The organism is Aquidulcibacter sp., assembly GCF_049239865.1.
Lineage (GTDB): Bacteria > Pseudomonadota > Alphaproteobacteria > Caulobacterales > Aquidulcibacteraceae > Aquidulcibacter.
The window spans coordinates 1-47,198 of record NZ_JBMLTR010000107.1; the positions used below are offsets into that span (position 1 = coordinate 1).

Sequence of the window (47,198 nt, forward strand, 5' to 3'; positions counted from 1 at the left end):
GATTCCGCGGCCAGTGGATTGACCTTAATGCCATCCTCATTGGCACGAGCTTGGGTTAACTCATATGTTACCAAGGTGGATGTCGTGAGTTCGAATCTCATCGCCCGCTCCATTTTTCTTTTATATTCTGGATGCATCAAGCGGCGCTGATCGCGCCTCGGTGCCTCACCGCGTCAAGCGTTTGCGGAAATAGAGCGCTGAAGCGCAGATGCCAACAAAGCCGATGAGGCCGACACCATAGGCGGCTTGGATGAAAAACGGCACCCATGCGAGTTGGATGTTGGCGAAATTCTTGGCGAGCAAGAGACCGATACTGCCGACATATCCGGCTGCATCGGCAACATAGATCAAGAAGCCCGCCGTTGCGACTTGCCCGCTGGCGGCCACAAGTCGATCAAATAAGACCGTATTAAAGGGCGTGTAGGCCGCATAAAGCCCTGCGCCCACCAAGATCATCCACGCGATCGGGCCGATGAGCTGAGCTTGGAAGGCCAAGGTCGATAGGCCAATACAGGCAAAGCCTGCTGCCAAAATGCCGTGCACAACCAGAAACGCGTTCCGATTATCCTTTATGACCATCAGCGAAGCGAGAATAGTCAAGGCGACGACGGCAACGGGTAGCTCTGATAAGGTGAAGAGTGCCGCGCCATTGGCTTGGCCAAGGTCACGCCAAATCTCAGCGGCGAAATTGTCGCGGAAATCGCGAAACGCCGTCAAGAAGACATAAGCGCCCACCAAAAGAACGAGGCCGGGGGCATAGGCGAGCATAAAGCCATTTCGCTCTTTGGGTTGCATCGGAGCGCGGCGCACGCGCTGGGCTTGGTCCTCTTCCGATGGCGGCGGCAAAAGCGACAGACCCCACACGGCCAGAAATAATAGCGGGAAGAACAAGGCCCCAGTGGCAGCAGGCATCCAGAATGGGCTGACGGCCAACTGGCTCATCAGCAGACTGCCAACAGACTTTACGATGCCGGACGAAACAATGAAACTCGCGCACAGGATCGCACCCAATGCTTCGGTTGTTCGCCGTCCCTCAAGAAAGCTGAACACCAAGCCCCAAATCAAACCCAGTGGCAGGCCATTGAGAAACAAGGCTGCGACATTCCACGGTGCCGGGAGGATCGCAAACACAACAAGCGCCAACCAAGATAGGCCGATCAATGCCAATATAGCCCACCCGCGCTTGGACCCATCCAACTCTGCAATCACTTTGATTCCAATGAATTTTGACAACGCATAACCAAGCACTTGGGCGATCACCAAGGCGATCTTGTAATCCAGCACAAAGGTCCAGCCTGCAACATCTTCATAGGTCGCCGCCGAGAAAGGCTTGCGGAAGGCATACATTGAAAAATAAGCGCAGAAAGCAACGACGCCGCCATAGGCAATAAAAAGGGCTGGGTGAGCACGAGATAAATACGCTTGAACTCGACCCATCAATGTCCCCAACCCGTCTAATTAGCCCGTGATGGAAGCATCCAAAACGATGTTGCTGCCCGGGACAAGCCCTTGAGCCATTGCATCTGCAATGATCGAGAGCGCGGAAGGCAAGTCAGCAACCGTGGCAATCACCACATCCGCCCTTGCCACGACAAAGGCTTCGGCGGCTTTGGCAAGTTTCGTGCGGCGCTCTGCTTCAGAAAGCGCCGAATAAGCTTCGGCATCTAGGCCCAATTCATTACCTGAGCCGGCCAACCCAACGGTCCACATGCCGGCCTCACGGCCCGCGTGAATGCCCACTGGAGCGTCATCAACGGCAACACACGCACGTGCCGGCCAGACCCCGAGATTGATCATAGCTTGCCACAGCATAAAGGGTGCAGGCCGCCCCTCGGATGTATCACCGGCACATAGGATTGTGGCAGGCTCATACCCCTGTGCATGCGCCCGCCTAGCAACTTCTGTCATCATGGTTGGCGTATAACCGGTCGACGAGCCGACTTTAATGCTCGATGCGGTTAGGGCCTGAAAAACGTCCAACGCTCCCGGGATTAGCGTGCTGGCTTTTGCAGCAGCTTCGGTCATGGCAGGCTCTAACCCGATCATTAAGTGATCTGCGTCGAGGGGGCCCGGCTGTTTCCCCTTTGCGGTCAGCCAGCGGTGCTGCACGTCTGGATCTTCGAACATGGCCAAGACATGCTCACGCTTGGCTTTGCCCATATGGGCGCGCACTTCGGCCTCAGTCACGGGAACACCGGCGGCGTCAAAAACTGCCTGCATGGCGATTACAGGGGCGCGGGAACCAAAGTCGACCATCGTCCCGGCCCAGTCAAAAAAGACAGCTTTGATCATCTGGTTCACCCCAACGCGTCCTGAACAACTTTTTCACCAATCCCAAAGGCTGTCGACATGCCCGCGCCAGTCGTCACAACGGTCAGCCGAACTTTCGGCTCTGGCGCGGCCACAAACCATTGTTGCCCGGGAGCTGTGGCGTAGGTTCCGATCCAACGCTCGGACACCTTTGGTGTGGGCACGTTGAAGACTTTGGTGAACTCATCCAAGATCAAATGCTCAAACGATTGGGACGCGAATGGCCTTTCAGCTTGGCCATAGAGGTGGCTGTCGCCGACAACCAAGGAACCATCGGCACTTTGAACTACGATCAAATGCACGCCAGCCGCCAAATGCGCCGATTGTTCGCGCTCGAGACAGACTTTGAGCGCCTCTAGGCCCGCTAGGTCGGCATAGCCGCGATAACGAACCAAACCTAAGTCCGACATGATGGCATGGGGTAGAGCAAAGCCCAAAGGCTCTAGCCGCAGCATTTGTAGGGTACACCTCGACACCCCCTGCTCGGTCATCAAGTCTGGATATAGGCTAGAGAGATCGTCGCCGGGGCAAACAAAGACGTGTTCGGCTTTGAAATCGCCTCGGGATGTTGTCACAAGGCCGTCACTCACGTTCAGGACTGAAGTCAAGGTTTCAAAGCGCACGCCCCAGCGTTGCTGAAGCCAATCCGCTATTTGGGCCAAAGCGTCGCGTGCCTCAACCCGTACCTCGTGGGGACTTACCAGAACGGCACTCGGCTTATGAAGAGGAATTTCGCGATGGGTCTCAATGAAAGATTGGCCGGACACCAAAGTGCAGCCTTGTCCCATTTCTGTATCTAGGAAGGATTCCAAAACGGCGGCGGCTTCTGGTCTACGTCCGACCATGGCCAAACCTCTATGCAGAATTGGGATGTGCGCCTGTTCGCAGACTTCCAGCCAAAGCTCCTTTGCACGGCGTGCAAGACCCCAGAACTCGCCGCGCTCTTGGCCCGTAATCGTCACAAAGCCAAAGTTGCGGACGCTGGCACCGACTGCATAGGGCTGTCGATCAAGGACAATCACCGATTTCCCCAGCTTGGCAGCGGCCCAAGCATGCGCAAGTCCGACAATGCCCATCCCAACGACGATGACGTCACTATTTGCCTTCATGTAAAATCCGCCCATCGTCGCATCTGATCGAAGACAAACCTAAGCCGGTTCGCCTTAGAAAGGCTATGGTGCCTTCGTGTGCCCTTCCCCATCCTCAGGCCGCTCATAATTGCCAGTTGTGACAATTGTGACCTTCGACTGTCACCAATCAAGTCATGTCGAAGAAACTGCGATGGAAGCCAAAGCCCAGGATGTTTATGAGCGCGCGTGCATCATGGCCTACGTTTGGCACGATGGTGAACGCATGTGGGATATTCAGACTTAAAAGAAATCGCGAAAATTCCTCGTTGGCCGGGCGCGTGAAGTCGTCGCTGCCAATCGCCATCCGTAATTTGGTCGCCGCCCGCACTGCATCACCATAAATCATGGCCATCCCGCGGGGACTTTCGCGCAAAAACCGGGCTTGATCTTCGCCAAACAGGCGCTGCAACAACAGGGGGCGCAGGGCTGCATTCATGGCGGGACCCTCTTCAATCGTGAGAGTCGTTTGGAGGGGCCCTGACGCCAGCATAGAGACCGCCCCAAAATGGTCGTGATATTTCATACCGAGCCTGCCGGCACCAAACCCGCCCATGCTAAATCCCTCCAAGAGGCGGTGACGGCGCTCAGCCTTTGTCCGGAACTTTGTATCGACCAGCGGCAAAATCTCCTTCATCAGAAGTGACTCAACGGGTGCTGATCCGTCCATAGAGTCGCACCACAGGCTGTCGCGTTGCCCATTAGGCATGACCACCAAGCAGTGTGGCAAATCCCTCCGCTCCATTGCGGCACTGAAAAAAGCGGCCATCGGACGCAAGGAGACCCGGTTGCCTCCTGATCCATGCAACCAATAGAGAGTAGGAAATCTGCGCTCCAAATCGGTGTGATAATGAGGGGGCTTGATGACATGAAAGGAAACATCGGTTCCAACGAGTGCGCTGGAGTAAATTACTCGCTCGACACCCACCACGCCCGTTTCCGGTGTGATCCAGTCCAGCCCAACGCTTTGACCTTGGGCGTTCGCCTGCCCCGCGAAAAGGCTGATGACGCCGCCTGTCAGAATAGCTCTGCGGACAGGTGAAACGGATGCCACCGAAGCTTTCATGGGAATGCTTCCTCCAATCGACGCTTACCTGATCCCGCTACTTCGCTTGAAATTTGTTGAACCGCGTCAATCGCGGCGTCAAGCATTCAGGTAGTGATGAGTTTGAACGGCCTGAAGGTTTGTTTCCGTCGAACGTTAAATCAAGCTCGAAAATTTGTTGGTCGCGAAGGCCCAAGATAGCCATAAAATATTCATCTAACATTCGCGCAATCGTTCATAATCCGTTAAAAAGTCGATAAGTTCAGCGCCTAGAGCCACCCCTTATTTTTCGAAGGGGACCATGATGAAACTTTCCAATTTCCTTGCCAGCACGAGCACGATTGCGATCTCGCTCATGGCTTCGCAGGCAGCTTACGCCCAAACCGCCCAAACCGCGGCAGCGGATACGACGAGTGCTCCAGAATTGGAAATCGTCGTTGTGACTGCGCAAAAGCGAACCGAGAACCTGCAGGACACGCCAATCTCGATCTCTGTTTTGAGCGCTCAAGCGTTGGAAAATCGTGGTGTCAAATCCTTGGTGGATTTGGGCGATGGGGCCATCCCCTCCTTGAAAGTCGCACCTTTCTTCTCGCGCCCCGGCGCGTTGATCATGAACGTACGCGGGATTGGGGTCCTTTCTGACTCCAACCAGCCCGCACGCGACCAAGGTGTGGGCGTGTATGTCGACGGGGTCTATCTGGGCCGCCCACAAGGTCTGGGTACCGCCTTGTATGACATCGAGAGCATCGAAGTCCTGAAAGGTCCACAAGGTACTTTGTTTGGCCGCAACACGGAAGGCGGTGCTGTAAACATCGTGTCCCGTAAGCCCAGCGGCAAGTTCAAAATGACCGCACTGGCCGGCGCGGGCAACTTTGGCTCCTACAAGAGTGAATTGCGTGTCGATTTACCGAAATTTGCAAATATCTCCATCAAGCTGGATGGCGTGATCACAGCTCGCGACGGCTGGGTGGAAAACCCGTTGGTGAGCGCCGAGGACTTTGGTGGATACAAAAAGCGCGGCTATCGTGTCGCTGCTTTGTGGGAGCCGATGGCCAATCTCAGCGTCGATTATGCTTATGATAATGGCTACGACGCGACCACCACCCTCTATCTGCAGCTGACAGAGCCCGGCACCGCCCGTCTGGCCGCTGTGCCGACCGTGCAGGCCAAACGCGCGAAAGTTGCTGGCGTCGGTGTCCCCCAACAGGAAAGCATCGGCAAGACGTGGGGCCATCGACTTGGGATGGATTGGAACATCACGGACAATCTGCGGCTGAAGTCGATCACTTCCTACCGAGATCTCAGCCAAGGCCAATATGATAATGGCAACGCGCAGTCTGGTCTCTTCCTGATCCAAGCTTCTGGCGTGTTCACAGGTCAAGGATTTGCGCGTTATAGCTTGGCAAAGTTCACCCAAGATCAATTCAGCCAAGAAGTGCAAGTAATTGGCGAAACGGAGCGATTGAAATATGTCGGCGGCGTCCTCTTCTATGAAGAAAATGTCGAAGATAACGCGCAGGCGTTTAATACCGCCCAATTCACCGACGCGACCGGATCTGCCTTTACTTACCTTTCCCTGAATTATGCGGCGCAGCGGATTGACCGGGCCAGCCGGGTGAAGACCACCAGTAAAGGCGTGTTCGGCCAAGCGACCTATAACCCAGCTTTCTTGGGCGATAAGCTGCACATCACGCTTGGTGGCCGCTACACGCAGGACAAAAAAGAAGGCTCGCTGTTCACCGTCAACGGTGCACTTCCAGTTGTTAATGGGGTCTCAGGCGCGCGAGCTTTGAATAAGACTTGGGATCGCTTTGATCCCTTAGTGAATGTTTCCTACGACCTGTCGGATGACATTATGGTCTATGTGAAACACAGCAGCGGCTATAAGTCGGGCGGCGCAAACTCTCGCTCGCTTTTCTATTCGCCCTTCAATCCCGAAGCTGTTTCTATGGAGGAGATTGGCGCGAAGATCGAGTTTTTTAACCGCCGCGCGCGCCTCAATCTGGCGGCTTACACTGGGACCTATGAAGATATCCAGCTCGACTTCTCGGCTCAATATGCCCAAGTTGACCCAGTCACGGGCAATCTTCTAACAACGCTTCGCACCACGACCGAAACCACCAATGCCCCTGGCGATGGGAAGCTGAGGGGCTTCGAAGCGGACTTGTCTTTTGCGGCTACAGAGCAGCTCACGTTCAACGCCAGCTATGCCTATAACAAGGTTGAAATCCCTGCCACGGTCAATCCGTTCCGCCAATCAAACGGGCAATTGATCACGGTGCCAATCCCGATCTACCAAGTCTACACGCCTGAATCTTCGGGCAGCGTTTCAGCCGATTACGAACAACCTTTCATGGGGGCGACGATTCAAGCCCATTTGGATGCAAACTTCAGTGACGGCTTCTACGCCAATTATACCGACGTAGCCTATGATCCGGTCACACGGGCGGTCACCGTGCGACAGCCAAAGGGCGAAAGCTCCATGATCGTCAATGGTCGGATCGCCCTGACCGACATCGCTGTGGGCGACGGCGTCGCGACATTCTCGTTGTGGTCACGTAACCTGCTGGATGAAGAGCACATCTTCTACAAGTCGAGAAGCGTTTTAGGTGGCGTCAACGCCTTCTTCAACGAGCCGCGCACCATTGGCTTTGAAGTAAAGCTGAAAATGTAATCGGCTTCAGGCCGCAGACCCGCCCCGACGCAATTAGCCTACATTGATCCCGTTGCCGACCCACAAAGGTCTGCAGCGGGATTTTTCTGCGGGGACAAACACCTTCGGACTGGCCACAATGTCCGCCTGTTTAGCTGGGCACCGGTTTGGCATTTGACCTGCCTCACGCTCTCGTGATTGAGTGTGTCCATGACCCAAACACATCGCCCCGCTCGTCCGTCGATCCAGCTAATGCTAGGTCTCCTCGCCTTGCTCTTGGCGTTTTGTTTCAAGGGCGGATTGACTGCACCCCCAAGTATCTCAGAAACCTTGGCCACGACTGGATTTGATACAAAGGCAGCCATTGGTCGCCTGACGCGCATCTTAGGGGACGAGCGACCTCATCCAGTCGATTCTCCAGCCAATGATCTGGTGCGTGAGCGTATCCTGAGTGAGATCAAAACCTTGGGCTACACACCAGAAGTGCGCGATGATTTTGCGTGTCGAGGTTCGAAGCGTTTTGGCGGCATGAGCTGCGCGCGGGTTCGCAACATCTTATTCCGGGCAGGCCCGTCCGGAGGCGGTGCAGCCTTGATCGCGTCGCATTACGATTCTGTCCCTGCAGGCCCAGGCGCCGGCGACGACGGTGCAGGCGTTGCGGCGACCCTGGAGATTGCCGCACGCCTGGCCGGCCGCAAGCTGTCCAAACCGGTTATCTTCCTCATCACCGATGGCGAAGAAGTAGGCCTGTTGGGGGCTACCTCTTTTGTGCGCAAAGACCCCTGGGCCAAGGACGTGTCCTTTGCAATCAATATGGAAGCGCGTGGCACAGGCGGTCCTGCCATCATGTTCCAAACCAGCATGCCCAATGGCCGCGATATTGCCGCTCTGACTGCCATGCCCGTGCGTACAATCGCAAATTCGATGGCGGCCGACATTTATCGCACGCTACCAAACGATACCGATGCCACCGAGTTTTTGGGCAAAAGCTATGATGTGGTCAATTTTGCCTTTATCAACCCTGTTGCCCGTTATCATACACCCCGAGACTCGCTCGCCTATCTTGAGCACGCTAGCGTTGGGCATATGGGGGGTGCGGCGCTGGCAGCCTTGGAAGGCCATCTGGCGGCAAAGCCAGAAGCCAATGCCCCTGAGGCGCAAGTCATTTACTCAGACGTTTTAGGTCGCTTTATGTTGGTCTTGCCGGTGGCGGTTGGCTATGCCCTGTTGGGATTTGGGCTACTTGCCGCTTTGTTTGCCTATGTTCGCAGCGGACCAACGGGTGCCGCGCGGGCGATGCTTGCGCCGCTGGTCGCCCTTCTTGTTGCCGGCGGTGTCGGCTTTGGCGCGCTTTGGCTAATCGACCAGATGCGCGTCGAAAGCCAATGGTGGTTTGCCACCCCGATGGCCGGGCGGGCATTAGTCTATAGCAGTGGCTTATTAGGTGCCCTCCTCGCCCTTTGGCTCTGTCGCGGGATAGTCGCCACGCGCGTCCTCGCTGGGGCGTGGATTTGGGTGACAGGCTTGTTTTTGGCCCTCTCCATCGTCTCACCAGGCAGTATGATCCTGGCAGCTCCTTCGGCTGGGATCGCTGGGATAGGCTTCTTGCTGACGGCGACAAAAGTGGATCGCGGATTGCTCCTAAAGACGTTTGGCCTTGCCGCCGCTTTCGTTCTGATGGTTTTCATCTTGCCTGCCCTAGACTTTGCTGAAGTCGGTTTAGGCTTAGGCTTGGGCTGGGCGTTCGGAGCTGTCGGCGCGCTCTTAATGCTCTGTGCACTGGTCCCAGTTTGGCAGCCGAGCACGAAGATGGCTGGCGTTAGTTTTCTGACATTGGTGGTGGTTAGCAGTACGCTGGTGTGGGCCGTCTTTGCTAAGGCCTATTCGCCGGACATTCCCAGACCACTGAATGTGCAGCATTGGCATGGTGGCGAAGCAGAAAATGCTTGGGTGCTTGGCCCAGGCGATGAGGCTGCGCCCAGTCCCATGCAAGCAATTGCCCCCTTTAAGCTGGCCCCGCTGAAAAACGGTGATGGCAAGCGCGTTCATGCAACCGCGCCAGTGCCGACCGGTGCCACTGTGCCTGCCCGCATCGAAATCCTCTCTGAAACCAAATCGGCAGAAGGGCGCATTTTGAAGCTGCGCGTGCTGGCCCCGGGCGCAGACGAGGTCGTGCTTTCAATCCCGAAAGAGGCGCAAGTTCGTCGTCTCAGCGGTGGGGCTAATGGCGAATCTGGTGGCGTCGACTTTGATAAGCCCCAGGGTCTTGGTCTGCGCTGTGTCGGGCGGTCGTGCGTGCAATGGGACCTAGAGGTGACACTTGGTACAACCCCGGCGTCATGGATTACATTTGCTAGCGTGCGTGGCTTAGGGCCTGAGGCAACGCCGCTCATCAAAGCGCGGCCGCCCTGGGCCTCGCCAGTTCAAGGCGGAGACAAAAGGGTCACCAATCAAAGCCAGAAAATCTAAGAAAAACCCCTCCCCCGGATGGGGAAGGGCTTTTTAACCAATCAAACCAGCCTTTCGGCTAACGCTTAATACTCGCTCTCATCCACATAGAAGCTGGGCTTCGCTGCTGGCTGCAGGCTTGGGCCTTCTTCGGGATCGATGATGCCAGCTTCAGCTGCGGCCTTAGCGCGGCGCGAGGAGGAAGCTTTGACCAAGGCGTCGAGTTCGATCTGTGTGCACAGACCGATGGTGACGGGATCTACCGGCTTGATTTGCGCGCTGTTCCAATGGGAGCGGCTACGCACGCTTTCAATGGTCGACTTGGTAGTGCCGATCAGCTTGCCCATTTGGGCATCGGTGATTTCTGGGTGATAGCGCAAGAACCAAGCAATCGCGTCTGGGCGATCTTGGCGACGCGATACAGGCGTATAGCGCCCACCGCGCTTCTTAACGGGCGGCAAGTCGAGCTTGCGGCCTTCCAAAGGCTTAATCTTGTGGGTTGGGTCCGCCTCACCGCGGGCGATTTCCTCGCGCGACAATTGTGAATTGGCGATTGGATCCAAGCCACGGACGCCGGTCGCGACATCGCCGTCGGCAATCCCTTTGACTTCCAGCGGATGCAGGCCGCAGAAAGCTGCGATCTGGTCGAATGTCAGGCCGGTATTGTCGATCAACCACACGGCAGTGGCTTTGGGCATCAAGATCTCGTACATGATTTCTGGCCTCCAGATACAAAATCGCCCGGCGCGACGGCCGGGCAAGGGGTCGCGGGCCCCTGCACTTAGGGACCCTATAGGCACAGACATAACGGTCTCTTGCGAATTTTGGAAGCCCGATGACTGTTAGTTGGTGTGCAATCGGGCCAACAAATCCACGGTTCTAGAACCGCGTTGAGGCTCGCACCCGCATCAAGGTCTCCCCATTTGCACTGGCGATATGATTGGGCTGATAGATGTGGGTCAACTCAACCCCTAACCAAGCCGCGGTCTCAGACTCGCCACCCAACAGCCAATCACGGCTAGCGGTCAAGCGCAGCTCGCGCCCCGATGGCACAACATTAATGCTGCGCTCCGACCAAGTCTGGGCGCTGCCCCAGGCCAGGTAAGGGTCGGCCAAACGATAGCGCAGGCTACCCTGTTCAACGCGCAGCGGCTGCTCAAGACCCAAGCGCCACCAGCCGTTGCGCAACTCTTGCGCATAGGTCAAGGACGCTGCGCTGGCATAAATCGGCGCACCCGGCGCAAAGGCTTTGTTACCGGATATATCAGCCATGCGGGCACCTTGGACCCGGGCCGTAAGGCTCGCGCGGTCAGTCAGTGCAAAATCAAACTGCATCCCGACGAACCGGCTTTGGGCGCGGGTGTCATCGTGACGTTGCCCATCGCCCAGCCATGACCCATCGCTCCAGCGCGAACCCAGGAAGCTTCCGTGTTCGGCTAGGCTGCCCATCTCGAGGACACTTGTCAGGCGTTGGCTTTGATGAGCCAGTTGAACAAGAGAGGCGGATTGGCGCGTCGCGGCCATACCGCGCAAGCGGTCAAACCCGCCCGAAGCGTTAAAGGCATGGAGGCTGAAGGCATCCTTGCTCAAGACCAGACCTTGGAAAGATTGGAATTGACCCAATCCCATCAGGCCGAATTGGGTACCGCCGCCTGCGGCATCTCCGGCCAATCCATAGGGACGGGTCGCGGAACCTGCATCTGTTTGTGCCAGAGAAATGGCCAATTTTCCGCCCCAAGGTGCGCCCGAAACGGGCATCAGGGCCCGCACCACTGGGGTTTGCGCAACAACTCGGTCATCCCACACGCCCCAAGCCTCACTCGCCGGTGCGCGCTTGGTGAAGCTCAATAGACTATCGCCAATTTGGGCGGTCTGCTGTGGCTCCGAGGCATAAGTTTCAGCCGTAAAGCCCAAATTTGCTTGTGGACGTAGGCGGTAGCCCAGCGAAACATTGAAGGGGCGTTGATATTCGTCCAACACGGCTGTTGACAGGCCATCTTGCATAAAGGCATCGCCAAAGGCTGGACCCGCTTCGCCATCAAATAAATCAACCCGCACAGCTTGGCCTGATGAACTGCTGGTCGTTGTCGCGCCGAGTGGCGAGAAAGCCCGTTCAAGGTCGATAATGCCGCGCCCGAATGTATCGTCCGTTCCGGTCGTACCGAGATCGCGCGCGGTACGGTAAAGAATATCGACCGCTTGCGTGCCCGTCAGATTGGGGAAGGCTTGGAACAAGAGCGCCAAGGAACCACTGATATGGGGGGCTGAAAACGAGGTGCCGGACAAGCGCCAGCACGATGTTGTATCGCAATCCGCGATGATATCGGTGCCGGGTGCGACGAGATAATTGGTGCGCGCAACCCCTGCTTTCGCGCTGAAGGTGGATAGCGCCTCTGCGGTATCGGTTGAGCCCGCAGCAATGATTAGACCGCGAAAGCGCGGGTCGATCGACAATTGTGCTGGAAACTCTGGGTCAGCGGTCGCGTCATTGCCAGCTGAAGCGACGATGACGATCCCGGCATTGGTCGCGCGCAACAAAGCAGCCGTTAGGGTAGAGCCCGTCGAGGTTGATCCCCCCAAGGACAGATTAATCACACGGACACCGTCGGCAATCGCGGCATCAACACCACGCGCGATATTGGTCTCAGGCAGCTTACAGCCCTTATCGGTCCCTACCTCTTCGCACGTGCCCTCGCGGTCGGCACGATAGCTGATGATGGTGGACTTAAAGGCTACGCCAACTGTGCCAGAACCATTGAACTCATGCGCGATGACGCCGGAAACGCGGGTTCCATGGCGTTCTTCGGCCGCGATGATCTGATTGGGGCGACCGATTTCCATGTCCCGCGACAAGGGGGAGATGTTATTTTTCAGGTCGACCTGGTCAAGGTCGATACCTGTGTCGACAACCCCGACGCGGACGCCGGCACCCGTTGCCCCATACTCCCAAGCCTTAACCGTTTTGATGCCGGCCAAACCCCAACTGCGCGTGTATTCGCGAGACGTAGCTGATGGATAGTCCACGCCAGCAACCAATGCCGGAGGCGGAGGAGGTGGAGGAGGTGGAGGAGGCGGCGGGGGTGGAGGTGGTGGAGGAGGCGGTGGGGGCGGAGGTGGAGAAGGTTGGACGACGCTCCCGCCACCACCACCGCCACCGCCGGCACACGCCGTCAAAAGCACACAGTTTGCAGCAGCCAAGACCAGAAACAACACACGTAACGTCATCACTTTGGGCCTCCTGCCCAGATTACCTAGAGTGACGCTAACAGAATTCTATTTCGGGACCGTAAATTAGGTTGCAGACAAGAGTTTTAGGATCGACTGGCCATACCGACGGGCCTTGGCCTCACCAATTCCAGAGATCATCATCAAAGCCGATGACGTTGTGGGGCGTGCCAAGGCCACTTGGCGTAGGACAGAATCGTGGAACACGACATATGGGGGAATTCCGGCTGCACGCGCGGTTTCCAGCCGCCACGTCCGTAGCGACCGGTAGAGGGTCAAGGTCTCTGGGTCGAGATCATCATCGAGGGCGAGCTTGGCAACCGTACGCTTACTGCCGCCAGCTTGCACCGGATCCTCGCGGGTGAAGACCGGCGTCTCACCCTTCAAAACCGATCGCGCGAGGTCTGGACAGGCGATGGTCAACATTGGAAAACCGTCGCGATTTTGCTCTGCCAGAATCCCGTCAAACAGGAGTTGATCCAGCACCCGACGCCAAGCGGTCTTGTTGAGGCCCTTGCCAATACCAAAGGTCGAACGCTCGGCAAAGCGCGTTTCCAAAGCCCCGTCTGGCTCGGCACCGATCAGATGGGAAATGATGCGCCCCCGCCCAAAACTCTCCTCACAGCGGATGACAGCAGACAAGGCCATCTTCGCCCATTGGCTTGAATCATGGCCCATGTTTGGATTGGTACAGACATCGCATTGCCCACAATCTTGGACATCCGTCTCCCCGAAATAGCGCCGGACGCCACCCCGCCGACACGCGAGGCCATCGAGAAAGCCATAGAGCTGATTGAGCTTGGAGCGCTGAACTTGCTTGACCTCATCGGGTGCAGGCGAGCCATCGATCCGCTCGGCCATGAAACGACGGTCGGAGAAGCCATAAAAGGCAATGCCTTCTGCGGGCAGGCCATCGCGACCCGCGCGCCCGACTTCCTGCCAATAGGCCTCAATACTTTTGGGAGGATCAGCATGGATCACATAGCGCACATCGGGCTTGTCGATACCCATGCCGAACGCGATGGTGGCCACCATCACCACGCCATCTTCTTCTTGAAACCGACGCAAATGCTCGGCCTTCAGATCAGATGGCATCTGGGCATGATAAGCCAGCGCGTGGACACCCTTATCCCGCAAACTGGCCGCCAGTTCTTCGGTTTCCTTGCGTGCCGTTACATAAATGATGCCGCAGAGGTCTTGGCGCGCCAGCACCAGTTCTAGGATTTTGGCGGATGTGCGGCTGTCCTTGCGTCGCGTCGAGAGGATGAGGTTAGGGCGATCAAAACTGGCGACAAATTCGGGGGCATGGGTCAGATGCAACTGGCGGCGAATGTCTTCGCGCGTACGTACATCGGCTGTCGCTGTCACTGCCAAGCGCGGAACACCGGGAAAAGCTTCCTGCAGCGCACCCAAGCGGCGATAGTCAGGCCGGAAGTCATGGCCCCATTGGCTGACGCAATGGGCTTCGTCCACCGCGATCAAGGAAATCGGATGGCGGCTCAAACGCTCGATCAAGGCACCAGACGAGAGGCCCTCTGGCGACACATACAAAATGTCGAGGCGGCCTGCTTCAAGAGCAGTGAATACGGCCTGTTTGTCTTCCCAAGCCATACTGGAATCAAGCCGTGCGGCTCGCACGCCTGCTGCGCGCAAAGCTTCGACCTGGTCGGTCATCAAGGCAATTAGGGGCGAAACAACGATGCCAACGCCGGACCGCAGCAGCGCCGGGATTTGATAGCACATGCTTTTGCCGCCACCCGTTGGCAGCACGGCCAAAGCGTCACCACCCGCCAAGACGTGCGCCACAACATCGGCTTGCAAGCCACGAAATGCGCTATGGCCAAAGACACGGTGAAGCGTAGCCTGCGCATCTTCCATAGTCGGTTCGAGAGGGGGGAGCACTTCAGCCAGCATACCCTCTCATGGGGCGCTTCGAGATCGGACGCTAGCGCTTGGCACTGCGGGCGGCATCTTCTACCAACCGATTTTGAATGGTCTGTTTGGCCTGCTCAATATCTGCGCGCGACGCAGTGACTTCGAGTGGATATTGCCCCTCGGTCGCATTGCAAGTGATGAACGTTCCGTCCTGAAGGTCAAAGCGGCCGACGCGAAACTCCAGCCATCTCAGTTTCACGCCTTTATCGTCGATACCGCCCTTGTCTTCATAAGTTGCCATGTCGCCACTTGTCTTAAACTCTTGGCGCTCAATGACACGATCGCCATTGCGATCCAGAGTAGCAAAGATTTCGCGATCGCAAGGCACCTGCAGTTCAGTTCTGCTCAAACTGCCATCTTTGTCCGCATCTAGCTTTGCAAAAACGTCTGGTTCCGACGCGAGCGCACCAAAGCCGACGAGAGCAATGACGAGGCCGATGGTAATTGGCTTAAATTGATAGAAGGACATCAGAACGCTCCTCAAATAGTTGAGCGAAACTCCTCTGATTTGACTGCCTTCACAAGGCTATCAACCTTGAGCCCTCCTAACGACTCAATTCCCGCATAGCCCGATCAAGGCCTTGGATCGTCATGGGGAACATGCGGTCGCGCCCGATCACTTCGCGGATCAAATTCACCGAAGGCGTGTGGTCCCAATGCCGCTCAGGAACTGGATTGATCCAGATGAGATGCGGATAGACGTCCGACACCCGCTTTAGCCACGCCGCGCCAGGCTCTTCATTCCAATGCTCAACACTGCCACCGGGATAGGTGATCTCATAAGGGCTCATAGTCGCATCGCCGACAAAGACGACTTTATAGTCGGCTGGAAACTTATGCAGCACATCCCAAGTGGGCAGCTTCTCCGCTGTGCGGCGACGATTGTCCTTCCAGACTTCCTCATAGACGCAATTATGGAAGTAAAAATATTCCATATGCTTGAACTCGGTGCGGGCAGCCGAGAACAATTCTTCGCATACTTTGATATGGGCATCCATGGAGCCGCCAATATCAAAGAAGATCAGCACCTTAACGGTATTGCGGCGCTCTGGCCGCATCACAACATCGAGATAGCCATTCTTCGCGGTTGTATCGATGGTGCCCTTAAGATCGAGTTCCGAAGGCGCGCCATCGCGGGCCCAGCGACGCAGGCGGCGCAAAGCAACCTTAATGTTACGGGTGCCAAGCTCAACCTGATCATCGAGGTTTTTATACTCGCGCTTATCCCAAACCTTGACGGCCCGGCCATGGCGGCCTTCCTTTTGGCCGATCCGCACGCCCTCAGGATTATAGCCATTGGCCCCAAAGGGTGAGGTGCCGCCGGTGCCAATCCATTTATTGCCGCCTTCGTGCCGCTCTTTTTGCTCTTCGAGGCGCTTTTGCAGCGTCTCCATCAGCTTTTCCCAGCCGCCCAAGCTCTCAATCTCAGCTTTTTCTTCCTCTGTGAGATATTTCTCGGTCAGAGCGCGCAACCAATCTTCAGGGATCGCAGCAGCGAGGGCATCGCTAGTCTTTTCCAGGCCTTTGAAGACATGGCCAAAAACGCGGTCGAACTTGTCGAGATTACGCTCATCCTTCACCAGCGCCGAACGCGACAAATAGTAGAATTCGGTGATGTCGCTCTCAATCACTTCCTTATCCATCGCTTCCATCAGAAGCAGATATTCCTTCAGGCTGATTGGAACCTTAGCGTCGCGAAGTTCAGAGAAGAAGCGTTGGAACATGGGTGTGTGACCTGAGACATTTGTGATTTACCGCAGACTTTAGAGAAGCCGACGCACTTGTCGAGTGCCCTGCGCTTAGAATTAACGCCCAACTCTAGTCTGCGGAGACGAAATCGAGCCTCAGACGGGAATTGTCCCCGAGACCGGGATTTTCAGATAGCGCTTTCCGTCCGCTTCAGCAGGCGGGAAATGGCCTGCGCGCATGTTAACTTGCACCGAGGGCAACAACAGCACTGGCGGTGCCAAGCCTTTGTCCCGGGTTTGGCGCATGGCCACAAAGTCAGCCTCCGTCACGCCATCATGGATGTGAACATTGTTCGCCCGCTGTGAGGCGACATCGCTTTCCCAAGCATAGTGATCCCGGCCAGCTGCTTTGTAATCATGGCACATCCAGAGCTTGGTTTCAGGCGGCAATGCAAAAATTTTGTGGATGGAGCGATACAGAGCCGCAGCATCTCCACCGGGGAAATCACAGCGCGCCGTGCCATAGTCTGGCATGAACAAAGTATCACCGACGAAGACATTGGCACCGATATGATAGGCAACACAGGCCGGCGTGTGGCCGGGCATATGGATCACTTCAATTTGCTGATTGCCAAACTGCAGAACTTGGCCGTCGGTCGCCAGAATATCGAACTCAGCGCCATTCAAGCTGAGATCATCGGCATGAAATACGGGGGCAAAGGTGCGTTGCACTTTGTCGATGCCACTGCCGATGACAATTTGCGCGCCAGTCTGCGCCTTTAAGAATGGGGCTGAACTGAGGTGATCGGCATGGACATGGGTTTCCAGAATATAGTCGATCTTGGCGCCCTGCCCCGCAGCGGCATCCAAAACGGCTTGCGCCGACCGGGTCGATAGCGAGCCACCGCGATGATCATAGTCCAAAACTGGATCAATGATCACCGCCCGCGACGTCTCCGGATCAACCACCAGATAGGTAATGGTGAAGGTCGCTTCATCGAAAAATGCGGTGATAAGTGGACCGGACATGGCGTGTTCTCCGTTTGACTGAAAATCCTACTTGTTTATATATTAGGATATGCTAAATTAGCAAGTGCTTATTTATAGGGCGAGACACATGCCGACTGAAACCACATCGCAACAAGAACTAGAACGCACAGTGGACGAAATGGCTGCTCGGGCTGGGGATGTTGCGAAATTGCTTAAGGCGATTGGCAATGAACGGCGCCTGCTGGTGCTGTGCCAATTGGTTGGCATGGGCGAGGCCAGTGCCGGAGCTTTGGGCACAACAATCGGCCTCAGCCAATCTGCGATGAGCCAGCATCTCGCTGTGATGCGTGAAGAAGGGCTTCTGTCGACCCGGCGTGAGGGGACGACGATCTTTTATGCCATTGCCGAGCCCAAACTGACGGAACTGATGGACACCCTTCATCGTCTTTATTGCAGCCCCAGCGCTGCGTAGTCCACCGCAAACCTTAGGAGATAAAAATGACCCTCAAAACCGTTTCAATTGAAGAAGCAAAGCGCATGATCGCCGCTGGCGCGCGTTTGGTAGATGTCCGCGAGGCTGATGAAGCCGCACGCGAACGCATTGGCTTGGCCAAAAACATCCCCTTGTCCGGCCTAGGCGATACCCTGCCACTGGGCGGCGACAATGCGATTATCTTTCACTGCAAAGCTGGCAATCGCACGTCGGCCAATGCAAGCCGCTTGGCCTCTGCCTCGACTTGCGAAGCTTATGCTTTGGAAGGTGGTATTGAGGCTTGGAAGGCAGCAGGTCTGCCCGTCGTCACAGATCGGAGCCAACCCATTGAGATCATGCGCCAAGTGCAGATTCTGGCGGGCAGCTTGGTTTTGCTTGGCGTCATCCTGGGCACCTGGGTCCATCCGGGCTTTTACGGTCTCTCGGCCTTCATCGGTGCCGGCCTGACCTTTGCCGGCACAACCGGTTGGTGCGGGATGGCAAAGATGCTGGCGTTTCTACCTTGGAATCGACCCCAAACACCCATGACCGCAAAGGCATAGTTCAGCCATGGAACCCGCCACAATCCTTGCAGCTCTAGGCTCTGGGCTGCTGATCGGTGCCATTTTAGGCTTGATTGGCGGTGGCGGATCCATCCTTGCGGTGCCTTTGCTGATCTATGTCGTTGGCGTTGTAGACCCGCATACGGCCATCGGAACCGGTGCCGTCTCGGTCGCTGCTAATGCACTTCTAGGCCTTTGGGCCCACGGCAGAGCTAAGAATGTGAAATGGCGCTGTGCCTTTATGTTTTCGGCGGCGGGCATTTTGGGCGCGACCTTGGGCAGCCTGTTAGGTAAGGCGATGGACGGTCAAAAGCTCCTCACGCTGTTTGGTTTTGTGATGATTGCTGTCGGAGTACTGGCTGCCCGCAAACCTACCCGGATTGAGGCCCCAGATGTCCGACTGTCCATGGCCAGCGCCCCCATCCTGCTCCCGCGCCTCATCGCCAGCGGCACGGGTGTGGGCCTAGCCTCAGGCTTCTTCGGCATTGGCGGCGGGTTTCTGATTGTTCCTGGCCTCATGTGGGCCACCAGTATGCCTATGAGCATTGCGGTTGGCACTTCCCTCGTCGGCGTCGCCGCCTTTGGCGCGGCAACTACCGCGAGCTATGCGCTGTCCGGGCTCGTGAATTGGCCCGTTGCGGGCCTGATGATCGCTGGCGGCCTGCTGGGCAGCACAATAGGGACTTGGGCAAGCCAATCCTTAAGTACCCAGAAGCGTGCGCTCGCGCTGGTTTTTGCCGCGGTCGTGGTTCTCGTGGGTGCTTGGATTGTGTGGACGGGGCTGGGCAAGCTCTAGCCTGCCCGCCCGTCTTTCCGCTTTAGCCGCGGCTTTCCCGGCGAGCCAAGAATGCCAGACGCTCAAACAAAGCCACATCCTGCTCGTTCTTCAAAAGCGCACCATGCAAAGGCGGGATCAGTTTTGATGGATCCTTTTGCTTGATTGCATCGAGGTCAATATCATCGGTAACCAAGAGCTTGAGCCAGTCCAGCAATTCCGAAGTCGATGGCTTTTTCTTCAGGCCAGGCACTTTGCGCATGTCATAGAAGCTAGCCAAAGCATTGGCGATCAAACGCTTCTTGATACCGGGGAAGTGGACATCCACGATTGCTTGCATTGTGTCTTCGTCTGGGAACTTGATGTAATGGAAGAAGCAGCGACGCAGGAAAGCGTCGGGCAATTCTTTCTCATTGTTAGACGTAATGATCACAATCGGTCGCTCGATCGCTTTGATCGTTTCACCGGTTTCATAAACGTGGAACTCCATCCGATCCAATTCTTGCAAAAGGTCGTTTGGAAACTCGATGTCAGCCTTATCGATCTCGTCGATCAAGAGAACGCAGCGGCCCTTATGCTCAAAAGCTTCCCACATCTTGCCCTTTTTGATGTAGTTTTTGACGTCCTTAACGCGCTCATCGCCCAATTGGCTGTCGCGCAGGCGGGTCACAGCATCATACTCATAGAGGCCCTGCACAGCTTTGGTGGTGGACTTGATGTGCCATTCCAACAAAGGCATTCCCAAAGCCTTCGCCACCTCAATCGCCAAGACCGTCTTACCGGTTCCGGGTTCACCCTTAATTAGCAAGGGGCGCTCCAATTTGATGGCCGCATTGACTGCGACTTTCAAATCATCTGTCGCCACATAATTTTTTGAGCCCTCAAACCGCATCCCTAGCACTCCTGATCATCTTGTTCTTGTCAGCTTGGCGACACGCTAACAGGCATGGGGTGGTTGGAGCAAGTGCTGTTTGCCGAGGGTTCAGCAAGTTGGATGTGCCTGTTTTTTGAGCAGGCCTGCGCAAGACACACTCAGTCCGCTTGACAGAAGGCGCGCTCGCCCGTGGAGTGCGGTCGCACAAGGGGAAACACCATGGCGCGCGCGCCTGACAAAGTAAGTGACATGGCTGCGCCACCGCGCCCCGGCCAAGAAGGGCCTTTTGAAGGCTATCAGTTGGGGGCTGCGTATGATGAAATGTTTGATGCCAAAGGCGACCCCCGCCCTGGCTGGTCTGGTCTCTACAACCGCTTAAGCCAAGCAACGCCGCAAAGCCTGCGCGATCTTCAAGCCAATATCGACCGCACATTTATGGCCCAAGGGGTGACTTTCACCGTCTATGGCCACGAAGACTCGACCGAAAAGATCATCCCCACTGATATCTTGCCGCGCATCATTCCAGCAGCGGAATGGGACAAATTAGAGCGCGGCTTCAAGCAACGCCTCGAAGCGCTAAACCTGTTTTTGGCCGATATTTATGGTGATCAAGCCATCATCAATAATGGCTATGTGCCGCGCGATCTGATTCTCGGCTCATCCAATTATCGCCGTGAAATGCTGGGTGTCGAAGTGCCCCATGGGGCCTATGTCAACATTTGCGGCACCGATGTGATCCGACGCGAAGATGGTGCCTATGTGGTGCTGGAAGACAATTTACGAGTACCTTCGGGTGTCTCTTACATGCTGTCCAACCGCGATGCCGTTAAGCGCGCTTTCCCAGACCTTTACCGCGCGGCGCGGGTGCGTCCCGTTGAATCTTATCCCGACGATCTGTTGGCCATGCTGAAAAGCTTGGCAAGCGAATATCAGCCCGACCCCACCGTCGTGGTGCTTACACCCGGCGTATTCAATTCCGCCTATTTCGAGCATGCCTTCTTGGCCCGCCTTATGGGAACGCCCTTGGTCGAGGGGCGCGACTTAGCTATCCATGACAATGTCGTTTACATGCGCACGACGTCGGGCCTGAAGCGGGTGGATGTCATTTATCGTCGGGTCGATGACGCCTTTGTCGACCCCTTGGCGTTTCGCCCGGATTCAACCCTTGGTGTCGCGGGGCTTATGAACGCGTATCGCGCCGGCAATGTGGTGATCGCCAATGCGCCCGGAGCCGGTGTCGCCGATGACAAGGCGGTCTACGCCTACACGCCGCAAATCATCAAACATTATCTCGATCAAGATCCGATCATTGATATTGTTGAGACTTTTTTATGCCGCGAGAAAAGCCAGATGTCGCATGTCTTGGCTAATCTCGACAAATTGGTGGTCAAAGCAGTCGGCGAGAGCGGCGGTTACGGCATGCTGATCGGGCCCCATTCGACCAAAGCACAAATTGAAGAGTTCGCGGCCAAGATCAAAGCGGACCCGGACAATTATATCGCCCAGCCAACCATCTCCCTTTCAACCGCACCGACCTACATTGATGGCGCGGTTGAGACCCGTCACGTCGATTTGCGTCCCTTTATCCTGTGTGGCGCAAAAATGACTCTCACGCCCGGGGCCTTGACCCGCGTCGCCCTACGCAAAGGCTCGCTGGTGGTGAATTCAAGCCAAGGCGGTGGCTCCAAAGATACATGGGTTCTCTCAGGTCCTAGCGACGGGCGGGCACGGTCATGATGTTATCGCGTGTTGCAGACAGCTTTTACTGGATTGGCCGCTATACCGAGCGAGCAGAGCACGCCTGCCGAGTCTTGCAAATTACCTTAACTGCAGGGCTTGAAGCCGGGGCGGAAGAGGCCGAAATGACCACTGAGCGTGCGATGCGGGCCTTGGGTGCTGCACCCATGGCCGCGCGCATGGACGCCTTAGAAGAGGCCCGGCTTCTGACCTTTGGCGGCAAAGGCGACCTCTCTTCGATCCACACCGCCGTCTTCGCAGCCCGCGAAAATGCTCGCCAAGTTCGCGATCAGATCACGACCGAAATGTGGGAGCGTTTGAACCGCCTGTATTTCCGTGTGCGAGAGACCGCAGCTAAACGGAATTTCAGCCAAATCGCTGCTGGTTTCTTCGAAGAGACGATCAATGACTTGCACGCATTTAAGGGCATTGTTTCGGGAACCATGAGCCACGGCGAAGGCTTCCACTTCTTGTCGATGGGCCGCACGATTGAACGCGCCCAATTGATCGTCCGCCTGCTCGATCTACATTTTGGTGAGAAGCAAGCGGCCATAGGCGATTTCGGTTGGGTCCAATTGTTGCGGATGTGTTGCGGCCTTGAGCCCTATTTGCGGGTGAAGACAGCGACCTTCCGACGCGATCAGATCGCTGATTTCTTGGTGCTAGACCCTTATTTCCCAAGGTCATTGCGCTTTTGCGCTAATACGATTGCCCAACATATCGATGCGGTGGGTGCGCTCGCGGATGAGCGTGCGCGCGAGACCTGCACGCGCTTGTCTGGCCGTTTGGCTGCGCGGCTGAACTTTGCCGTGTTGGATGAGGTTACGGGCAAAAATGGCCAAGCCTTTATCGCCCAAGTCGCAGATGATTGTATCGCTATCTCCGACGCCGTTCATGCGGCCTTCATCAGCTATTCCCTGGCCGACCGCCTACCCGGAACCAGCACTTTAGGAGTGCGTTGATGCGCCTCGAGATCACGCATGAGACCCGCTACACTTACTCGGCCCCGGTCCGAGAAAGCGTCATGGAGTTGTGGCTGCAGCCCCTAACCTTGCCGATGCAGCGCTTGGTCGGGTTTGATATTGTGACCGAACCCCGCGCGAAAATGATGACCTATCGGGATTGGCTGGGGAATATCGTCTATCATTTCGATGTGCCCGCCAAACATACCGAGCTGATCATCCGGTCACGCGCCATGGTTGAGACCTATGAACGAACAGACCCTCTACCTAAAAAAGTCGATCCGGGGGCGTGGGCCCATTTGCGTAGCGATGAAGTGCGCAGCCGCTATTATGACATGATGCGGCCCTCAACCTTTGTCGACGGTTCGGGCCATCTTGAAACCTTTATGCGCGAACGGGACCTCTTGGTGCTGCCCCCTGATCCGCTGACGGGCTTGCGGGTCCTCAATAAAGAGATTTATGGGGCTTTTGACTATGTTCCAGGATTTACCGCCGCCGATAGCCCAATTGATGCCGCGCTGGAGCACCGCAAAGGCGTGTGCCAAGACTTCGCGCACATCATGCTAGCCGTTGCGCGCCACTGGGGTGTGCCGTCGCGTTATGTGTCGGGCTATCTCGCCCGGACGGATGGGGACACCCAAATCCGCTCGGTTCCCGATGCCTCCCATGCGTGGGTTGAATGCTATTTGCCCGAACAAGGCTGGGTCGGATTTGACCCAACCAATGACATGCTGGCCAATGAACGCCATGTTGTTGTCGCCTATGGTCGCGACTATGCCGATGTACCTCCGACCCGAGGTGTCTTAAAGGGCGATGCGGACAGCCTTTTGGAAGTTGACGTGCACGTCCGACAAGCAGAGCGACTCTCGTTAGACAGTGACTTCCTGAAAGTGGTGCGCTCCCCAAGGACACGGCCAGACCAATTTATGGCCGCTACCAAGCCACAAAGGTCAGTTGCGCTCGAAATGCAGCACCAAATGGAGCAGCAGCAGCAATAATTTGCAGTAATCGACTACCACGCTGAAGCCGCCGGATTATATTGGCACTGCTCACGCCGGAATGTCCAAGTGATTCAAATCGTCATTGTAGATAATACTCTCTTAGAGTGAAAACGAAGGCACGTGACTGTAGCGGCACCGAGAGGTGCTTTCCCCAATTCATGCTGTCGCCCAAAATTTTATACCACTATAATCAATGTGATAAAATTTCCGTGACGAGCCAACTTGTCAAAGCGTTTTGACGATTTCCCCAATTAGGTTACCAAAAGTTATATCATTTCTGAACGGAAAATGAACAGGGCTAGTATGCCCGATTCCCCAGATAATTGAATCAGAATGATACCTACTGATTACTTAACTCAAATAATGATCATCAATGAAATTCAGGAAAATACCCAATCGGTAATGTTCTCCTGTGGTAACTAATGCATATTGGGTCTTTTCATGTGGGCGACGCAATGTAAAAGCTAAAAAGCGAATTTTAAGAGTGGAGGATTTTGTATGCCACAAGGTAAATTGAGTACCCGACCGGCGGTCGCGGCTCAGGACCGCGCTGAGCGAATTCTTATCGAGGCTACAAGATTATTCACCGAAAATGGCTACGCAGGCACTCGAATGTCTGACATTGCCTCAGCCATCGGTGTAACAAAGCCTATTGTCTATCGCTACTTTGACTCAAAGCAGGTATTGTTTGAAGCATTGGTACGGCGAGTACTTGCCGACCAAATCGAAGGCGCGTGCCGTTTGATCGACGAACATCGCGGCCCAACAAAGCCTCTACTGAACCAATTGGTCCGGGATGCTCGGATAGCGCTAAGTGCGCCCGGCGCGCTAGCTCCTTGGCGCATCGCCGTAGGCGAAGCAGATCGCTTTCCAGATTTGGCCGCCTTTTTGCGCCATGGTTTCATCGACCCCGTTGAAGCATCCATCAAAAACTTATTTGAGCGCTCCTTGGCAGCGAATGAAACCCAAGGCACGAATGCGGCAACCCTATCGCGCCTTTTCTGCGCCCCTGTGGCTGCAGTAGCGATGATGATGGCAACTTTTGGCGAAGCCGAAGAAGCACAGTTTGACGTCGACGCCTTCTTGGCCGCACATGTCGAAGGCTTTTGGCGGGGTTGGGCAGTTAAGCCATAAAGCTTAGCGGCCCAAGCGGCGCTCCCAATATTTGGCGAGCCGCAGGTAGCGATAAAACGCGTAATTCATGGCTGTCATGAAGCCATAGAGCCCACGAACAAAATGTCTTCTCGCGATATAGGCTTTTAAAAAGGCCAGTGGGAATTCCAAAACTAAGCGCACCGCTCCGATCTTGCGACCCTTCTTGTCGAGATCATCGGCTTGCATGTCGGCATAGGCATTCAGCTTGATCAATTCATGGCCCAGCGAACGGATCGAGCGGTGCTCGATCACGCCCTGCAGACGACGAACAGGGGTTCCCTTCACCAGATCGACCCGGTCATGCACAGGCGAGGGCGAATAACGTCCAACTTGTTTATGATAAAGGCGAACAGGACTTAGCCGAAAAGCCCAAGCATGCGGCTTAGCTTCGCCTGGAAACATCTCAATAATGTCGGTTTCGTACCCACAAGGCTGAACATCCGACACGCCGATCGCGGCTCTGATCGAGGCCACCAGCTCCGCGGTCACAACTTCATCGGCATCAATATTGAGCATCCAGTCATGGCGGCACTGATCTTCGCCAAATTGCTTTTGGAGGCCATAGCCTGGCCAAGGATTGAAGATGACGCGGGCACCCAAGCGCTCCGCCAGTTCTTGGGTGCCGTCTGTTGAGCCAGAATCGATCACAACAATATCGTCCGATAACCCCGTCACAGATTCTAGCGTCGGGCCGATCCGATCCACTTCATTCTTGGCGATGACAAAGATCGAGAGGGGCAATGACATTGCACGATTCCTTTAGGGACATCCCCTCCCTAGCAGAGGCCCCACGCGCACGTCGAGATGGGTGGCTAGACAACGCATATTGGCTTCTGCACACTTAGAAGCCTTTTTTTGGGATTCTGCTTATTGGGTGCCAGCCCATTTGCACTTCAGAGGGAAGTCAATCTCGGTGCCTTGCCGCGTTAGAAAACCATCTTTCCCAGTACGGTATCTGATCGACTTAGTCGGGCCAGAGGCAGCTCAAGGCTTGTTCAGCTTATCGGCACTCGAATGGCCGGGACCCGAGGCATCAATCTCGTTTGAACAGACTTGGACACTCCTAAACAACAACATTCGGTTCAAGCAGGACGAGACGCATAGCCTCGCCTCTCGGCCTCATCGGTCTGGAACCTTTGAGGTTTTGGCCTCAAGCATGAGCCAGGCAGATGACTTCGGCGATGGCCTGCGGCGATTTCAATTGGCGTCTGAACTCCTCAATTCAGAGATTCTGTTGCAGATTGAGGTGACCCGCAGTGGCTTGCGCCTTTCCGTCACCTGCCCCTTCATGAGCCAGCCTTCTGGAGCGCTTTATAGCGAGCTCTGGATTATGGTTTTGCATTGTCTATGTCTGTGGCTGACCGGTGAAGTTATCCGCGTGCGCTGGATAGAGCTGCCACGCTCAGGAGCAGCAGACCTTGGCACGATGTTAGCGCTACTTGATCAACCCATCCGTCTGAGTAGCTCGGAGGCTGTCGTAATTGTCTATACGGCGGAGGCGGCAGCCGCAAAGCTGTTGCCGCGGAAGATTCAGCATTATGAAAGCGAAGCAGAGGCAATTTATCGAAGACTATCGAAGGCAGCTCAGACACAAGATCGGCTCGCATCCGATCAAGATTTTGTCGACTTAGTAAGAAGGGCGTTCGACACAGGACAAACGCACCAGAGCAGTATTGCCCGGCACCTGGGTGTGAGCGCTGCATCCCTCCGCCGACACCTGAGCTTTCGGGGAACGACCTTCCGAAGCCTATTGGAAGCCCATCGGTTATGCCAAGACCAAGCCCTTAGTGCAGCACACGTCCTAAGCGACGAGGCCGCTCGCCTGCTGGGTTATTCCGACAGCCGCAGCCTGCGTCGGGCACGGCAAAGGTGGCGGAGCCAAGCGCCCTTAAACCCGCCTTCTATGAGCGAAATTGTCCGCCCGGATTAGACGAAAGCGTCCTTCCCGAGACCAATGATCGCCCGCATGCTCCTTGGAAAAACAAGAGGGGAAATGCGATGAAGAACAATTTGCCAATCAGGCGCACCAGTTTAATCCAAAGCACTGCCTTGACGCTGATCGCGTTCGCTCTGGCCGCAGGTCCAGCCTTTGCGCAAGAAGCCCAAGAAGCTGAAACCATTGTGGTGACCGCCCAAAAGCGCAGTACGGTCCTCCTAGACACTGCCGAAACTTTGACGGCCGTTACAGGCAACGACCTGCGTGCAACCGGCGGTTCAGGCTTCGCTGACCTCGGTGCCCAAGTGCCAAGTCTGGCCTACACGGCAAACTTTGGCATCAGCCAGATCTATATTCGTGGCGTAGGTAATTCCTTCTTCAACCCCGGTGGAGACCCTGGTGTCGCACTCCACAGCGATGGTGTCTATCTGTCAGACCAAGAAGCGACCGGGGTTGCATTTCTGGATGTTGCGCGGGTCGAAGTCCTGCGCGGACCACAAGGTGCCCTCTATGGCCGCAATGCAACGGGCGGGGCGATAAACTTGGTCTCGAAGCGACCCACGGACAGTTTTGAAGGGGAAGCCGCCTTGACCCTTGGTGACTTTGGTCGCCTCGAGGGCGCGTTGACTTTATCCGGCCCAATCAGCGCGCAGATGCGGGGTCGTTTGGCGATTGAGCATAAGACGCTCGATGGCTTTGCGACCAACACGCTGGCGTCATGCCCGGATCATTTCGACGATGAAGGCCTAACTTCCGTGCGGGCCCAAATTGAAGCCGACTTAGCGGGCGGGACTTTACGCCTCATCGCTTCTGGCCTTAAGCAAGACAATAATGGCCCCGCCCTCAAAGTCTTGCCCGATCCTTTCCCGCAGCCGGCCGAGTTCCTCTATGGAGTCAAACCTCCTGCCGCACCGCGAACTTTGACGTCCGAGATCGGCACCAACGAGCGGGAGGTCAAAAGCCTAACCGGCATTTTCGAGCGAAGCTTCAATGCGTTCGAACTGACCGTGATTGCCGATATCCGATCAAGCGACCGCGCCATTACATTTGACCAGGACGGTACAGCGCGACCCGTGGCAGTCACCACACTCGACACTCAAAGCGAACAGAAAAGCTTAGAAGTCTATGCAGCCTCTCAAAAAGGCAGCCGCTTCGAATGGTTGGTAGGGGCGACTGCGATGCAGTTCGACCAGTCACGCGTGACAACCGTGCCGGGCCAACTGCCCGGTGCATTCCTAAACCCGGCGCTTCCGCTGAATTTCCCGGTTCCATTTCGTTTCGAAGGCGGTGGGGACCTCGTCTCCAACTCCTGGGCCACTTATGGTGAGCTTGGATATAAGCTCAATGATCAAGTGACCGTTCGAGGCGGTGTCCGTTATAATTCGGACGAAAAGAAGATTGACGAGTTCTTAGACTTCTTCAGCCTGACGCGTGGTTCACAATCGAAATCTTGGTCGAAGGTAAGCGGCAAAGGAACGCTGGAATGGCGGCCGCAAGAGAAAATCCTAGTCTACGGCTCGATCTCATCCGGATTCAAAGCTGGAGCGCTTAATCTGGGAGCATTCACCCCATCAGTCCGCCCTGAAACCATTGAGAACGCGGAGTTAGGTTTAAAGCTGACAGGCAGTGGTAATCGCCCGTCTCTTTCCATAGCCGCCTTCAACAGCAGCTATAGCGATCTTCAAATAGTTCAAATCGGACCTTTAAGCCAAATTCTAGCCAATGCCGCTGAAGCTACTATTCAGGGGATAGAGGGTGAAGCGAGTATCCGGCCCATAAAGGAGCTGACGCTATCGGCCAATTTCTCGTACCTAGATGCAAGCTTCGACCGATTTTCCACAACCGACCCTCGCCGCGGCTTTGCCTCTTTTGACCTGAAAGGCAAGACCTTGCCCATGGTCAGCGACTTTACCGGCGGCGTCAGGGTCCAATGGCGCAAGGCACTGGCAAACGGTGCAGTGGTGATGGCTAGCGGCGCTGCATCTTGGCGATCAGATTTCTATTTCACTGAGTTCAATACACCCGATGCACTTCAGAAAGGCTATGGCAAATTAGATGTCGGCGTGAGTTGGACATCGCCAAACGGTACCATCACGTTGTCTGCCTATGGCCGCAATCTGTCTGATGAAACGACCTTGTCCAGCATGTCTGTTGTATCACCACTCTTGGGTTCTTTGCGCGTTGCCTCCTATGATCCTCCCCGCCATTTTGGCGTGTCGATCGCGCGCAGCTTCTAAGGGATATCACCTATGACAAACCCCGCCCGCATAGCCTTGCTGAATAGCATGTTTGAGCATCTGGCCACACCGCCGGATGCAACCGACCCGATTGAAGCAGCCCGCAAGCATGCAGATTACTATGGCCGTGGCGAAGTGGGGGCAGGCTTGGCCATGTGTAGCCTTCAGCCGGTACAAATTGGACAGAGGTCGGGTGAATGGCTTGTCCCGCCCAATGCCATGGCAGGTCATCGATTGGTGCATCTACATGGCGGGGGATGGATCGCGGGATCGCTTGTCAGTCATCGGGCAATGCTGGCTGAATTGGCGGTAGCGGCCAAAGTTGCAGTCCTTGCCATCGACTATGGGCTGGCACCGGAGGCCCCCTTCCCTTCTGGCCTATTGGATTGCGTGTCAGCCATCGACTTTGCGGCAAAGACAGGTCCAGAGGGGGAGGAACCAGCAAAACGATTATATGTGTCGGGGGATTCTGCTGGTGGAAATTTAGCTGCGGCGAGCATTATCCAGATTGGCCGAATAGCGGGCCGACTCCCAGATCGCCTCGTGCTGATGAGTCCATTTCTGGCGACATCTGCCCTTCCTATCCGTTTGCAATCCCCCACACGAGACCCCATCGTTAGCATCGAAGGCATGCAACATGTGCGTAGCGTCTATGCAAGCTCGGCCTCACCTGACGATGCCTTGGTTGAACCATTGTTGGCCAAGCCGTCAGAGCTGGCTTCATTCCCACCAACCTTGATTCAAGTCAGTAGTGCGGAGACCCTGCGAGACCAAGCAATTACCTTTGCTGATGCGCTGTGGGCGGCAGATGTAGAAACGCGTTTAAGCATTTGGCCGGGACTGCCGCACGTCTGGCAGGTTTTCGTCGCCTCAAGTTCGGATGCGCGTGGGGCTTTGATCGAAGCCGCCCAGTTCCTGACCACAAACTGACACCCAGCCCTCGCTTCGGGCAGGCTATCGCCCTACATAGAGGGCATGAGCGAAGATCTTGAGCGCAATCGTTTAAGTGGCCGACTGAGCCGGGTTGCCCGTGTTGGGGTGAATATGGGTGCGGCTGCGGCCACCTTTGGCGCTCAAAGGCTGGTTGGTGGCAGTGATGCCGATAAGACGATTGCCATCGCGCTGCGCCAAGCGCTGGGCAAAACGCGCGGCCCTTTGATGAAAGTGGCCCAGATTCTGGCCACCATTCCCGACTTCCTGCCCCCTGAGTATGCTGAAGAACTAGCCGCCCTCCAATCCAATGCGCCATCTATGGGCTGGCCATTTGTGAAACGGCGGATGCGTGCCGAATTGGGCCCCGATTGGGAGAGCCGCTTTGCAAGTTTTGAGCGCGAAGCAGCACACGCCGCCTCTCTCGGCCAAGTCCACCGCGCCACCCTACATGATGGTCGTTTGGTCGCGTGCAAACTGCAGTATCCAGACATGGCCAGTGCGGTCGAGTCTGACGTGGCGCAGCTCAAATCCTTGCTCAGCTTGTTTCGAACATTTGAGAAATCCCTCGACCCAAGTGAAGCGGTCGAAGAGGTAACGGACCGGTTGCGCGAAGAGCTTGATTACACGCGTGAACGCCAACACATGCGGCTTTATGGCGATCTATTGGGCAATCAACCTGATATCGCTTGCCCAGAACCCATTGACGACCTGTCAACCGGACGGCTGTTGACCATGACCTGGCTCGACGGTGCGCCGCTTTTAACCTTTAAGGACGCACCACAAGAAGAGCGCGACCGCATCGCGACATTGTTGTTCAAGGCGTGGTGGGTGCCCATGATGGCCACAGGTGTCATTCATGGCGACCCGCATTTGGGCAATTACTCGCTGACTCCCGGTGCCAACCGGCTCAACCTCCTCGACTTTGGCTGTGTACGCATTTTCCCACCGCGCTTTGTCGCAGGCGTGGTGCAGCTTTATCTGTCGCTAGAGCGCGATGACTTTGACGGCACGATGGCCGCCTATGAGATTTGGGGATTTAAGGGGCTGACGCGCAAATTGGCCGAAGTCCTGAACCTTTGGGCCCGCTTCATTTATGCCCCCCTGCTCGACAATCGCGTGCGCACCGTCGCGGACGGCGTCGCCCCGGGCGATTATGGGCGAAAAGAGGCCTTTGAAGTGCGCAATCTGTTGAAAGAACATGGCCCCGTGACCATCCCACGGGAATTTGTGTTTATGGACCGCGCAGCCATTGGCCTTGGTGCCGCCTATCTCCATTTGGGTGCCAAGCTGAATTTCTATGAGTTGTTCCAGAATTCCATCGCAGGCTTTAACGAGGCAGCCCTCGGCGCGCGACAAGATCAAGCCCTCCAACGCGTCGGTCTACGCTGAAATCTGTCCGCGCTTGACGCTAGGTTACGACTTGCCCAAGCGCCCGCCTTAGGCCAAGTCGAAAGTATGACAGAGGCTAGCCCCCACAATCTTGTTCGTTCCGAATTGTCGTCCGTCCCCGAAGTCGCCGACGGCAGCCGCGAAAAAGGTCCTTTGGAAGCTTATTGCGGCGAGCGCCCAGTCTATCCGACTTGGGCATTGGACGCCATCGCGCACACGCCAGAGGTCACATACTTCCATGTTGAAGGAGCCAAGCTGGAACTGCTGATGTGGGGAACAATCGGCAATCCAGGCGTGCTGTTGCTCCATGGCAATGGCGCGCATGCGGGTTGGTGGAGCTTTATTGCTCCGTTTCTTGCCAAATCCGGCTATCGCGTCGCTGCTCTTTCGTTTTCGGGGATGGGCGGATCAGACTGGCGTGAAACCTATACGATGGATCTGTTCGCCGATGAAGTTTTAGGTGCCTGTGCAGAAGCGGGCCTTGCCGCAAGCGGCCAACCCCCCGTCATAATTGCCCATTCTTTTGGGGGGGTTCCTGCCATTTATACGGCGTTAAAGGCAGCCGACCGAGTGGGCGGACTTATCCTGCTAGACAGCCCGATCGAGCCGCCCGGCGAGGAGTGGAAGGGACCACCCAAGCGCACAGCCCCTAATCGTGTCTATGCCACACTCAACGACGGCTTAGCGCGCTTCCGCCTGGCTCCGCCTCAGTCATGTGAGAATCATTGGGCATTAGACCATATTGCGCGGGGCTCTCTAAAGCAGGTTGAGGGTGGCTGGACTTGGCAGTTTGACCCATTTTTGTGGAATAGCTTCGCCCCGATGATCATGTCGGAGCGCGCCAGCCGCCTGCAGGTGCCAACCATCGTCATGCGTGGTGGTAACTCATTTTTGATGGAAGATCGTATATTCACCTATATGAAGACGATTTTCCCAACAGGTACAGGCTTTGTCACCATTCCAGAGGCACAGCATCACCTGCTTTTAGACCAGCCATTGGCCACCATTGCCGCATTGGAATCCAGTTTGGCTGGCATCTCTATCTTGCCTAAGACCCCAATGCGCGGCTAAGAGGGGCATAACGGAGAGTTCTTATGGCCAGCCACGACGATCACTATTCCCACGGCGAAATGGAAATCGCAGAGCAATCTGCCATGTACCAATCGTTTTTGGTCGCAACCCAATGGGGTTGCGTGCTGATTTCGGCGATGGTCGCCTGTATGGCCTTGATCTGGGGCGCTGACGTGCCTTGGTTGCAAGCTGTTCTAGGCTGCGGCGCTTTGGCGGTTGTCGCAGGCCTCGGTATGAAGATGGGCGGCTCTTTCACCATCACATCTGTGGTGATCACCATCATTGGCTTGATCGCCGGCGGCATCTCCACTGTCGTGGGCATGTTCATCTAACACGGCTTTTTGTCCGCACGGTTAGCTGCGACGCTGGCCCTAGGTGTGCACCCATTTGCCCCAATCCAATGCAGGTTAAGGACTGGCCTTTTGGCCAGAACCGGTTTTAAGTCCGACCGAAGCCATGGAGCCGTGTATTGGCCAAAGTACAGATTGAAATTAATGGACGCAGATATGCGATTGGCTGTGATGAAGGCCAAGAAGAGCATGTCATGCGCTTGGCCCGCTATTTCGACGAGCATGTAAAGCGCTTGGCCAATTCTGTTGGACAAATTGGTGATCAACGTCTGTTCTTGATGGGTGCATTGATTGTGGCTGACGAAATGCATGATTTGAAAGTGCGTCTCGACAAGGCTGAAGCCGAAATTGCCCGCCTGAGTGATGTGCGGGCTCAAGCGGCACAGGCGGCTCAAGACCCTTCACCCGTGACGGCCCTTGATGGAGCTGCTGGTCGCCTCGAAGCGTTGGCTGCACGGTTAGAGCAGGCCTGAACCTTCTGGGCCCATAGCTTCACGCAACAGGCTGTCACCTGCCGCTTCTTCCAAGATATTCTCCAGCGCCTGTCCATTGATGGGCACTTTCCCGATTTCCAACATGAGTGGCACGGCAAAGGGCGAAATTCGGGCGAGCTTTTGGTGGCGGACCTGCCCGACAATACGCGCCAGACATTCCGACAGCCGCTTGATGTCTAAAAGCCCCTCGCCGGCTTCATAGCGTGCGGCCTCTAGCAAGATATGGTCAGGCTGGTGGCGGCGCAGGACGTCAAAGATTAAGTCTGATGAAAAGGTCACCTGCCGCCCTGTCTTGGTCTTGCCGACTTGGTTCTGCTCGATAAGGCCGGCAATGACGGCGCAGGTCCGAAAGGTCCGCTTCATCAAGACGCTTTCTTCCAGCCATTCCTCCAAGTCATCGCCCAGCATATCCTGATCAAACAACTGATCCATATCCACGCGGGCCATATCCTTCAGCCCCCAAACCGATATGGCGTAATCATTGGCGACAAAACCCAGCGGATCGAGGCCTAGCCTTTCAAGGCGCCGGGTCAGCAACATGCCGAGGGTTTGGTGGGCAAGGCGGCCTTCAAAAGGATAGCACGCCAGATGGAAGCGATTGCTCCGCGGAAATGTTTCCACGAGAATCTCATCCATATGTGGTATTACTGAAACGTAGCTTTGCATGTGGAGCCATTCCTGCAGCTGGGGGTGCAGGTTCGGCCAATAGCCTTTGTTTGCGATCATGGCGCGTACACGGGTCGCCAGATAAGTAGAAAGCGGGAATTTACCACCAGCCCAAGACGGCACTTTCGGCGATTGGTCATGCGCTTTGCTGACAAGACAATCGGTGCCTGACACGCCTTCAAACCGCCAGACCTCGCCTGCGAACAGGAAAGTATCGCGCGGCGACAGACCATCGACAAAATATTCCTCAATCTCACCTACGACGCGCCCGCCAACAAAGGTACTGCCGCCAGAAGGCGTGCCCGGCCGACGGGAACGATTGGCGGAGACTTGGCGCACCTTCAAAACGGGCTCTGCCACGATCGAGCCGACATTCATGCGCCAAGCCCGTGCCGCATCCCGATTGCGACACAAAAGACGTCCCTCGCCATCCCGGATCAAGCGCGCAAAGCGGTCATAGGACTTAAGCGCATAACCGCCATCGGTTACAAAACCCAGCACCCGGTCAAATTGCTCACGCGGCAAACGATGATAGGGGCCTGCGGAGCTCACTTCCCGAAAGAGGTCATCTGGGTGAAATGGCGCACCCACGGCACAGCCCATGATATGCTGTGCCAGAATATCGATCGCGCCGCGTCGGGGTACCGGACCGTCGAGATGCTGCGCTAAAACCGCATCGCGGGCGGCTTGGCACTCCAGCATTTCAAACCGGTTGGTTGGGACCAGAACCGCTTTGGAAACTTCATCCAGCCGGTGGTTCGAACGTCCAATCCGTTGGATGAGGCGAGAAGAGCCTTTTGGTGCCCCCATCTGGATGACGAGATCGACATTGCCCCAATCAATCCCGAGATCCAGCGTTGAGGTACAGACGATGGCGCGTAAGCGGCCTTGCGCCATGGCTTCTTCGACCCTGCGGCGTTGCGAGACATCGAGTGAGCCATGGTGCAACGCAATGGGTAGATTGGCTTCGTTGATTTTCCAAAGCTCTTGAAAGGCAAGCTCAGCTTGAAAGCGCGTATTCACAAAGACCAAGGCCATTTGGGTCCGTTCAATGGCCTGATAAACCTCTTGCATCGCGTGGCGGCCCGTGTGCCCAGCCCAGGGGACGCGCTCCTCAGACAACAGCATCGAGATATCGGGGGCCATGCCCTTTGGTCCCCGCACAATACGCGCATGGCAGGCCTCAGAGCCAGTCTGCGGCGCGATCCACTGCGCTAGAGCCAATTCGTCCGCGACCGTGGCAGACAGGCCTGTACGCCGCGCAGATGGCGCAAAGCGCTGAAGTGCTGCCATACCGAGCGCCAGAAGATCGCCTCGCTTGGTTGGGGCCAAGGCATGGGCCTCGTCTATGATGATGCGTTTGAGCCCCTGAAAGATGTTGGGAGCATCTGGCATGCCTACAAATAGGGCAACCTGCTCGGGCGTCGTCAGCAACATGTCTGGCGGGTCATAACGCTGGCGCTGGCGCTTCGCGGCGGGTGTATCGCCGGTGCGCGTCTCGACCCGCACCGGCAAGGCCATCTCGCTGATCGGGGTCATTAGATTGCGCTCGACATCCACGGCCAAGGCTTTGAGTGGAGAGATGTAAAGCGTGTGCAAACCGCGTGGCTGGTCGCGACCGTCGGCTAAATCAATCAGGCTGGGCAGAAAGCCCGCCAAGGTCTTTCCCGCCCCGGTGGGCGCAATCAGGAGGCTATGGTCGCCGGCTTGATCGGCAGCCAAAAGATCGAGCTGATGGGCGCGCGGGACCCAGTTGCGTCCGGTGAACCAAGCCTGAAAGGCCGCTGGCAGCGCGGGGGCACTCATGGCTTGGCGTGGGGTTCCTCGTCATCGGACGACTTACGCCCCATCGCCAAGATCTGTCCAAGGACCGAATTGGTCTGGACTGGACCAAAGCCGACTTTGTCTTCTCTCGGAACGGCTGGACGCCTTGCGGTTCGCCAGAGCACCCAAGGCACCATAATCGCAGACACCACGCCCGCCTGCCAGAAGATGGACAGCGCACTGCCCGTCACCTCCACCAACAAGCCGCCAATAGCGGGGCCAACGATGGTGCCGCCTGCCCAAACAAACAAGAGGCCGGAGCTAGCCGCAGCCAATTCTGCACGGGGCGTACGATCCCCTAAATGAGCCACGGCGATGCCGTAGTATGACAAGGCACCTGCCCCCCAGATGCCAAACAGGATGGTATTAAGGGTGAGCGAAAGCTCAGCGCCGATTGTTGCCAGAACAAAAGCCGCAATCGCGGGCACGCCAATCAAGGTAGCCAAGACGATGCGACGGTCCATCCGGTCGGACAACCGACCCGCGTGCCATTGCACCAACAGAGAGCCGATCCACGCTGCGGCTTGAAAAGTCGCGGCAGCCTGCGGTCCGCCCCGCTCACTCGCGTAAAGTGGGGCGAGTGACAAAACCGCCCCATTGACGAGGCCTGAGCCAATTGCGGCAACAAAAGCTGCTGGCGCGAGTTTAAACAGTCGTGACGGCAACATGCGAAGGACAGTCGCGGGCGGGGGCGGCGTTGTGTCGGCAATAGAAATCGGAACCAAGGACAGGGCTAGAAAGGCTGCTGCGGCCATAATCGGCCCCGCCGCATTCGGCTCTGGATGGGTGAAGCCGATGATGAAGGGCCCAGAAACCAGCCCCAACTTCGTACACAGCATGTAAAAGCCCGTCACATCACCACGTCGCGCATTGGGGATTGCGGACGCCATCCAGCCTTCTGCTGCCGCAAACATCACAGCAATCGCGGCCCCTGCCAACAAACGGCTAATCGCCCAGGCCCAAGCGGAATCGCTGGCATACAGCAAAAGTGTGGTCACGCAGGCGATGGATGCCGCCGCCGCATAGCTGCGAATGGCCCCAATCGCCCGTAACATAATGGGCGCGAACCAAGCTCCTGCCAAAAAGCCAAGGCCATAGGCAGAGGCAACCAAGCCAATTTGGCTGCCCGTGAACTGAAGGGCTTGCATCTGAAGCGGCAACCAGACGCTTAACAAGCCGCCCGCGATCTGCAGCAATGTCTGCCCCCCGATCAGAGAGGCGACATCACGCATTGGATTACCCCGCGGGGCTCCAGACGGCAGGGAGACCAGATCGCTCATTTGGTCACGATAGGCCGTGATGGCGCTTAGGGCCAGAATAAATCCACACAGAGACAGGGCTTTGTTCACACCCTAGCAAGGTAGGATCAGGCAGAATGGAGACTGGAGTTACCTGATGCGATCGTCTCGACCTATGTCCAAACCTGTCGGCCTTAACGCCATGCTCTTGTCTGCTGGTCTGGTGGTCACGCTGGTCGCCGTGCCGCTAGCGGCAAAGCCTAAAAAGCCCACAGGCTTGCGGGGCGGAACATCCACAGTTGCAACCCCTGCAAACTCAGCACAAGCTTGGCTGGGCCAAACGGTTTGGCGCGCGACCACTTGCGACAAGAAAGAAAACTTCCAGACCTTTAGCTTCAGCCCAACGCCCCAAGTCGAAGTCGGCTCTGGTAAAAAGGGCGATGGTGAGAAGCTGGAATTGCTCCGGGTTGGTACGAGCACCGACGGCCTAATCGAAATTGAGACACGCGTTTGCGCCCCTGTCGGCTGCAACCAGACTGTCGAACGCTACAAAAAGACTGGGCCGAACCAGATGCAGGAATGGCACTTTGAAGGCCGCCTGCCCGAGCATCAACCCTATGTGCTGGTTCGCGATGGCCAAGCCGTCGATGGCTCTGGCCCTGGTCGCCTGTTCAACCGCTGCCCAAATTAGGGCCGGGTCTGACCTGAACCGCGCACGACATATTTGTAGGTCGTAAGTCCTTCCGCCCCAACCGGACCGCGCGCGTGCAGGCGACCTGTGCCAATGCCGATTTCGCCGCCAAAGCCAAACTCACCACCATCGGCATATTGGGTGGACGCATTGACCAGAACGATGGCGCTATCGACTTCATGCAAGAAGCGCTCTGCCGCAACTTCATCTTCGGTCACGATACAATCTGTGTGGCCAGAGCCATAGCGGGCGATATGATCGACCGCCGCTTCAATCCCCGGCACCACAGCTACGGAAAGAATGGGGGCCAGATATTCGGTGCGCCAATCTTCCTCGGTTGCCTGTGCCATTGGCACAATCGCTTGGGCAGCCGCATCGCCGCGCAACTCGCAGCCCTTCGCCATCAAGGCCTCGGCGATTTGCGGCAAAAGCGTGTGCGCGACAGCCTGATCGATCAAGAGTGTCTCCGTTGAGCCGCAAACCCCTGTGCGCCGCAATTTGGCATTCACGGTCAAAGCGATGGCCTTTTCGGCGTCCGCACCAGCATGGACATAGGTATGGCAAATGCCTTCCAAATGGCTCAACACCGGCACGCGGGCTTCTGTTTGCACCCGGGCGACGAGGCTTTTGCCTCCCCGGGGAATAATCATGTCGATGGAGCCATTGAGGCCGGTCAACATGGCCCCGACCGCTGCCCGATCGGTGGTGCCCACCAATTGGATCGCATCTTCAGGCAAGCCCGCCTCGGCCAATCCTGCGCGCAGGGCTTTAGTGATTTCAGTTGAGCTGCCAATCGCGTCAGAACCGCCCCGCAGGATGACGCAATTGCCAGAGCGCAGACATAAGGCACCCGCATCGGCTGTGACGTTAGGACGGCTCTCGTAAATGATGCCAATCACGCCAATCGGAATGCGCACACGCTGCATATGCAGGCCGTTTGGCCGCGTCCAATCCTTCATCACCTCGCCCAATTGATCGGGCTGGCCCGCGACATCCTCAACCGCCGCTGCCATGGCTTCCAATCGAGCGGGATCCAGCTTGAGACGATCGAGCATGGAAGGTGACAGGCCTTCGGCTGCACTGCGGGCCATATCCACCTCATTGGCGGCTAAAATGGCCGGTGCAGCGACGCGAATGTGGCGCGCCATCGCAAGAAGAGCCGCTGAACGGGTGTTAGCGCCTGCTTCACGCACGGCTTTGGCTGCTGCGCGCGCGCGGCCACCCATGGCCAGCATGAGGGTTTCAGGTGTCTCTGGGGTGGGGACATGCATATTCATCCCGCCAAAATGCCTGCAACCAATGCCAAAGACAAGGAGGCGGAGAACGCTTTGTACGCGATTCCCGCGACGAGCTGCCCTAGGCCTAACATCCATAACTGGTTAGAGCAGGGACTGGAGGAACAACCCATGGCACCTGATACTCTTGGCAACATCGTTTTTATCGAGGCCAATGGCCAGCGCCTTGAGACGCTAATCGCAGGAAAGGGCGGAAGTAAGCTTGCGGTGCTGCTGCATGGCTTTCCAGAGTCCCATCATTCTTGGCGCTTCCAAATCCCACTTCTAGTGAAATTGGGCTATGAAGTTTGGGCCCCGAATCTGCGGGGCTATGGCCAGAGTTCCAAGCCACCCCACATGCGCGACTATGCCATCGAGCAACTGATGGAGGACGTCGCACAGCTCATGGATCAAGCAAGCAACGGGCGACCTGTGACGTTGATCGCCCATGATTGGGGGGCTATCATTGCCTGGGCATTCGCGGCCTCAAACCTGCGGCCGCTAGCGCGCTTGGTGATCCTCAATGTGCCCCATCCGGCCCGATTGGCCGAAGGCCTGCGAACTTGGCGACAATTGAAGAAGAGCTGGTATGTCTTCTTCTTCCAGCTTCCTTGGCTACCTGAAAAGCTGCTCGCCGCCGGTGGGGCGCGGGCAATTGGCCGAGCCTTTAGCGCACTCGCCCTAGACCAAACGAATTTTGGCCCAGAGGTCCTTCAAGTCTATCGTGACAATGCTCTGATCCCGGGCGCACTTAGCTCTATGATCAGCTATTATCGGGCAGCAGCCCAAACGGCTGGGATGGCGAACTTCACGCGCGACCATGTTGCCCCTATCACCGTGCCCACGTTGATGATCTGGGGCGAAGAAGACCTCGCTCTAGGCGTGGAATTGACCGATGGCTATGACGGTTTGGTGCAGGATTTCACGCTACATCGCCTCAAGGGCGTCGGGCATTGGGTGCAGCAAGAGGCTCCAGAGGCGGTCAATGCGCACCTAGAAGCTTGGCTGGCAGCTTAAGTGCGACTGCAACAGTCACACATGCATGATTTCATTCTGATGCAATTTCGGCTAATGCCGCCCATCACTGGCCCATAGGGAGTTCCGGCGCGGTCGCTGGCCTTATGGCTCAGGTTAAAAGAGTGCCCAAACTATGGCTGATTCCATCAACGTAAATCGTAAAGCTGAACTTCTCTCCAATGTCGTCGAGCATGTGGATATCGCGTCTTATGATGCGCGCCCCATTATCGACAGCATGAAGAAAATGTCCTTCACCAGCCGTGACACCGGTCGTGCGGCTGAGATTTTCAACACCATGATCGCCGACAAGGAAGCGTCTGTCTGGTTGACCTTGGCTGGCTCGACCAGCGCAGGCGGTTGCATGCATGTCTACCGCGACATGGTGAAGTACGGCATGGTTGACGCCATCGTCGCCACCGGCGCGTCCATCATCGACATGGACTTCTTTGAAGCGCTCGGCTTCAAGCACTACCAAGCCTTAGAAGTGCCAGACGATGAAACCCTGCGCAGCCTCTACATCGATCGCATCTATGACACCTATATCGATGAAGAAGAGCTGCAGGCCTGCGACCACACCATTTTGGAAATCGCAGACAGCCTTGAGCCTAAGGCGTATTCCTCGCGCGCTTTTATTGCCGCCATGGGTAAATGGTTGAGCGAAGGCAATGCCAAGAAGGAAGGCAGCCTGATCCAAACCGCCTATGAGTGCGGCGTGCCCATCTTCTGCCCCGCCTTTGTCGACAGCTCGGCCGGCTTTGGCTTGGTGAAGCACCAAGTTCAACGCATGAAAGACAAGAAGCCATATTTGGTGATTGATGCGATCGCGGACTTCCGCGAACTCACCGACATCAAGATCGCAGCGGGTCGCACCGGCTTGTTCATGGTTGGCGGCGGCGTGCCAAAGAACTTTGCACAAGACACGGTGGTGTGCGCAGAAATTCTGGGCGTCGAAGCTGAGATGCATGCTTATGCCGTGCAGATCACCGTGGCCGACGTGCGCGACGGCGCTTGCTCCTCGTCGACCCTCAAGGAAGCCTGCTCATGGGGTAAGGTTTCGGTGGCACTCGAGCAAATGGTCTTTGCGGAAGCCTCCACCGTGGTGCCGCTGATTGCCTCTGATGCGTATCATCGCGGTCACTGGAAAGACCGGGTCAAGCCACGTTGGGCGAAACTTTTCGAATAGGCCTAGAAACCAGAGCTCAAATTTAGCAAAGGGGCGGCTGCGGTCGCCCCTTTTTCGTGCCCAATCGCTGGCCTCCGCATACAAAAAAGGGCCGCTGTACCAAGTACAGCGGCCCCTAATTTTAGCCGAAGCTTTTCCGATTACTCGCCCAAAACGAACTTCACTTCGAGTGGGTAATCATCAGCCACATTCTCACAGTTGCGGCGCGCTGGCTCAAAGCGCATACGACGCGCTTCACGCTCAACAGCCGATTCGAACACGCCAGGTGGGTTAGCCGAGGTCACGATGACCCCAACAACTGAACCGGTTGCGTCGATCTGCAAGGTCGCCCGAACACTGCCTTCGGTTCCACGGTCCACAGCGCGCTGTGGATAGGCCCGCTCCACGTTGAACTCACGAAGTTTGCGTGGGTTCTTCGCTGCCTCGGTGCACGATGGCGGAGGCGGCGGTGGCGGTGGTGCCGGTGGTGGTGGCGGTGGTGCTGGCGGTTGATAGTCCGTCAACGCAGGTGCCGGCGGTGGGGGGGCGCGCACAACGGTCTCGCGGATTTCTTCCTGTGGCGGAGGCGGAAGGTCCACGACAACTTTGGTTTGACGCTCCACCAGTGGTGGCGGCGGTGGCAGTTTATCAGGCGGTGGTGGAGGTGGAGGCGGTGGTGGAAGTTTCTTTTCCTTCTCCGCCTTCACCACGTTCAGATTGTCCAAGAAGTCCGTCACGATGTGCGGGCGTACTTTGGAGACGCCGTACAAGATACCCGACCAAATAATGATCGAGATCAAGAGGAACAACATACGATATTTAGCCATATCTCATTGCCCTCCTATCGCAACTGATCTGGGCTGATTGCATCTTCAGCAACCAGCGAGACTTTTTGGAAGTTGGCTTCCTGAAGGATCGCCATGGTTCCCATCACCGACGCATATGGCAAGGTTTGGTCCGCACGCACCCGAACTGTTTCCAGCAGGCGGTTTGGAGAATCTGGCACATGGAAGGTGATCCGTTCCAACACCTTGGCAGCCAAGGCATCAGCTTCGGTGATCTGGGTATCCACAAAGATTTGCGGCACGCCCGTCCCATCGTCGCGAATATCGACAACAGTCGGGGTTTTTGGCTTCTCTGTTGGCTCTTTAGGCTGCGGAACGGGGGGTGGAAGATCCACCTTCACGTCCGTCGTCGGAATAGGAGCTGCCACCATGAAGATGATCAGCAACACCAAGAGAATGTCGATGAACGGAACGATATTAGGTTCCGAGCTCGGCTGCATGCCTTTGCCTCTGCCCCCGCCGGAGAGTTTAGCGCCCATGGTGCATTGCTCCCTTCAGGTTCAAAATCTCGCAGAAACAGACCTGGGCGGTATAAAAATTCAACATGATTGTACCTCCCTTACCTAGCGGCGTTTGTCTGCGCCAACGAGCGCAACTTTGTAGAAGCCTTCATCTTGAAGGCGGTTCATAGCGAAAACCACGTTACGGTATGGCGTGTCACCATCGGCACGGATGTAAATCCGTTGGTCGATAATTTTAGCCAAGTCGCCTTTGAAATTTGGGTTGTCTTTAACAACGCCATCAAAGGCCTTTTTCCCGAGGACCGTGGTATCCACGACTTCATCATTGCCCACGAAGAAGCCAACGACGCCACCCTTGTCCTGAATCGTGACATAGGTAGGCTTTGGTGGCCGCTTCGACGGCAGGACCTTGGAGTCTGGCAAGTCGACCTTGATGTCGACTGACGCAACAGGCGAGGCCACCATGAAGATGATCAACAGCACCAACATAACGTCCACGAATGGAACGATGTTTGGTTCTGCGTTGACATCCAGCTGGCCTCTTTTGCCGCCGCCGCCTCCGGCTAGTTTTGCACCCATGATCGGTCTCCTTTTCTAGAGCCCCGATCAGCCCTGCTTGTCCATGTCGCGGGTAACCAGCGAGATGAAGTCGGCTTCAAAGTCTTCCAAATAGCCACCGATCGTGCCGGTTTGCTTTGCGGAGAAGTTGTAGATCAACACGGCTGGGATAGCAGCCACGAGGCCTGCAGCGGTTGCGAACAGAGCTTCAGCGATACCTGGTGCCACAACGGCGAGCGAGGTGGTCTGGGTGTTTGCGATAGCGATGAACGAGTTCATGATGCCCCAAACCGTACCGAACAAACCGATGAACGGTGCGTTCGAACCGATCGAAGCCAAGAAGGTCATGTTGGAACCCAGTTCTTCAAGACCCTTGTTTTGCTCTGCGGTCATTGCCGAACGGATACGCTCAAGCAAATCACCACGGGCATCGCGGTTATTGTAGAGGCCAGCATCCTTCGCCTTTTGCAGCTCGCCATAGCCAGCAGCAAACATTTTCTTGGCAAAGCCGTCTGGTTGCTTCGAGAGCAATTGAGCGGCTTCTTCTGGGGACTTTGCCTTCTTGTAAGCGGCAACGAATTCAACGGTGCGCTTCTTGTTGCCACGCATCACGATGATTTTTTCGAACATCAAGGCAATGGCGTATACGGCGCAAAGCAACAAGATCACCAAAACGATCTTCGACACCAATGGCGAATGCGCAATCATGTCCATCAAGGTGATGTTTTGTTGACCGGCGTTCTTAGCAGCTTCTGCAGCAGCAGCAGCGGCTTCAGCGGCACTTGGTGCAGCAGGTGCGGCAGCAGCGACAGCATTCACTGACTCAACAACAGCGTTCGTGGTTTCAGCAGCAGCAGCAACAGTTGCGTCAGCGGCGGGGGTGGCAGCGGTGTCAGCAGCACCGGCGGCTTGCAGAAGAGCAAACATGGTTTTCTGTATCCTCCAAAATCAGTCCCGCCGTTAACCTTTTTGTAACGATCGGGCTCCACCGGAGTCCTAGCCGCCCTTTAGCGTTTGTGGAAGGGGGCTATGCGCTAAATTGCCGCTGTGAGGCAGGAAATGTCTGTAGAAGATGCTGTTGTTAATAATTGAGTCTGGTTTTGTTACGGTTTTATAACCGTGAAAGGCAAATTTGACTCAGTTTTGTGCATAGAGATCTGGTCGCCGATCCCTGAAAAACCCCCATGCCGCGCGGTGTCTGTCCAAAAATGTCAGGTCGACGGTGCCCGAGGCAATGCCTTCATCGGTGCGGGATAGGTCCGCGATCAAATCTCCGCGATGATCCGCAATAAAGGACGAACCATAGAAGTGCTGATCATCGCCCAAGCCCTTTTCGACACCAATTCGGTTGGCGGCGACCACAGGAATCACATTGCTGACCGCGTGCCCCTGCATTGCGCGACGCCACGGGTCGCGTGTGTCCAATGTCCCATCATGGGGCTCAGAGCCGATCGCGGTGGGGTAGAATAAAACTTCTGCTCCCAACAGGGCCATGGCGCGGGCGGCCTCGGGATACCATTGATCCCAACAGATGCCGACGCCAATTTTGGCGTAACGTGTGTTCCAGACTTTGAACCCAGTGTCGCCGGGCCGGAAGTAATATTTCTCCTGATAACCTGGACCGTCTGGGATATGGCTTTTCCGGTAAGTGCCCAACGCCGTTCCGTCAGCATCAAGAATAACCACACTATTGTAATAGCGCGGCCCTTCGCGCTCAAATATCGAAACCGGAATCACGACGCCCAATTCCGCCGCGATGGGCTGCAGCTGCGTCACACAGGGATGCTCTAGGGCCGGATAGGCGGTGGCGAACCAGCGCTCGTCCTGGGTCGTGCAGAAATACGGCCCCTGGAACAATTCTGAAGGCAGAATGATCTGAGCACCGCCAGCAGCGGCCTGACGGATGAGGGCAATGGTGCGATCAATATTATCTTGAAGATCAGAGCCATAGTGGGTCTGAAGAGCAGCTAGGTTCACAAGGCGCGACATATCAGGCTGGCTCCTGCTGGGTGATACAATGGAAACTGCCGCCACCAGTTAAAATGGCCGTGCTTTGAATGCCGACAACGCGGTGATTTGGAAAGGCCGCCGCTAATCCGCGTAGGGCGGCATCGGTTGAAGGCGCACCATAATGCGGCATCACCACGCTGGCGTTGCCAATAATGAAGTTCATATGCGAAGCAGGAATCGCCTCGCCGTCTTCATCCTCCACCAAGCCGGGGGATGGAATTTGGATGACTTCCAGTGCCCGCCCCGCAGCATCGGTCATGGCGCGCAAGTCTGCAGCAATCTGATCGAGGACATCCCGGTTCGGGTCATCCGCGCCAAAAGGGGCCATGCACATGACGCGGCCAGGGCCAACAAAGCGCGCAATATTGTCTACATGGCCATCGGTGTGATCATTGGCCAAACCATCACCCAGCCACAGGACCTTCTTTGCCCCCAAGGCTGCTTGTAAATGCGCTTCAGCGACCGCTTCGGTCCAACCCGCATTACGATTTGGGTTGAGCAAGCATTGCCGAGTGGTCAGGACGGTACCCTCGCCGTCATGGTCAACAGCACCCCCTTCAAGAATGAACTCCGCCCGTTGCACGGTTGCACAGGCAGCTTCCGCAACCTTGTCGCCGACACTGTCATCAAACGGCAAGTCGTATTTGCCGCCCCAGCCATTAAAGCCAAACCGCAAAGCTATTGCCTTCCCGTCATGCTTAGCAAAGATAGGGCCGGTATCGCGCAGCCAAATATCGCCAAACCCACAGGGATGAATTTGAACCTGTGCTGGCAGGCTTGCGCGAGCGCTGGCGACCGCCTCGTCACCATGGGCGAGAACATGAACAAGGTCGCCAACCTTGCCGGCAGGCGTTGGCGCGACGAGGGCGCGGATCATAGCGGCCACTTCGGCGCGCGCGGGGGCCAAGTCTTCCTGCCACAAGTCCGCTGCCGTCGGCCAGCACGTCCAAATCGCCTTATGAGGGGCCCATTCGGCGGGAATGATCAGTTGCGTCAAAATAGGGCTCCTCGCGGTTACTTGATCCGGGGCTGGTCACATGGCCCTGTCTGGCGCTGGCTGCAAGATGGGCATCTGCGGATCTTAGGCTTCGTTCAGCGCAGCTTTACCGCGCTCAACCACATAGCGCTTCAGAGGCTTAAAGACTTGATCGCGGCGCCAGGTTGTTGGTGTGCTCATCAAGCGCACGTCCATCGTCTGCGGGGTTACGTCGACAAGGCCATAGCCGCGGACCCGGTCATCCTGCCACTTGAGATGCGGATTGTCTGGGAACAATCGGTTCCAGCGGTCATAATTGAACGACATGGTTGAGATTGAGCCGCCGACGAACTCCACCGCCACGGTATCACTCTCAGGTTTGGCATAGTCTTGTTTGACATCGCTGGCCCAGAAGCCGTGCATATCCCCGCCAATGACAACAGACGAAACATCGCGGCGGCGACGGGCCATCTGATCAATGATCTTTTGGCGCGCAGGTTCAAAGCCACTCCAGCCATCGGTAAAGGCGGTTGGGTCGCCTTGGCTATTCTTCTGAAACAAAGTTGAGAAGATCGTCGGCTGGACCAGAACCGACCACTTAAACGGCGCGCGCATGAAATTCTCGGACACGAAGCGCTCTTGCCTAGCGCCCAAAATGGTGCGCGAAGGGTCTTGCAAGTCTGCGCAGGTTGTGCGGATGACGGTCTCCGCCTCTTGCCGCCCCGGCGACAAGCAGGCCCCCTTGGAGCGATATTGCCGGGTATCCAGTAAAGTAAAGTCGAGTAGATCGCCCCAGCCGCTCTGGCCATAAATCCGCATACGGTTGACGGCATCAAAGCGCGAGCGAGCACGCAAGGGCTGGCTCTCAAAGAAGGCTTTGTAAGCATTATATTTGCGGATCGGAAAGTCCTTGGCGGGATCTTGACCAGGAAGGACTTTGCCGAAGTCTGCCTGATAATCATTGGCCACTTCATGATCATCCCAAATGAAGAGCCAAGGAGCCGCAGCATGAGCGGCCTGCAGGTCCGGATCCATCTTGTGGACAGCGTGGATGAGGCGATAGTCGCTCAAGCTAAAGGCATCTTCCACCGGCATGCGGCGGACCG

General features: G+C 56.3%; 41 protein-coding genes. 19 read left to right on the plus strand and 22 right to left on the minus strand.

Annotation, left to right across the window (positions count from 1 at the left end; translation table 11 throughout):
* Positions 1–165: 165 nt before the first annotated feature.
* The 4 genes from ACOVRA_RS07880 to ACOVRA_RS07895 all read right to left on the minus strand — a co-directional run bounded on the left by ACOVRA_RS07880 (position 166) and on the right by ACOVRA_RS07895 (position 4,503).
* Positions 166–1,437 carry a DUF5690 family protein gene (locus ACOVRA_RS07880; RefSeq protein WP_421719804.1) on the minus strand — a complete coding sequence of 424 codons (1,272 nt, stop codon included), beginning with the start codon at positions 1,435–1,437 and terminating at the stop codon, positions 166–168.
* 21 nt (positions 1,438–1,458) lie between these two features.
* Positions 1,459–2,292, minus strand: a complete 834-nt coding sequence (gene phnX / locus ACOVRA_RS07885; protein ID WP_421719805.1) for a phosphonoacetaldehyde hydrolase — start codon at positions 2,290–2,292, stop codon at positions 1,459–1,461.
* Between the two features lie 5 nt (positions 2,293–2,297).
* Positions 2,298–3,419, minus strand: a complete 1,122-nt coding sequence (locus ACOVRA_RS07890; protein WP_421719806.1) for a TIGR03364 family FAD-dependent oxidoreductase — start codon at positions 3,417–3,419, stop codon at positions 2,298–2,300.
* A gap of 148 nt (positions 3,420–3,567) precedes the next feature.
* Entirely contained in the window at positions 3,568–4,503 is a 936-nt protein-coding gene (locus ACOVRA_RS07895; RefSeq protein ID WP_421719807.1) for an alpha/beta hydrolase, read from the minus strand.
* Between the two features lie 283 nt (positions 4,504–4,786).
* On the opposite strand from ACOVRA_RS07895, the gene ACOVRA_RS07900 reads away from it, so the two are divergent.
* Both ACOVRA_RS07900 and ACOVRA_RS07905 read left to right on the plus strand, forming a co-directional pair.
* Positions 4,787–7,156 carry a TonB-dependent receptor gene (locus tag ACOVRA_RS07900; RefSeq protein ID WP_421719808.1) on the plus strand — a complete coding sequence of 790 codons (2,370 nt, stop codon included), beginning with the start codon at positions 4,787–4,789 and terminating at the stop codon, positions 7,154–7,156.
* A 189-nt stretch (positions 7,157–7,345) separates the two neighbouring features.
* Positions 7,346–9,604, plus strand: a complete 2,259-nt coding sequence (locus tag ACOVRA_RS07905; RefSeq protein WP_421719809.1) for a M28 family peptidase — start codon at positions 7,346–7,348, stop codon at positions 9,602–9,604.
* Positions 9,605–9,669: 65 nt separating this feature from the next.
* Here ACOVRA_RS07905 and ACOVRA_RS07910 read toward each other — a convergent pair whose 3' ends face one another.
* From ACOVRA_RS07910 to ACOVRA_RS07935, 6 genes are all read right to left on the minus strand, one after another.
* Positions 9,670–10,296: a DUF1013 domain-containing protein gene (locus ACOVRA_RS07910; protein WP_290807420.1), complete on the minus strand. Its 627-nt coding sequence runs from the start codon at positions 10,294–10,296 to the stop codon at positions 9,670–9,672.
* Between the two features lie 166 nt (positions 10,297–10,462).
* Complete coding sequence (locus tag ACOVRA_RS07915; RefSeq protein ID WP_421719837.1) at positions 10,463–12,808, minus strand: S8 family peptidase; 2,346 nt, start codon at positions 12,806–12,808, stop codon at positions 10,463–10,465.
* 66 nt (positions 12,809–12,874) lie between these two features.
* Positions 12,875–14,722, minus strand: a complete 1,848-nt coding sequence (gene recQ, locus ACOVRA_RS07920) for a DNA helicase RecQ (protein WP_421719810.1) — start codon at positions 14,720–14,722, stop codon at positions 12,875–12,877.
* 31 nt (positions 14,723–14,753) lie between these two features.
* Positions 14,754–15,212: a hypothetical protein gene (locus tag ACOVRA_RS07925; RefSeq protein WP_421719811.1), complete on the minus strand. Its 459-nt coding sequence runs from the start codon at positions 15,210–15,212 to the stop codon at positions 14,754–14,756.
* Positions 15,213–15,288: 76 nt separating this feature from the next.
* On the minus strand, positions 15,289–16,467 hold the full coding sequence (locus ACOVRA_RS07930) for a vWA domain-containing protein (protein WP_421719812.1): 1,179 nt from the start codon (positions 16,465–16,467) through the stop codon (positions 15,289–15,291).
* A gap of 120 nt (positions 16,468–16,587) precedes the next feature.
* Entirely contained in the window at positions 16,588–17,460 is an 873-nt protein-coding gene (locus tag ACOVRA_RS07935) for an MBL fold metallo-hydrolase (RefSeq protein WP_421719813.1), read from the minus strand.
* A gap of 88 nt (positions 17,461–17,548) precedes the next feature.
* On the opposite strand from ACOVRA_RS07935, the gene ACOVRA_RS07940 reads away from it, so the two are divergent.
* Genes ACOVRA_RS07940 through ACOVRA_RS07950 form a run of 3 tightly spaced genes read left to right on the plus strand, consistent with a single transcriptional unit; the run spans position 17,549 to position 19,252 of the window.
* On the plus strand, positions 17,549–17,893 hold the full coding sequence (locus tag ACOVRA_RS07940; protein WP_421719814.1) for an ArsR/SmtB family transcription factor: 345 nt from the start codon (positions 17,549–17,551) through the stop codon (positions 17,891–17,893).
* A 26-nt stretch (positions 17,894–17,919) separates the two neighbouring features.
* Positions 17,920–18,456, plus strand: coding sequence for a rhodanese family protein (locus ACOVRA_RS07945; protein WP_421719815.1), 537 nt, complete (start codon positions 17,920–17,922; stop codon positions 18,454–18,456).
* A gap of 7 nt (positions 18,457–18,463) precedes the next feature.
* The gene (locus ACOVRA_RS07950) at positions 18,464–19,252 is read left to right on the plus strand and encodes a sulfite exporter TauE/SafE family protein (RefSeq protein WP_421719816.1); all 789 of its coding nucleotides are present in this window, start codon (positions 18,464–18,466) and stop codon (positions 19,250–19,252) included.
* Positions 19,253–19,274: 22 nt separating this feature from the next.
* Here the strand turns inward: ACOVRA_RS07950 and ACOVRA_RS07955 are convergent, their stop codons facing one another.
* Complete coding sequence (locus ACOVRA_RS07955; RefSeq protein WP_290807416.1) at positions 19,275–20,123, minus strand: AAA family ATPase; 849 nt, start codon at positions 20,121–20,123, stop codon at positions 19,275–19,277.
* Between the two features lie 303 nt (positions 20,124–20,426).
* Here ACOVRA_RS07955 and ACOVRA_RS07960 point away from each other — a divergent pair, with 303 nt between their 5' ends.
* The 4 genes from ACOVRA_RS07960 (at position 20,427) to ACOVRA_RS07975 (ending at position 24,939) form a co-directional block, all read left to right on the plus strand.
* A complete protein-coding gene (locus tag ACOVRA_RS07960; protein ID WP_421719838.1) occupies positions 20,427–21,842 on the plus strand; it encodes a circularly permuted type 2 ATP-grasp protein in 1,416 nt (471 codons plus the stop codon).
* A complete protein-coding gene (locus tag ACOVRA_RS07965; protein WP_421719817.1) occupies positions 21,839–22,804 on the plus strand; it encodes an alpha-E domain-containing protein in 966 nt (321 codons plus the stop codon). Before ACOVRA_RS07960 ends, ACOVRA_RS07965 begins: the two co-directional genes overlap by 4 nt.
* On the plus strand, positions 22,804–23,802 hold the full coding sequence (locus ACOVRA_RS07970) for a transglutaminase family protein (RefSeq protein ID WP_421719818.1): 999 nt from the start codon (positions 22,804–22,806) through the stop codon (positions 23,800–23,802). The genes ACOVRA_RS07965 and ACOVRA_RS07970 overlap by 1 nt, the downstream gene beginning before the upstream one ends.
* Positions 23,803–24,303: 501 nt before the next feature.
* A complete protein-coding gene (locus ACOVRA_RS07975; RefSeq protein WP_421719819.1) occupies positions 24,304–24,939 on the plus strand; it encodes a TetR/AcrR family transcriptional regulator in 636 nt (211 codons plus the stop codon).
* 3 nt (positions 24,940–24,942) lie between these two features.
* On the opposite strand, the gene ACOVRA_RS07980 is transcribed toward ACOVRA_RS07975, so the two are convergent.
* The gene (locus ACOVRA_RS07980; RefSeq protein ID WP_421719820.1) at positions 24,943–25,707 is read right to left on the minus strand and encodes a glycosyltransferase family 2 protein; all 765 of its coding nucleotides are present in this window, start codon (positions 25,705–25,707) and stop codon (positions 24,943–24,945) included.
* Between the two features lie 166 nt (positions 25,708–25,873).
* On the opposite strand from ACOVRA_RS07980, the gene ACOVRA_RS07985 reads away from it, so the two are divergent.
* The 7 genes from ACOVRA_RS07985 to ACOVRA_RS08015 all read left to right on the plus strand — a co-directional run bounded on the left by ACOVRA_RS07985 (position 25,874) and on the right by ACOVRA_RS08015 (position 33,349).
* Positions 25,874–26,890, plus strand: a complete 1,017-nt coding sequence (locus ACOVRA_RS07985; RefSeq protein ID WP_421719821.1) for an AraC family transcriptional regulator ligand-binding domain-containing protein — start codon at positions 25,874–25,876, stop codon at positions 26,888–26,890.
* 68 nt (positions 26,891–26,958) lie between these two features.
* Positions 26,959–29,133: a TonB-dependent receptor gene (locus tag ACOVRA_RS07990; protein WP_421719822.1), complete on the plus strand. Its 2,175-nt coding sequence runs from the start codon at positions 26,959–26,961 to the stop codon at positions 29,131–29,133.
* Positions 29,134–29,145: 12 nt separating this feature from the next.
* Positions 29,146–30,063 carry an alpha/beta hydrolase fold domain-containing protein gene (locus tag ACOVRA_RS07995; RefSeq protein WP_421719823.1) on the plus strand — a complete coding sequence of 306 codons (918 nt, stop codon included), beginning with the start codon at positions 29,146–29,148 and terminating at the stop codon, positions 30,061–30,063.
* Positions 30,064–30,108: 45 nt separating this feature from the next.
* On the plus strand, positions 30,109–31,455 hold the full coding sequence (locus ACOVRA_RS08000) for an ABC1 kinase family protein (RefSeq protein ID WP_421719824.1): 1,347 nt from the start codon (positions 30,109–30,111) through the stop codon (positions 31,453–31,455).
* Positions 31,456–31,521: 66 nt separating this feature from the next.
* A complete protein-coding gene (locus ACOVRA_RS08005) occupies positions 31,522–32,526 on the plus strand; it encodes an alpha/beta fold hydrolase (RefSeq protein WP_421719825.1) in 1,005 nt (334 codons plus the stop codon).
* 23 nt (positions 32,527–32,549) lie between these two features.
* Entirely contained in the window at positions 32,550–32,858 is a 309-nt protein-coding gene (locus ACOVRA_RS08010) for an aa3-type cytochrome c oxidase subunit IV (protein WP_290805826.1), read from the plus strand.
* Between the two features lie 137 nt (positions 32,859–32,995).
* On the plus strand, positions 32,996–33,349 hold the full coding sequence (locus tag ACOVRA_RS08015; protein WP_290805828.1) for a cell division protein ZapA: 354 nt from the start codon (positions 32,996–32,998) through the stop codon (positions 33,347–33,349).
* On the opposite strand, the gene ACOVRA_RS08020 is transcribed toward ACOVRA_RS08015, so the two are convergent.
* Together ACOVRA_RS08020 and ACOVRA_RS08025 are read right to left on the minus strand one after the other, a co-directional pair.
* A complete protein-coding gene (locus ACOVRA_RS08020; protein WP_421719826.1) occupies positions 33,335–35,842 on the minus strand; it encodes a ligase-associated DNA damage response DEXH box helicase in 2,508 nt (835 codons plus the stop codon). The two genes, ACOVRA_RS08015 and ACOVRA_RS08020, sit on opposite strands and share 15 nt — an antisense overlap.
* A complete protein-coding gene (locus tag ACOVRA_RS08025) occupies positions 35,839–37,092 on the minus strand; it encodes an MFS transporter (protein ID WP_421719827.1) in 1,254 nt (417 codons plus the stop codon). The genes ACOVRA_RS08020 and ACOVRA_RS08025 overlap by 4 nt, the downstream gene beginning before the upstream one ends.
* 163 nt (positions 37,093–37,255) lie before the next feature.
* On the opposite strand from ACOVRA_RS08025, the gene ACOVRA_RS08030 reads away from it, so the two are divergent.
* Positions 37,256–37,789: a hypothetical protein gene (locus ACOVRA_RS08030; RefSeq protein WP_421719828.1), complete on the plus strand. Its 534-nt coding sequence runs from the start codon at positions 37,256–37,258 to the stop codon at positions 37,787–37,789.
* On the opposite strand, the gene ACOVRA_RS08035 is transcribed toward ACOVRA_RS08030, so the two are convergent.
* A complete protein-coding gene (locus tag ACOVRA_RS08035; RefSeq protein ID WP_421719829.1) occupies positions 37,786–39,060 on the minus strand; it encodes a glutamate-5-semialdehyde dehydrogenase in 1,275 nt (424 codons plus the stop codon). The genes ACOVRA_RS08030 and ACOVRA_RS08035 overlap by 4 nt on opposite strands.
* A 135-nt stretch (positions 39,061–39,195) precedes the next feature.
* Between ACOVRA_RS08035 and ACOVRA_RS08040 the strand changes: the two genes are divergently transcribed.
* Both ACOVRA_RS08040 and ACOVRA_RS08045 read left to right on the plus strand, forming a co-directional pair.
* The gene (locus ACOVRA_RS08040; RefSeq protein ID WP_421719830.1) at positions 39,196–40,080 is read left to right on the plus strand and encodes an alpha/beta fold hydrolase; all 885 of its coding nucleotides are present in this window, start codon (positions 39,196–39,198) and stop codon (positions 40,078–40,080) included.
* 133 nt (positions 40,081–40,213) lie between these two features.
* A complete protein-coding gene (locus ACOVRA_RS08045) occupies positions 40,214–41,263 on the plus strand; it encodes a 1,9-bis(guanidino)-5-aza-nonane synthase (protein WP_290803066.1) in 1,050 nt (349 codons plus the stop codon).
* A 140-nt stretch (positions 41,264–41,403) separates the two neighbouring features.
* Here the strand turns inward: ACOVRA_RS08045 and ACOVRA_RS08050 are convergent, their stop codons facing one another.
* The 7 genes from ACOVRA_RS08050 to ACOVRA_RS08080 form a co-directional block, all read right to left on the minus strand.
* Entirely contained in the window at positions 41,404–42,069 is a 666-nt protein-coding gene (locus tag ACOVRA_RS08050; protein ID WP_421719831.1) for an energy transducer TonB, read from the minus strand.
* A 14-nt stretch (positions 42,070–42,083) separates the two neighbouring features.
* A complete protein-coding gene (locus tag ACOVRA_RS08055; RefSeq protein WP_421719832.1) occupies positions 42,084–42,566 on the minus strand; it encodes a biopolymer transporter ExbD in 483 nt (160 codons plus the stop codon).
* 84 nt (positions 42,567–42,650) lie between these two features.
* Positions 42,651–43,127: a biopolymer transporter ExbD gene (locus tag ACOVRA_RS08060; RefSeq protein ID WP_421719833.1), complete on the minus strand. Its 477-nt coding sequence runs from the start codon at positions 43,125–43,127 to the stop codon at positions 42,651–42,653.
* 27 nt (positions 43,128–43,154) lie between these two features.
* The gene (locus ACOVRA_RS08065; RefSeq protein ID WP_290803056.1) at positions 43,155–44,033 is read right to left on the minus strand and encodes a MotA/TolQ/ExbB proton channel family protein; all 879 of its coding nucleotides are present in this window, start codon (positions 44,031–44,033) and stop codon (positions 43,155–43,157) included.
* 210 nt (positions 44,034–44,243) lie between these two features.
* Positions 44,244–45,095, minus strand: coding sequence for an N-carbamoylputrescine amidase (gene aguB / locus ACOVRA_RS08070; RefSeq protein WP_421719834.1), 852 nt, complete (start codon positions 45,093–45,095; stop codon positions 44,244–44,246).
* A 1-nt stretch (position 45,096) separates the two neighbouring features.
* Positions 45,097–46,113 (minus strand): agmatine deiminase family protein, encoded by a 1,017-nt coding sequence (locus ACOVRA_RS08075; protein ID WP_421719835.1) that lies wholly within the window; start codon positions 46,111–46,113, stop codon positions 45,097–45,099.
* An 84-nt stretch (positions 46,114–46,197) separates the two neighbouring features.
* On the minus strand, positions 46,198–47,198 hold a 1,001-nt coding region (locus ACOVRA_RS08080), incomplete at its 5' end, for an alkaline phosphatase D family protein (RefSeq protein WP_421719836.1).

Coding starts and splice junctions, on each gene's coding strand:
- ACOVRA_RS08050 (WP_421719831.1), bottom strand. CDS start 42,069: ATGGCTAAATATCGTATGTTGTTCCTCTTGATCTCGATCATTATTTGG.
- ACOVRA_RS07900 (WP_421719808.1), top strand. CDS start 4,787: ATGAAACTTTCCAATTTCCTTGCCAGCACGAGCACGATTGCGATCTCG.
- ACOVRA_RS08065 (WP_290803056.1), bottom strand. CDS start 44,033: ATGTTTGCTCTTCTGCAAGCCGCCGGTGCTGCTGACACCGCTGCCACC.
- ACOVRA_RS07990 (WP_421719822.1), top strand. CDS start 26,959: ATGAAGAACAATTTGCCAATCAGGCGCACCAGTTTAATCCAAAGCACT.
- ACOVRA_RS07890 (WP_421719806.1), bottom strand. CDS start 3,419: ATGAAGGCAAATAGTGACGTCATCGTCGTTGGGATGGGCATTGTCGGA.
- recQ (WP_421719810.1), bottom strand. CDS start 14,722: ATGCTGGCTGAAGTGCTCCCCCCTCTCGAACCGACTATGGAAGATGCG.
- ACOVRA_RS08055 (WP_421719832.1), bottom strand. CDS start 42,566: ATGGGCGCTAAACTCTCCGGCGGGGGCAGAGGCAAAGGCATGCAGCCG.
- aguB (WP_421719834.1), bottom strand. CDS start 45,095: ATGTCGCGCCTTGTGAACCTAGCTGCTCTTCAGACCCACTATGGCTCT.
- ACOVRA_RS08045 (WP_290803066.1), top strand. CDS start 40,214: ATGGCTGATTCCATCAACGTAAATCGTAAAGCTGAACTTCTCTCCAAT.
- ACOVRA_RS07995 (WP_421719823.1), top strand. CDS start 29,146: ATGACAAACCCCGCCCGCATAGCCTTGCTGAATAGCATGTTTGAGCAT.
- ACOVRA_RS07970 (WP_421719818.1), top strand. CDS start 22,804: ATGCGCCTCGAGATCACGCATGAGACCCGCTACACTTACTCGGCCCCG.
- ACOVRA_RS07880 (WP_421719804.1), bottom strand. CDS start 1,437: ATGGGTCGAGTTCAAGCGTATTTATCTCGTGCTCACCCAGCCCTTTTT.
- ACOVRA_RS07965 (WP_421719817.1), top strand. CDS start 21,839: ATGATGTTATCGCGTGTTGCAGACAGCTTTTACTGGATTGGCCGCTAT.
- ACOVRA_RS07945 (WP_421719815.1), top strand. CDS start 17,920: ATGACCCTCAAAACCGTTTCAATTGAAGAAGCAAAGCGCATGATCGCC.
- ACOVRA_RS08030 (WP_421719828.1), top strand. CDS start 37,256: ATGCGATCGTCTCGACCTATGTCCAAACCTGTCGGCCTTAACGCCATG.
- ACOVRA_RS08035 (WP_421719829.1), bottom strand. CDS start 39,060: ATGCATGTCCCCACCCCAGAGACACCTGAAACCCTCATGCTGGCCATG.
- ACOVRA_RS07950 (WP_421719816.1), top strand. CDS start 18,464: ATGGAACCCGCCACAATCCTTGCAGCTCTAGGCTCTGGGCTGCTGATC.
- ACOVRA_RS07930 (WP_421719812.1), bottom strand. CDS start 16,467: ATGTTCCAACGCTTCTTCTCTGAACTTCGCGACGCTAAGGTTCCAATC.
- ACOVRA_RS08025 (WP_421719827.1), bottom strand. CDS start 37,092: ATGCGTGATGTCGCCTCTCTGATCGGGGGGCAGACATTGCTGCAGATC.
- ACOVRA_RS08010 (WP_290805826.1), top strand. CDS start 32,550: ATGGCCAGCCACGACGATCACTATTCCCACGGCGAAATGGAAATCGCA.
- ACOVRA_RS07905 (WP_421719809.1), top strand. CDS start 7,346: ATGACCCAAACACATCGCCCCGCTCGTCCGTCGATCCAGCTAATGCTA.
- ACOVRA_RS07955 (WP_290807416.1), bottom strand. CDS start 20,123: ATGCGGTTTGAGGGCTCAAAAAATTATGTGGCGACAGATGATTTGAAA.
- ACOVRA_RS07980 (WP_421719820.1), bottom strand. CDS start 25,707: ATGTCATTGCCCCTCTCGATCTTTGTCATCGCCAAGAATGAAGTGGAT.
- ACOVRA_RS07895 (WP_421719807.1), bottom strand. CDS start 4,503: ATGAAAGCTTCGGTGGCATCCGTTTCACCTGTCCGCAGAGCTATTCTG.
- ACOVRA_RS07940 (WP_421719814.1), top strand. CDS start 17,549: ATGCCGACTGAAACCACATCGCAACAAGAACTAGAACGCACAGTGGAC.
- ACOVRA_RS07975 (WP_421719819.1), top strand. CDS start 24,304: ATGCCACAAGGTAAATTGAGTACCCGACCGGCGGTCGCGGCTCAGGAC.
- ACOVRA_RS08060 (WP_421719833.1), bottom strand. CDS start 43,127: ATGGGTGCAAAACTAGCCGGAGGCGGCGGCGGCAAAAGAGGCCAGCTG.
- ACOVRA_RS07910 (WP_290807420.1), bottom strand. CDS start 10,296: ATGTACGAGATCTTGATGCCCAAAGCCACTGCCGTGTGGTTGATCGAC.
- phnX (WP_421719805.1), bottom strand. CDS start 2,292: ATGATCAAAGCTGTCTTTTTTGACTGGGCCGGGACGATGGTCGACTTT.
- ACOVRA_RS07925 (WP_421719811.1), bottom strand. CDS start 15,212: ATGTCCTTCTATCAATTTAAGCCAATTACCATCGGCCTCGTCATTGCT.
- ACOVRA_RS08005 (WP_421719825.1), top strand. CDS start 31,522: ATGACAGAGGCTAGCCCCCACAATCTTGTTCGTTCCGAATTGTCGTCC.
- ACOVRA_RS07915 (WP_421719837.1), bottom strand. CDS start 12,808: ATGACGTTACGTGTGTTGTTTCTGGTCTTGGCTGCTGCAAACTGTGTG.
- ACOVRA_RS08040 (WP_421719830.1), top strand. CDS start 39,196: ATGGCACCTGATACTCTTGGCAACATCGTTTTTATCGAGGCCAATGGC.
- ACOVRA_RS08020 (WP_421719826.1), bottom strand. CDS start 35,842: ATGAGTGCCCCCGCGCTGCCAGCGGCCTTTCAGGCTTGGTTCACCGGA.
- ACOVRA_RS07960 (WP_421719838.1), top strand. CDS start 20,427: ATGTTTGATGCCAAAGGCGACCCCCGCCCTGGCTGGTCTGGTCTCTAC.
- ACOVRA_RS08000 (WP_421719824.1), top strand. CDS start 30,109: ATGAGCGAAGATCTTGAGCGCAATCGTTTAAGTGGCCGACTGAGCCGG.
- ACOVRA_RS07935 (WP_421719813.1), bottom strand. CDS start 17,460: ATGTCCGGTCCACTTATCACCGCATTTTTCGATGAAGCGACCTTCACC.